The 57,671-nt window shown below is 60.5% G+C and carries 43 protein-coding genes, 1 tRNA gene and 1 pseudogene (1 of these 45 running past the window's edge); 23 read left to right on the top strand and 22 right to left on the bottom strand.

The genetic code is table 11. From position 1 onward, the window contains the following. The 3 genes from K0H47_RS00395 to K0H47_RS00385 form a co-directional block, all read left to right on the top strand. Positions 1 to 1,086 carry the 3' portion of an O-antigen ligase gene (locus tag K0H47_RS00395; protein ID WP_177070224.1) on the top strand. 324 nt of this gene lie to the left of the window's left edge, so only the last 1,086 of its 1,410 coding nucleotides appear in the window; its start codon lies off the left edge, out of view; its stop codon occupies positions 1,084 to 1,086. 39 nt (positions 1,087 to 1,125) lie between these two features. Further along, positions 1,126 to 1,198: transfer RNA gene (locus K0H47_RS00390), tRNA-Thr, on the top strand. Positions 1,199 to 1,334: 136 nt separating this feature from the next. Next, a complete protein-coding gene (locus tag K0H47_RS00385) occupies positions 1,335 to 1,640 on the top strand; it encodes a DUF6388 family protein (RefSeq protein WP_008437299.1) in 306 nt (101 codons plus the stop codon). Between the two features lie 70 nt (positions 1,641 to 1,710). On the opposite strand, the gene nadC is transcribed toward K0H47_RS00385, so the two are convergent. Continuing rightward, positions 1,711 to 2,559: a carboxylating nicotinate-nucleotide diphosphorylase gene (gene nadC / locus K0H47_RS00380; protein WP_063027064.1), complete on the bottom strand. Its 849-nt coding sequence runs from the start codon at positions 2,557 to 2,559 to the stop codon at positions 1,711 to 1,713. Between the two features lie 272 nt (positions 2,560 to 2,831). Here nadC and K0H47_RS00375 point away from each other — a divergent pair, with 272 nt between their 5' ends. The 6 genes and pseudogenes from K0H47_RS00375 (at position 2,832) to K0H47_RS00355 (ending at position 9,186) form a co-directional block, all read left to right on the top strand. Continuing rightward, entirely contained in the window at positions 2,832 to 4,991 is a 2,160-nt protein-coding gene (locus K0H47_RS00375) for a DUF1631 domain-containing protein (protein ID WP_219271717.1), read from the top strand. Positions 4,992 to 5,052: 61 nt separating this feature from the next. Further along, a complete protein-coding gene (gene ampD, locus K0H47_RS00370; protein WP_017477781.1) occupies positions 5,053 to 5,616 on the top strand; it encodes a 1,6-anhydro-N-acetylmuramyl-L-alanine amidase AmpD in 564 nt (187 codons plus the stop codon). Continuing rightward, positions 5,613 to 6,449 carry a regulatory signaling modulator protein AmpE gene (ampE, locus tag K0H47_RS00365; protein ID WP_063027068.1) on the top strand — a complete coding sequence of 279 codons (837 nt, stop codon included), beginning with the start codon at positions 5,613 to 5,615 and terminating at the stop codon, positions 6,447 to 6,449. The genes ampD and ampE overlap by 4 nt, the downstream gene beginning before the upstream one ends. 187 nt (positions 6,450 to 6,636) lie before the next feature. Further along, positions 6,637 to 7,728: pseudogene (locus K0H47_RS31355) on the top strand (methyl-accepting chemotaxis protein); the annotation flags it as partial. Beyond that, positions 7,705 to 8,634, top strand: coding sequence for a methyl-accepting chemotaxis protein (locus K0H47_RS31350; protein WP_371135982.1), 930 nt, complete (start codon positions 7,705 to 7,707; stop codon positions 8,632 to 8,634). The pseudogene K0H47_RS31355 and the gene K0H47_RS31350, both read left to right, overlap by 24 nt. 120 nt (positions 8,635 to 8,754) lie before the next feature. Next, positions 8,755 to 9,186 carry a hypothetical protein gene (locus K0H47_RS00355; RefSeq protein WP_177070226.1) on the top strand — a complete coding sequence of 144 codons (432 nt, stop codon included), beginning with the start codon at positions 8,755 to 8,757 and terminating at the stop codon, positions 9,184 to 9,186. Here K0H47_RS00355 and K0H47_RS00350 read toward each other — a convergent pair. Together K0H47_RS00350 and cra are read right to left on the bottom strand one after the other, a co-directional pair. Further along, positions 9,133 to 9,909: a TatD family hydrolase gene (locus K0H47_RS00350; RefSeq protein WP_093205085.1), complete on the bottom strand. Its 777-nt coding sequence runs from the start codon at positions 9,907 to 9,909 to the stop codon at positions 9,133 to 9,135. The genes K0H47_RS00355 and K0H47_RS00350 overlap by 54 nt on opposite strands. 5 nt (positions 9,910 to 9,914) lie before the next feature. Further along, positions 9,915 to 10,910 (bottom strand): catabolite repressor/activator, encoded by a 996-nt coding sequence (gene cra, locus K0H47_RS00345; protein ID WP_063027076.1) that lies wholly within the window; start codon positions 10,908 to 10,910, stop codon positions 9,915 to 9,917. Between the two features lie 293 nt (positions 10,911 to 11,203). Between cra and ptsP the strand changes: the two genes are divergently transcribed. The 4 genes from ptsP to K0H47_RS00325 all read left to right on the top strand — a co-directional run bounded on the left by ptsP (position 11,204) and on the right by K0H47_RS00325 (position 18,435). Beyond that, a complete protein-coding gene (gene ptsP, locus K0H47_RS00340; RefSeq protein ID WP_093205089.1) occupies positions 11,204 to 14,062 on the top strand; it encodes a phosphoenolpyruvate--protein phosphotransferase in 2,859 nt (952 codons plus the stop codon). Then, on the top strand, positions 14,063 to 14,983 hold the full coding sequence (gene pfkB / locus K0H47_RS00335) for a 1-phosphofructokinase (protein WP_219271715.1): 921 nt from the start codon (positions 14,063 to 14,065) through the stop codon (positions 14,981 to 14,983). It abuts the gene before it with no gap. A gap of 11 nt (positions 14,984 to 14,994) precedes the next feature. After that, positions 14,995 to 16,707 carry a PTS fructose-like transporter subunit IIB gene (locus tag K0H47_RS00330; protein ID WP_219271714.1) on the top strand — a complete coding sequence of 571 codons (1,713 nt, stop codon included), beginning with the start codon at positions 14,995 to 14,997 and terminating at the stop codon, positions 16,705 to 16,707. 186 nt (positions 16,708 to 16,893) lie between these two features. Then, positions 16,894 to 18,435, top strand: coding sequence for an alkaline phosphatase (locus K0H47_RS00325; protein ID WP_063027084.1), 1,542 nt, complete (start codon positions 16,894 to 16,896; stop codon positions 18,433 to 18,435). A gap of 131 nt (positions 18,436 to 18,566) precedes the next feature. Here the strand turns inward: K0H47_RS00325 and K0H47_RS00320 are convergent, their stop codons facing one another. Together K0H47_RS00320 and K0H47_RS00315 are read right to left on the bottom strand one after the other, a co-directional pair. After that, positions 18,567 to 21,092 carry a sulfite reductase flavoprotein subunit alpha gene (locus K0H47_RS00320; RefSeq protein ID WP_219271712.1) on the bottom strand — a complete coding sequence of 842 codons (2,526 nt, stop codon included), beginning with the start codon at positions 21,090 to 21,092 and terminating at the stop codon, positions 18,567 to 18,569. A 134-nt stretch (positions 21,093 to 21,226) separates the two neighbouring features. After that, positions 21,227 to 23,521, bottom strand: a complete 2,295-nt coding sequence (locus K0H47_RS00315; protein WP_219271710.1) for a TonB-dependent siderophore receptor — start codon at positions 23,519 to 23,521, stop codon at positions 21,227 to 21,229. A 219-nt stretch (positions 23,522 to 23,740) separates the two neighbouring features. Between K0H47_RS00315 and K0H47_RS00310 the strand changes: the two genes are divergently transcribed. Both K0H47_RS00310 and K0H47_RS00305 read left to right on the top strand, forming a co-directional pair. Next, the gene (locus tag K0H47_RS00310; RefSeq protein ID WP_063027088.1) at positions 23,741 to 24,421 is read left to right on the top strand and encodes a Fe2+-dependent dioxygenase; all 681 of its coding nucleotides are present in this window, start codon (positions 23,741 to 23,743) and stop codon (positions 24,419 to 24,421) included. 2 nt (positions 24,422 to 24,423) lie between these two features. Continuing rightward, a complete protein-coding gene (locus K0H47_RS00305; protein ID WP_219271708.1) occupies positions 24,424 to 25,224 on the top strand; it encodes a tetratricopeptide repeat protein in 801 nt (266 codons plus the stop codon). Between the two features lie 66 nt (positions 25,225 to 25,290). Here K0H47_RS00305 and K0H47_RS00300 read toward each other — a convergent pair whose 3' ends face one another. The 5 genes from K0H47_RS00300 to K0H47_RS00280 form a co-directional block, all read right to left on the bottom strand. Further along, positions 25,291 to 26,454: a type III PLP-dependent enzyme gene (locus K0H47_RS00300; RefSeq protein WP_003215969.1), complete on the bottom strand. Its 1,164-nt coding sequence runs from the start codon at positions 26,452 to 26,454 to the stop codon at positions 25,291 to 25,293. 448 nt (positions 26,455 to 26,902) lie between these two features. Next, a complete protein-coding gene (locus K0H47_RS00295; RefSeq protein ID WP_008437274.1) occupies positions 26,903 to 28,060 on the bottom strand; it encodes a betaine/proline/choline family ABC transporter ATP-binding protein in 1,158 nt (385 codons plus the stop codon). Then, positions 28,057 to 28,710: an ABC transporter permease gene (locus K0H47_RS00290; RefSeq protein WP_003215973.1), complete on the bottom strand. Its 654-nt coding sequence runs from the start codon at positions 28,708 to 28,710 to the stop codon at positions 28,057 to 28,059. The genes K0H47_RS00295 and K0H47_RS00290 overlap by 4 nt, the downstream gene beginning before the upstream one ends. A gap of 11 nt (positions 28,711 to 28,721) precedes the next feature. Then, positions 28,722 to 29,615, bottom strand: coding sequence for a glycine betaine ABC transporter substrate-binding protein (locus K0H47_RS00285; RefSeq protein WP_177070242.1), 894 nt, complete (start codon positions 29,613 to 29,615; stop codon positions 28,722 to 28,724). A 38-nt stretch (positions 29,616 to 29,653) separates the two neighbouring features. Next, positions 29,654 to 30,406 carry an ABC transporter permease gene (locus tag K0H47_RS00280; protein ID WP_233092015.1) on the bottom strand — a complete coding sequence of 251 codons (753 nt, stop codon included), beginning with the start codon at positions 30,404 to 30,406 and terminating at the stop codon, positions 29,654 to 29,656. Between the two features lie 295 nt (positions 30,407 to 30,701). Here K0H47_RS00280 and K0H47_RS00275 point away from each other — a divergent pair, with 295 nt between their 5' ends. Both K0H47_RS00275 and K0H47_RS00270 read left to right on the top strand, forming a co-directional pair. Continuing rightward, entirely contained in the window at positions 30,702 to 32,285 is a 1,584-nt protein-coding gene (locus K0H47_RS00275) for a peptide chain release factor 3 (protein WP_017477767.1), read from the top strand. Between the two features lie 168 nt (positions 32,286 to 32,453). Then, a complete protein-coding gene (locus K0H47_RS00270) occupies positions 32,454 to 32,729 on the top strand; it encodes a hypothetical protein (RefSeq protein ID WP_063027094.1) in 276 nt (91 codons plus the stop codon). Between the two features lie 112 nt (positions 32,730 to 32,841). Here K0H47_RS00270 and K0H47_RS00265 read toward each other — a convergent pair whose 3' ends face one another. The 11 genes from K0H47_RS00265 to K0H47_RS00215 all read right to left on the bottom strand — a co-directional run bounded on the left by K0H47_RS00265 (position 32,842) and on the right by K0H47_RS00215 (position 49,762). After that, entirely contained in the window at positions 32,842 to 33,813 is a 972-nt protein-coding gene (locus tag K0H47_RS00265) for a peptide ABC transporter ATP-binding protein (RefSeq protein ID WP_003215987.1), read from the bottom strand. Further along, positions 33,813 to 34,781, bottom strand: coding sequence for an ABC transporter ATP-binding protein (locus K0H47_RS00260; RefSeq protein WP_008437263.1), 969 nt, complete (start codon positions 34,779 to 34,781; stop codon positions 33,813 to 33,815). The genes K0H47_RS00265 and K0H47_RS00260 overlap by 1 nt, the downstream gene beginning before the upstream one ends. A 10-nt stretch (positions 34,782 to 34,791) precedes the next feature. Then, entirely contained in the window at positions 34,792 to 35,703 is a 912-nt protein-coding gene (locus K0H47_RS00255) for an ABC transporter permease subunit (RefSeq protein ID WP_010175067.1), read from the bottom strand. Positions 35,704 to 35,713: 10 nt separating this feature from the next. Next, positions 35,714 to 36,724: an ABC transporter permease subunit gene (locus K0H47_RS00250; protein ID WP_003215992.1), complete on the bottom strand. Its 1,011-nt coding sequence runs from the start codon at positions 36,722 to 36,724 to the stop codon at positions 35,714 to 35,716. Positions 36,725 to 36,798: 74 nt separating this feature from the next. Then, a complete protein-coding gene (locus K0H47_RS00245; protein WP_063027096.1) occupies positions 36,799 to 38,397 on the bottom strand; it encodes an ABC transporter substrate-binding protein in 1,599 nt (532 codons plus the stop codon). An 82-nt stretch (positions 38,398 to 38,479) separates the two neighbouring features. Further along, positions 38,480 to 39,877 carry an OprD family outer membrane porin gene (locus tag K0H47_RS00240; protein ID WP_063027098.1) on the bottom strand — a complete coding sequence of 466 codons (1,398 nt, stop codon included), beginning with the start codon at positions 39,875 to 39,877 and terminating at the stop codon, positions 38,480 to 38,482. A 171-nt stretch (positions 39,878 to 40,048) separates the two neighbouring features. After that, the gene (locus K0H47_RS00235; RefSeq protein WP_374106743.1) at positions 40,049 to 41,593 is read right to left on the bottom strand and encodes an ABC transporter substrate-binding protein; all 1,545 of its coding nucleotides are present in this window, start codon (positions 41,591 to 41,593) and stop codon (positions 40,049 to 40,051) included. A gap of 364 nt (positions 41,594 to 41,957) precedes the next feature. Beyond that, positions 41,958 to 43,586 carry an ABC transporter substrate-binding protein gene (locus tag K0H47_RS00230; RefSeq protein WP_003216000.1) on the bottom strand — a complete coding sequence of 543 codons (1,629 nt, stop codon included), beginning with the start codon at positions 43,584 to 43,586 and terminating at the stop codon, positions 41,958 to 41,960. A 258-nt stretch (positions 43,587 to 43,844) separates the two neighbouring features. Beyond that, complete coding sequence (locus K0H47_RS00225) at positions 43,845 to 45,446, bottom strand: ABC transporter substrate-binding protein (protein ID WP_219271706.1); 1,602 nt, start codon at positions 45,444 to 45,446, stop codon at positions 43,845 to 43,847. Positions 45,447 to 45,543: 97 nt separating this feature from the next. Beyond that, positions 45,544 to 48,789, bottom strand: coding sequence for a dermonecrotic toxin domain-containing protein (locus K0H47_RS00220; protein WP_219271705.1), 3,246 nt, complete (start codon positions 48,787 to 48,789; stop codon positions 45,544 to 45,546). 259 nt (positions 48,790 to 49,048) lie between these two features. Next, the gene (locus K0H47_RS00215) at positions 49,049 to 49,762 is read right to left on the bottom strand and encodes an SIMPL domain-containing protein (RefSeq protein WP_003216012.1); all 714 of its coding nucleotides are present in this window, start codon (positions 49,760 to 49,762) and stop codon (positions 49,049 to 49,051) included. A gap of 206 nt (positions 49,763 to 49,968) precedes the next feature. Between K0H47_RS00215 and K0H47_RS00210 the strand changes: the two genes are divergently transcribed. The 3 genes from K0H47_RS00210 to K0H47_RS00200 all read left to right on the top strand — a co-directional run bounded on the left by K0H47_RS00210 (position 49,969) and on the right by K0H47_RS00200 (position 53,609). Then, positions 49,969 to 51,231, top strand: a complete 1,263-nt coding sequence (locus tag K0H47_RS00210) for an ATP-binding protein (RefSeq protein WP_063027110.1) — start codon at positions 49,969 to 49,971, stop codon at positions 51,229 to 51,231. Then, positions 51,224 to 51,784: a response regulator transcription factor gene (locus tag K0H47_RS00205; protein ID WP_003216016.1), complete on the top strand. Its 561-nt coding sequence runs from the start codon at positions 51,224 to 51,226 to the stop codon at positions 51,782 to 51,784. Before K0H47_RS00210 ends, K0H47_RS00205 begins: the two co-directional genes overlap by 8 nt. Positions 51,785 to 51,884: 100 nt before the next feature. Continuing rightward, positions 51,885 to 53,609: an ABC transporter ATP-binding protein/permease gene (locus K0H47_RS00200; protein WP_218264451.1), complete on the top strand. Its 1,725-nt coding sequence runs from the start codon at positions 51,885 to 51,887 to the stop codon at positions 53,607 to 53,609. 198 nt (positions 53,610 to 53,807) lie between these two features. Here K0H47_RS00200 and K0H47_RS00195 read toward each other — a convergent pair whose 3' ends face one another. Beyond that, the gene (locus K0H47_RS00195) at positions 53,808 to 54,245 is read right to left on the bottom strand and encodes a YhcB family protein (protein ID WP_010170781.1); all 438 of its coding nucleotides are present in this window, start codon (positions 54,243 to 54,245) and stop codon (positions 53,808 to 53,810) included. A 147-nt stretch (positions 54,246 to 54,392) separates the two neighbouring features. Here K0H47_RS00195 and K0H47_RS00190 point away from each other — a divergent pair, with 147 nt between their 5' ends. From K0H47_RS00190 to zapE, 3 genes are all read left to right on the top strand, one after another. Continuing rightward, positions 54,393 to 55,022 carry an alpha/beta hydrolase gene (locus K0H47_RS00190; RefSeq protein ID WP_026078004.1) on the top strand — a complete coding sequence of 210 codons (630 nt, stop codon included), beginning with the start codon at positions 54,393 to 54,395 and terminating at the stop codon, positions 55,020 to 55,022. 16 nt (positions 55,023 to 55,038) lie between these two features. After that, a complete protein-coding gene (locus tag K0H47_RS00185) occupies positions 55,039 to 56,394 on the top strand; it encodes a tryptophan--tRNA ligase (protein ID WP_218264452.1) in 1,356 nt (451 codons plus the stop codon). Between the two features lie 78 nt (positions 56,395 to 56,472). Beyond that, complete coding sequence (zapE, locus tag K0H47_RS00180) at positions 56,473 to 57,567, top strand: cell division protein ZapE (protein ID WP_026078003.1); 1,095 nt, start codon at positions 56,473 to 56,475, stop codon at positions 57,565 to 57,567. The last annotated feature ends 104 nt before the right edge of the window (positions 57,568 to 57,671 follow it).

Raw genomic sequence — 57,671 nt, 5'->3', positions numbered from 1 at the left:
CGCAATGGAGATGAGTCCCTGGACCGCGTCTTGATCCTGTTCGTATTGCTGTTGTGCATGATTAAAAGTGTTCAATATCTGCACGCAGGTGTCCTCGCCTTTACCAGCGGCGAATCGGTTGTAGACCCCGATTTGCTGTTGTCCGGATTTTCCAATAAGCGCTTCTACGGTCAGTTGCAGACCTTCACCCTGCCACTGCTGGCACTTCCCTTGCTGGTTTCAAACGTCGCTCGTCCAGCGCGGGCCGCGGTGTTTGCGTTGCTCTGTGTGTGGTGGCTGATCGCGATCAGTGGTGGTACCCGCGGCACGTGGCTCGGCATGGGCGTTGCGGGCTTCGTCTTGATGTTTTTGGGGCTGCATGGTCGCCGCTGGGTGGTCTGGCAGTTGGCCGCACTGGCCTGCGGGTTGTTGCTGTACTGGCTGGTGTTCAGCGTGTTGGCAAGGTACCTGGGGATTGAAATTTCCAACGCTGCCGTAGACCGCCTGACTACCAGTTTGTCCGGGCGTGGACCTATCTGGTGGCAGGCCTGGCACATGATTCTTGAGCGTCCTTGGCTGGGGTTCGGGCCGATGCATTTTGCCGACATCGCCAACGACATTGCCGCTCACCCTCACCAGGCGATTCTGCAGTGGGCCAGCGAATGGGGCGTACCGTCGACGCTGTGCGTGATTGCGCTGGTTGCGTGGGCGGGTTGGGCAACCGTGGGTGTGTTGCGTGAGCGTGCGTTGTCATTGGCGCCCGTGGACCTGCTGCGCCTGTGCCTGTTTGCCTCGTTGATCGGCTCACTGACTCAGGCACAGGTGGATGGAGTGATCGTGATGCCGGTGTCGCAACTCTGGCTGGCGCTGGTGGTCGGGTGGCTGATGGCATTGCATGTGTGGCGCATTCCATCGGTCGCCCCGGTACTGGCGTTGTACCGCGTGTGGATGGCAGCGAGTGTCGTGGCCGTAGGCGTGCTGGTATTCGTCGCGATTCGTGACGTGCCCCACCTCACGGAGCGCAGCGAGCACTACATGGGCCTGAGCAACGGTCACCTGCAGCCACGCTTTTGGGTGCAAGGTGTGATTGCCCTCGAAAAGCAGTGAGTTGCCGGACGTCCAAGGCAGTGCTAGCTTTAGCCCACCGCCCGTGTAGCTCAGCCGGTAGAGCAGCGCACTCGTAACGCGAAGGTCGCAGGTTCGATTCCTGTCTCGGGCACAAAGGCAACACAGTTTTCAGATGATCCCAGAATGGTTCTGAAGGCCAGACGAACCGGTATTCATGCCTGTTCTTTTGTATCTGCGCGACCTTGATGACCCAGATGCATCCCCATTCCTCGATCTAAGAGAACGACATGACCACACAAGAAATGACCCAGGAAGCGCGGCACGAAGCAGCCCTCAAAAAGTACGTCGCGGAGTCGCCGGAACTGCTGGATGAGATCAAGGACCTGAGCGCCGATGATCAAAGGGACCAGATCCAATGGGCATTTGAGGATGAGGCCGAAGCCCAGGGCTTGCAGCCGTGGGAATTGACCCTGAAGTACACCTCCACCCCCGAGGCGTTCGAGGCGGCGCGCCTGGCGTTGCACAAGGAAGCGGCCGAGGTGCTGGGTGTCGACTGGAACGAGTATTGCGGGATGAACAACCTCGCGATCTGATACGAGCTTAATGTGGCGAGGGAGCAAGCTCCCTCGCCACATTAAGCTAGCGCTTACATTTAACGGTGTCTCAGAGACTGAGCCGCATCGACAAATCCACCGCCTTCACATCCTTGGTCATCGCCCCGATGGAGATGTAGTCCACGCCAGTTTCAGCGATGGGCAGCAGGGTGCTTTCGTTGATCCCGCCACTGGCTTCCAGCTTGGCTTTGCCGCCGTTCAGGCGCACCGCTTCGCGCATATCATCGAGGCTCAGCTCATCCAGCATGATGATGTCGGCGCCCGCCGCCAGTGCTTCGCGCAGTTCCTCCAGGCTTTCCACTTCGATTTCCACCGGCTTGCCCGGGGCGATCTTGTGGGCGGCGCTGATGGCCTGGGCAATGCCGCCACAGGCTGCGATATGGTTTTCCTTGATCAGGAACGCGTCGTACAGGCCGATGCGGTGGTTGTGGCAACCGCCGCAGGTCACGGCGTACTTCTGCGCCAGGCGCAGGCCGGGCAGGGTCTTGCGGGTATCCAGCAGCTTGACCTGGGTGGTGGCGACAAAATCCGCCAGGTATTGGGCACGGGTGGCAACGCCTGACAGCAACTGCAGGAAATTCAGCGCGCAACGCTCGCCACTGAGCAGCGAACGGGCCGGGCCTTCGAGGTGAAACAGCACCTGGTTCGGGCTGACGCGCTCACCGTCGCGCACCTGCCAATGCACGGCGACGCGTGGGTCCAGCTGGCGAAACACCGCTTCCACCCAGGCCGTTCCGCTGATGACGGCGGCATCGCGAGTGATGATCGTGGCCTTGGCCAGGCGTTCGGCCGGGATCAGTTGTGCGGTGATATCCCCACTGCCGATGTCTTCCAACAGTGCGCGACGCACGTTGGCTTCGATTTCGGCGGTCAGGTCGGCTAGACGAAGATTGGGCATGACAGGCTCCACAAACAAAGTGCCTGGATTATAGGGGCAGGGCGGGCCTGAACCCAAGGCGACAGGTGCCACTGGCGCTGCTCATTTACCCAGTGATCACAGAGTTTGCTGGCGCAACAACCCTCATTTGCAAGATAATCTCGCGCCTTGCAATTGGCGTCATAGCTTTGACGTCGTCGTGATAGTCTGTTTTTCGCAGTGCTCCGGGGTACTTTGCCCCGTTGCCGCACCGATCTTCACACACTCGAATACCGCCGTTTCAGGAGGCCAGGATGCACAATGACGGGAAGGTGGTGCCGATCAATAAGGCACGGGCGACGCCGTCACCGCTCGCCCGCCTGCCGGTGGTATTGCTCCAGGTCCGTGACAAGGCGGCGCAGCAACTCAGGCAGGGATTGCAGGAGCTGTTTGATAACGCCGACGACACGCTGTTCGAAATGGCCGAAAAGTCCCGCAGCAACGTCGATCACGGCATTTTCTTTGAGGCCATGCGCGACTTGCGCCTCAAGCGCAAGAATTTCGAGCGCGGCTTCATGGAGCAGCTCTACGAGGCGTTTGCCAATCTTGGCAACGTGGAGCGGGGTGAGCTGCAGTTGATTCCGGTGGTGTCCTACGCGGCGGTGCCCGGCGTATCCGGCGATGAGCTGGAAAAAGCCGTTGCCCTCGAGGCCATGCTGGGCAAGGTGCTGCGCCGCGATGGCCTGGCCCTTGGGCAGTTGACGGCGCGTTTGAGTGCGTTGCTCGACAAGCACATGGATGATCGGGACAACCCTCTGGGCCCGGCGATGCTGTGTGCGTTCTTTCTGCAAGCGGGACGCAGCCTTGGCGTAGAAATTCGGGTCAAGCTGATCATCCTCAAGCTGTTTGAAAAATACGTTCTCAGTGACGCTGATCTGTTGTACGGCGAAGCCAATCAATTGCTGATTGCCACCGGCGTATTGCCTGAGCTCAAGGCGGTACCCTCGCGGCGTGCGGTCGCTCCCGCCGATTTGCCTGAAGACACACCGCCGATTACCGGCCGTCCAGCAGACGACAGCGGGCAGGAAGTATTCGCGGCACTGCAAGAGTTGCTGTCCGCCGTGCGCGGCAGTGTGGCGCCCACCCTTGAGGCGAGCGCCGAGACGCAGCCAATTTCCACCCGTGACCTGCTGCGCCTGCTCTCCCATTTGCAGCAATACGTACCTGAGCCCGAAGTGGAGGATGATTTCGATCTGCGCAACCAGCTTGAACAGTTGCTGACCCGGGTCAGCGTCAAGAGCGGTAAGTCGCGGGTCGTGGAGGATGCGGACGAAGATGTGATCAATCTGATCGCCATGCTCTTCGAGTTCATCCTCAATGACTGCACGGTGCCGGAGTCTCTCAAGGCGCTGATTGCGCGCCTGCAGATTCCGATGCTGAAAGTGGCGGTGCTGGACAAGAGCTTTTTCAGTCGCACCAGCCATCCCGCGCGGCGCCTGCTCAATGAAATCGCGGCGGCGGCCATGGGCTGGAGCCAGCGCGACGATTATCAGCGCGACAGCCTTTACCTGCACATCGAGCAGGTAGTGCAGCGGTTGTTGACCGATTTTGTGGATGATCCTGCGATCTTTTCCCAGCTCCTGACGGAGTTCACGGCGTTTACCCATGACGAGCGGCGCCGTAGCGAATTGCTGGAGCAACGTACCCGTGATGCGGAGGAGGGGCGCGCCCGTACCGAAATCGCCCGTCAGCGGGTGGCCGAGGCCCTTAATCTGCGGCTGATGGGTAAAGTGCTCCCCGAGGTGGTGGTGCAGTTCCTGCAGCAGGCCTGGAGCCAGGTGCTGTTGCTGGCCTGCCTGAAGCACGGCGAGCGTTCGCCGCAATGGGCGGGCGGGTTGCGCACCATGGATGAGTTGATCTGGAGTGTCGGCCTCAGCGAAGACACCGAAGCGGGGCGGCGCTTGCTGGAACAGCTGCCTGAATTGCTCAAGGCCCTGCGCGACGGGTTAAGCGGCGCCGCGTTTGATCCTTTCATCACCCGGGAATTTTTCACGCAGTTGCAGACGCTGCATGTCCTGTCTTTCCGGGGCAAACCAGATGGACAGTCTTTGCTGTCGCAAGTTGAGGTGCGCGAGGCATTCGTCCTCAGCCCTGCTGCACCGGCCGTTTCGGTGAGCCTGCCGGAAGATGACCCCGACCTGCTCAAGGTTCGCCAACTGCGAGTCGGTTGCTGGGTCGAATTCCAGGAGGACGCTGAAAATACCCTGCGCTGCAAGCTGACGGCGATTATTGCGCCCGGCAATACCTGTATTTTCGTCAATCGAACCGGCCTCAAGGTCCTGGAAAAAAGTCCGGTTGAACTGGCATTGGAGTTCAAGCGTGGCGCGGTGCGAACCCTGGATGATGCACTGCTGTTTGACCGTGCCCTGGCCTCGGTGATTGGCAATCTGCGCCAACTTCATCGCGCCAAGTGATCGCAACCGGACAGCGGAACGCGGCATACTGAGGCACCCCAGCCTCGTTCAAGGAACCTGTATGCAGTTGGACCCCGCCAGCGGTTGGTGCCAGGGCATCCGTCATTGCCCTTCGCCCAACTTCAACGAGCGCCCCGGTGGCGAGATTTCCCTGTTGGTGGTGCACAACATCAGCCTGCCACCGGCGCAATTCGCCACCGGCAAGGTGCATGAGTTTTTCCAGAATCGTCTGGATGTCACGGAACATCCCTACTTTGAAGGTATTGCCGACCTACGGGTTTCTGCGCATTTTCTGATTGAGCGTGATGGCGCGGTGACGCAATTTGTTTCGTGCCTGGACCGTGCCTGGCACGCCGGCGTATCGAGCTTCGAGGGCCGTGAAACGTGTAACGATTTTTCCCTGGGAATTGAGCTGGAAGGTACTGATGACCTGCCTTTCACCGATGCTCAGTATCAATCCCTGATCGCCCTGACGCGCCAGTTGCTGGCGGTGTACACGGGCATTACCCGCCAGCGCATTTGTGGCCATAGCGATATCGCCCCGGGACGCAAGACCGATCCCGGACCCGCTTTTGATTGGGCGCGCTTTCGCAGCGCCTTGCAGGATGGAGGACACGCACAATGAGTTTTCTGGTGTTGGTGTTGGCGGTATGGATCGAGAAATTCTCGGCCCTGCGCCAGCGTATACAACGTGATGGTGGTTGGCTGCGGGAGCTGGCCAAGCTGGAATCAAGCGCCAGCCTGGGCAAACGGCCATGGCTGATTCTCGCGCTGCTGGTGCTGCTGCCGGTGGCGTTGCTCGCGCTGTTGCTGTTGGTGCTGGAACCGGTGGCTTATGGCTTGTTGGCGCTGCCGGTGCATTTGCTGGTGGTGATCTACAGCCTGGGCCGTGGCGATCTACTGGCCGGATTGGGTCCGTTCCGTGATGCCTGGCGCCGGAGTGACCTGCAAGCGGCCGAACATGTGGCCGAGCGCGACTTGAGCATCAGCGCCGACAGTGGCGAGCAACTGCTGGAGCGGGTCCAGGGCCATCTGTTATGGCAGGCCTACCAAAGCTTCTTCGCGGTGATTTTCTGGTACTTCCTCCTCGGGCCGGTGGCTGCCTTGGCCTACCGGTTGCTGGCGCTGGCGACCGAGCACAGCCAGAACCCGCTGGTGGCCGAGCGTGCCGGGCAATTGCGCCATGCCTTCGACTGGTTGCCGGTACGCCTGTTGGCGGCGAGTTTTGCCCTGGTAGGCAACTTCGTGGCGGTCGGCCGGGTGATGCTGCATGAGTTGCTGAGCTGGGACATCAGCGCGGCGCAACTGGTAGAAAAGGTGGGCCTGGTGGCCGCTGAAATCCCGCCGCCGGTGGTGGGACCTGACGGTATCAACAGCCTCGACCGTATCTGGGAATTGCTGCTGCGCGCCGCCGTGCTGTGGTACGCCGGCTTTGCCATCTGGACTGTGCTGCCCTGATCCACACCGGCAGGGGCGAGCAACTCGCTCCTGCCGTTAACCTTAAGTTACAAACCTCCTTTTCGAATTGAGCTATACAGACAGAGCGCCAAATAGTGGCTATCTGCCGCCGCCCTGCGCCCTCAATAAAAATAAAAGAAAAGGGAGTTCACCTGTGAAGAGCTTGCTCTATCCCGCCGTCGCGTTCATGAACCGCCTGACCTTCGGCATGAAGTTCAGCCTTATCAGCGTGCTGTTCCTGTTGCCGATGCTGGCCACCAACTATTACCTTGTGCGCGACTCCTGGCGTGAATTCCAGGGCACCCGTGTCGAGCTGCAAAGCCTCGACCTGCTGGGCAGCAGCCTGGCCCTGCGCCGCGACCTGGAAACCCTGAACAACCAGGTCCAGATCAACGCAACCCTCGGCCAATCAGGCAAAGCCGGTGATATTGAAAGCAAGATCGTCGCCCTGGAAGAGAACCTGCTGCAGCGCCTGCAAGGCTTCCACGCCCTGTCTGCCGACCCCGAGCAAGCCGCCGCCTTCGAAGCCAAGCGCGATGAAATGATCACCGCCTTCAAGGCCCAGCAACAGGAAACCTCGCTGCTCAGCAAAAGCGCGCTGATCGGCAAGCTCCTCAACCAGGCGCAGATGCTCAGCCAGATCATCGCCAGTCAGTCGGGCTTGAGCCGCGACCCTCAGGGCGACCTGCGCCAACTCAGCGAACTGATCACCAGCGTCACCCCGCACGTCACCCAAACCCTGGGCGAAGGCCGGGCAATGGGCGCTTATTCGTTGGGTCAGGGCTTTCTCAACTCGTCCTCCAGCACTCGCTTTGACGAATTACTGCAGCAACTGGAAAAACTCCAGGCCGAATACGGGCTGAAACTGCAAGATGCCCTCGGCTCCAGCAAGCCCGCCCACGCAGCCTTGGCGAGCCTGGCCGACGCGAGCAAGGCGAGCCTCAAGCAAGGCAGTGAGCTGTTCGAAGAGCAGGTCGTCGTGGCCGAAACCCTCGACGCTCCATGGCAAGGCTTCTACGACGAAGTCAGTAATTTGATGGCCAAGACCTATCAACTTGACGACGCCACCCTGACCTTTCTTGAGCAGCAGCTGGAGCAACGCCTGTCAGAAAACCGCACGCACATGATCGGGTTGGTGGCGGCCCTGGCGTCGGTGTTTTTGCTGATCTTCTATTTGTACGCCGGTTTCTACGCCTCCACCCGCACCACCTTGCGCCGCCTGGGGGCGACGATGGACAAGGTGGCGGCCGGTGACATGACCGTTACCTTCATTGCCCACAGCCGCGACGAACTGGGGGATTTGGGTCAGGTGTTCAACGCCACCGTGGCCAAAATCCATGACCTGATCGAGCGGGTAGGGCACACCGTCAACCAGGTCGAACACCAGGCCGGGCAAGTGGAATCGGTCTCGGCCAGCAGCAATCAGGCCGTGTCCGGCCAGCGCAGCCAGATCGAGCAAGTGGCAACTGCCATGAACCAGATGTCATCCACCGCCCAGGAAGTGGCTCGCAGTGCAGCGGCGGCGGTCAGCAGTGCCCACAGCGTCAACGATGAAACTGTCAGCGGCCGCGGCCTGGTGCAGTCCCAGCAAGGCAGCATCGCGGCGTTGGCCTCGGAGATCGATCAATCGGTGCGGGTGATCAACCAGTTGGCCATCGACAGCCAATCCATCAGTCGCGTGCTGGAAGTGATCAAGAGCATCGCCGAACAGACCAATTTGCTGGCGCTGAATGCCGCCATTGAGGCCGCGCGTGCCGGTGAGCAAGGACGCGGTTTCGCCGTGGTAGCCGATGAGGTGCGCACTTTGGCCCGGCGTACTCAGCACTCCACCGAGGAAATCGAGCAGATGATTGCCAAGCTCCACAGTGGCGTCGGCGCAGCGGTGAAGGCCATGGGCACCAGCCACGAGATGGCCAATGGCACGGTGGGGCAGTCGGAGAAAGTCCAGCAGGCCCTGGAAAATATCCTCGGCGCAGTAGGCATGATCGTCGACCAGAACCAGCAGATTGCCGCCGCCGTCGAGCAGCAGACTGCCGTGGCCCATGATATCGATCAGAACATCGTCGAGATCAACCGTGCGGGAGAGCATGCGGCGCAGGGCGCGCACCAGACCGAAGAGGCCAGCCGGCAGTTGTCCTTGCAAGTGATCGAGCTGAAGCAGTTGATCGGTGCCTTTCGAGTGTGAGGGCTGGCCGTAGGATTACTTCTTGGATGGCGTAGCATTTGTCTTGTTTTTGGCGTTGATCTTTTCCCGCTGTCAAAATGGGTGAGAATTTGTCTGATCCATTTACGCGGAGGTTCGGTGATGACCGCTGCAATTGTCGGTGTCAGAGGGCATTGCGTCCTTTGCGATATGTCCTTTGAACTCAAGCCCTGGCAGCTCAATGCCATTGCTATCCATGAACCCTTTGAGTGCCCGTATTGCCACAAAGGCGTGGAACCGAGTTGCCCCAAGCAGTTGAAGCAGTTCAAGTCTCTGGACAACCTTGGCCTGTTGCGTCCGAGCATGATCGTGCTGACCAGCGTGGCGCTGCTGGTGGCGTTGGTAGCCGAGTGGATAGGGCTGATCAGCGTGACCGGGCAGCTCAATGTCTCGCTGATGGCGGTGCTGATTTACTGCCTGACCTTGCGATACGCCCGTCACCGGCAGCGGATGACGCTGACGCTGCGGGAGGTAAAAGGCCTACCAGTTAAACAGCTCGCAGGCATTGTGGGTACTCGCTTCGGCCAACGTTGATGGGCTGATGCCCATGCGCTCCGCCAGGGCGGCACAGATGTCTGACAGATGTTCAGGGCTGTTGCGCTGGCCGGGGTACATGACGGGCGCCATGTCTGGTGAGTCGGTTTCCAGCACCACGCTTTCCAGCGGCAGTCGCGCGATCACCTTGTGCATGCGCAGGGCTTGCGGCCACGTCGCCGCGCCGCCCAGGCCCAGTTTGAAACCGAGCTTGATGTACTCGCGGGCCTCTTCCTGGCTGCCGGCAAACGCGTGGATGATGCCGCCCCGTGGCAGACGAATGCGCTTGAGGGTGGCGATCACGGCGGCGTGGCTGCGGCGCACATGCAGCAGGGCCGGCAGCTGGAAATCCACTGCCAGCTTCAGTTGGGCTTCAAACAGGCGTTGCTGGCGTTCGCGGTCCAGCTGTTCGAGGAAGTAATCCAGGCCGATTTCGCCCACTGCGCACAGTTGCCGGTGGCCGTTCAGGCGGGTGAGCCAGTCGCCCAGTTCCGTCAGGTCGGCGGGGCGATGGTCGTCGAGATACACCGGGTGCAGGCCGAAGGCGGCGAATAAATCCGCGTCGCTTTGCACCAGGTCCCACAAGCGTTGCCAATTTTGCTGATAGACCCCCAGCACCACCATCCTGCGCACGCCCAACTGGCGACTGCGGTTCAGGACCTCGGCGCGATCAGCGTCGAAGTCCGGAAAGTCCAGATGGGTGTGGCTGTCGGTCAGCTCCACACCGCTTACTCCGAGTGAATCCGCTGCTTGAACGTGCGGCCGATGGCATGCACCCCTGGCGCGTAGTGCTGTTCTTCAACGGCCGCCAGCGCCAGGCGCAGCGCGGTGTCGGCGATCAATTGATGCTGCTGGGCCATGGCGTTCACCGGCAGCGGCAGGAAATCCAGCAACTGCGTGTCGCCAAACGTCCCCAGGCGCAGCGGGCGGGATTTGAGCGGGAAGTCATGCAACGCATCAAACACCCCTTGCAGCAGGACGTAGGACGTCGTCACCAGCGCGTCAGGCAAATGCCCCAGGCTTTGCAGCAATTGCTCCATCAACTGTCGGCCACAATCGCGGCTGAACGACTCGCCTTGTTCGATCAGCACTTCACCGTTGAAGTCTTTCAGCGCTTCCTTGAAACCAGTGGCACGCTCCTGACTGATGCTCAGCTCTGGCCGGGCGCCGATCAACACGATCTGCTTGGGCAGCGGTTGCAGCAGGCTGCTGGTCAATTGCTGGCAGGCCTGGCGATCATCACTGACCACCGAGCAAAACTGCGTAGACTCCATGACCCGGTCGATGGCGATCACCGGCAGGCCCTTGGCTTGCAGCTCGCGGTAGCTGTCATCGCTGGCCGGCAGGCAGCTGGCCACAAACAACGCATCGCAACGGCGGGCGCGGAACAGTTGCAGCAATTGCCGTTCACTGTTGGCGTCGTCATCGGAACTGGCGATCAGCAGTTGATAGCCACGCGCCCGTGCGCCTTGCTCCAGGAGCTTGGCGATACGTGCGTAACTGGGGTTTTCCAGGTCTGGCAGGATAAAACCCAGGGTACGGGTATGCCGGCTGCGCAGCCCGGCGGCCTGGGGGTTGGGCGTAAAGCCATGTTCTTCAACCACGGCACGCACCCGTTCGACGGTTGCGCTGCTGATCCGTTGCTGTTCGGCCTTGCCATTGATGACGTAGCTGGCGGTGGTCACAGACACACCGGCAATGCGCGCGATATCACTGAGTTTCAAACCGGGATTTCCTTGTTTTTTAGAGCTTGCCCCGACACTTTGTCCAATCGTAACCGATTACTGCAGACGACCATTGTCGCAACTCAACAGCCGAGTGGCGCTTCAATCATGGGAAATTAACGCGTAATCTGCCATAAATTCTAGATTAAACGTTTCAGCAAGCGTATTTTTACGATTATCGCGACGAGCGTGGTCCTGCCAACTGACCACTCAGTCAATTTTTTCGAACGCATTTGCACTGATTTATTCAAAATAATACCTAGTGCGCACGCCGCACTAACTAGGAGAACGGCATGCTTGAGCTCACCCACGAGCAGATATCCATGGGCCAGACGGCTGTGGATAAGTCTGCTGCCTTGCAACTGCTCGCTGAAAAACTGGTGGCCGATGGCCTGGTCGCCGAGGGTTACCTCAGTGGCTTGCAAGCGCGTGAAGCCCAAGGCTCGACCTTTCTCGGCCAAGGCATCGCCATCCCCCACGGTACTCCCGAAACCCGCGACCAGGTGTTCGCCACCGGCGTGCGCCTCCTGCAATTCCCCGAGGGCGTGGATTGGGGCGATGGCCAGATCGTTTACCTGGCGATCGGCATTGCCGCCAAATCCGACGAACACCTGCGCCTGCTGCAACTGCTGACCCGAGCCCTCGGCGAGACTGACCTGGGCCAGGCCCTGCGCCGCGCCAGCTCCGCCGAAGCTTTGCTGAAACTGCTGCAAGGCGCACCGCAGGAGCTGGCGCTGGACGCACAGATGATCGGGTTGGGCGTGTCGGCTGATGATTTCGAAGAGCTGGTGTGGCGTGGCGCGCGCCTGCTGCGCCAGGCCGATTGCGTAAGCAATGGGTTTGCCGCCGTGCTGCAACAAGTCGATGCGCTGCCCCTGGGCGATGGCCTGTGGTGGCTGCACAGCGAGCAGACGGTGAAGCGTCCCGGCCTGGCCTTTGTCACTCCGGACAAACCGATGCGTTACCTGGGCCAGCCATTGAGCGGCCTGTTCTGCCTGGCCAGCCTCGGCGAGGCTCACCAGACCTTGCTCGAACGCCTGTGCGCCTTGCTGATCGAAGGCCGCGGCCAGGAACTCGGCCGCGCCACCAGCAGCCGGGCCGTGCTGGAAGTGCTCGGCGGTGAACTGCCGGCCGACTGGCCCAGCGTGCGCATCGCCCTGGCCAACGCCCACGGCCTGCATGCGCGCCCCGCGAAGATCCTCGCGCAATTGGCGAAAAGTTTTGACGGTGAAATCCGTGTGCGCATCGTGGATGGTGATGTCAGCGCGGTGTCGGTAAAAAGCCTGAGCAAGTTGCTGAGCCTTGGCGCACGGCGTGGCCAGGTGCTGGAGTTTGTCGCTGAGCCAACCATTGCCGGTGACGCCTTGCCCGCCTTGCTGGCGGCAGTGGAAGAAGGTCTCGGTGAAGAAGTCGAGCCGCTGCCTGCGGTCAGCGCCCAGCAGGTCGTCGTCGATATCGAACCCGTGATCAGCGCCCCGGTATCCGGCAGCCTGATCCAGGCCATCGCCGCCGCCCCCGGCATTGCGATTGGCCCGGCGCATATCCAGGTGCTGCAACCTTTCGAATACCCGCTGCGCGGTGAGTCGCCAGTGATTGAGCGCCAACGCCTGCACGCGGCATTGACCGACGTGCGCCGGGATATCCAGGGCCTGATCGAGCGCAGCAAATCCAAGGCCATCCGCGAGATCTTCATCACCCACCAGGAGATGCTCGACGACCCGGAACTGACCGACGAAGTCGAGACGCGTCTCAAGCAGGGCGAAAGCGCCGAAGCCGCCTGGATGAGCGTGATCGAAGCCGCGGCCAAACAGCAGGAATCGCTGCAGGACGCCTTGCTCGCCGAGCGCGCTGCTGACCTGCGTGACATTGGCCGCCGCGTGCTGGCGCAACTGTGCGGTGTCGAAACCGCCCAGGAGCCGGACGAACCCTACATTCTGGTGATGGACGAAGTGGGCCCCTCGGACGTGGCGCGCCTGGACCCGGTGCGTGTTGCCGGCATCCTCACCGCCCGTGGCGGCGCCACCGCCCACAGCGCCATCGTCGCCCGTGCCCTGGGCATTCCCGCGCTGGTGGGTGCAGGCCCGGCGGTGTTGCTGCTGGCCTCGGGCACGCCGTTGCTGCTGGATGGCCAACGCGGTCGCCTGCATGTCGACGCCGACGCCGCCACCTTGCAACGCGCCACCGTCGAACGCGACACCCGCGAACAACGCCTGCAAGCCGCCGCCGCGCAACGCCATGAACCGGCGCTGACCCGCGATGGCCATGCCGTAGAAGTGTTCGCCAATATCGGCGAAAGCGCCGGGGTTGCCAGCGCAGTCGAGCAGGGCGCCGAAGGTATCGGCCTGCTGCGCACCGAACTGATTTTCATGGCGCACAAACAAGCGCCCGACGAAGCCACCCAGGAAGCCGAATACCGCCGGGTACTCGACGGCCTCGGCGGTCGGCCACTGGTGGTGCGCACCCTGGATGTGGGCGGTGACAAACCGCTGCCTTACTGGCCGATTGCCAAGGAAGAAAACCCCTTCCTCGGCGTGCGTGGTATCCGCCTGACCCTGCAACGCCCGCAGATCATGGAAGCGCAATTGCGTGCGCTGTTGCGCTCGGCGGACAACCGTCCGCTGCGCATCATGTTCCCCATGGTCGGCAGCGTGGATGAGTGGCGCCAGGCCCGGGACATGACCGAGCGCCTGCGCCTGGAAATCCCGGTGGCCGACCTGCAATTGGGGATCATGATCGAAGTGCCGTCGGCCGCGTTGCTGGCGCCGGTACTGGCCAAGGAAGTGGACTTCTTCAGCGTCGGCACCAACGACCTGACCCAGTACACCCTGGCCATCGACCGTGGCCACCCGACGCTGTCGGCTCAGGCTGACGGCCTGCATCCGGCCGTGTTGCAACTGATCGACATCACCGTGCGCGCCGCCCATGCCCATGGCAAATGGGTGGGGGTGTGCGGCGAGTTGGCGGCCGACCCGTTGGCGGTTCCGGTGCTGGTCGGCCTGGGAGTGGATGAGCTGAGCGTGTCTGCGCGCAGCATCCCCGAGGTCAAGGCACGGGTACGTGAATTCAGTCTGAGCGAGGCCCAAGGCCTGGCCCAAAAAGCTCTGGCGGTGGGTTCCCCCGCCGAAGTGCGTGCGCTTGTGGAGGCCGTGTAAATGGCAAGGATTTTAAGCCTGACGCTGAACCCGGCGTTGGACCTGACGGTGCGCCTGGCGCGCCTGGAACCGGGTGAGGTCAACCGCAGTGAGGCGATGATCACCCATGCTGCCGGCAAGGGCGTGAACGTCGCTCAAGTGCTGGCGGACCTTGGCCATCAGGTGACCGTGGGCGGCTTTCTTGGCGAGGACAATCCCCAAGCGTTCGAGATGCTGATTGCCCGTCGCGGTTTCACCGATGCCTTTATTCGCGTACCGGGCGAAACCCGCAGCAATATCAAGATCGCCGAACAGGACGGGCGGGTCACGGACGTCAACGCCCCGGGCCCGCTGGTCAGCGAGCAGGCGCAACAGGCACTGCTTGAGCAGTTGGCGCGGATTGCTCCGGGACACGACGCTGTTGTCGTGGCCGGCAGCCTGCCACGCGGCATCACCCCTCAGTGGTTCCAAGGCCTGCTGCAGCAACTGAAAAACCTCGGTTTGAAAGTCGCCCTGGACACCAGCGGCGAAGCCTTGCGCGCCGGATTGAACGCCGGCCCATGGCTGATCAAACCCAATACTGAAGAACTGGCCGATGCCCTCGGTCATGCCACGGATGCTGTCAGCCAACTGCATCGGCAAGGTGTTGAGCATGTGGTGGTCTCCGACGGTGCCGCAGGCGTGAGCTGGTACAGCCCGGATGCCGCGCTGCACGCCACGCCACCCAAAGTAACGGTGGCCAGTACCGTAGGCGCCGGCGACTCGCTGTTGGCCGGGATGCTTCACGGTTTGCTCAATGGCGATACGCCGGAGCAGACCCTGCGCCGCGCCACTGCCATTGCCGCGATGGCGGTCACGCAAATCGGCTTTGGCATCACCGATGAGGCACAGCTTGAGATTTTGCAGAGCGGCGTCCACGTGCGCCCGCTGACAGAACAATAAGAGGGTTGGTCATGAAGTTAGCCATTGTTACTGCCTGCCCGAACGGCATGGTCACCAGTGTGCTGTGCGCCCGCTTGCTGGACGCCGCCGCCCAGCGCCAGGGCTGGAGCACCAGCGTCGAAGTGGTCGATGTGCAACACCCGGAACGTCAATTGTCGGCGGTCACCATTGAAGCCGCCGAGTGGGTGTTGCTGGTCAGCAGCACGCCGGTGGACATGCAGCGTTTTGTCGGCAAACGCGTATTCCGCAGCACGCCGGCCCAGGCGCTGCAGGATGTGGACGCGGTGTTGCGTCGCGGGGTCGAAGAGGCTCAGGTGCAGGAGGCTGATGCGGCACCGGCGAAAAGCACGCCGCGTATCGTCGCGATCACCGCGTGCCCGACCGGCGTCGCCCACACCTTCATGGCTGCCGAAGCGTTGCAGCAAACCGCCAAGCGCCTCGGGTATGACCTGCAGGTGGAAACCCAGGGCTCGGTGGGCGCCCGCACGCCACTGAGTCCCGAGGCGATTCGTGACGCCGACGTGGTGCTGTTGGCCGCCGATATCGAAGTCGCCACCGAGCGCTTTGTCGGCAAGAAAATCTATCGCTGTGGCACCGGGATCGCGCTCAAGCAATCCGAGGCGACCCTCAACAAGGCGCTGGCCGAAGGCAAGCAGGAATCCGCTGCCAGTGGTGCGGCCGCCAAACCGGAGAAGACCGGTGTCTACAAACACCTGCTCACCGGCGTGTCGTTCATGTTGCCGATGGTGGTGGCGGGTGGTCTGTTGATCGCGCTGTCGTTCGTATTCGGCATTCATGCCTTTGAAGAAAAAGGCACCCTGGCTGCCGCACTGAAAACCGTCGGCGACCAGGCCTTCATGCTGATGGTGCCGCTGTTGGCGGGTTATATCGCCTACTCGATTGCCGACCGTCCGGGCCTGGCTCCCGGCATGATCGGCGGTCTGCTGGCCAGCACCTTGGGCGCGGGGTTTATCGGCGGGATCTTCGCCGGTTTCCTGGCCGGCTACTGCGTCAAATTCATCAGTCGTGCGATCCGTTTGCCCCAGAGCCTCGAAGCCCTCAAGCCGATCCTGATCATCCCGTTGCTGGCGAGCCTGTTCACGGGCCTGGCGATGATTTACCTGGTGGGGCCGCCGGTGGCGAAGATGCTTACCGGCCTCACGGATTTCCTCAGCACCATGGGCACCACCAACGCCGTGCTGCTGGGCATCTTGTTGGGCGGCATGATGTGCGTCGACCTGGGCGGGCCGATCAACAAGGCGGCCTACGCGTTTTCCGTCGGCCTGCTGGCGGCGCAAAGCGGTGCACCCATGGCCGCGACCATGGCCGCCGGCATGGTGCCGCCCATTGGCATGGGCATCGCCACCTTCCTGGCGCGGCGCAAGTTCGCCCAGACCGAGCGCGAAGCCGGCAAGGCCGCGTTGATTCTCGGCATGTGCTTTATCTCCGAAGGCGCAATTCCGTTTGCCGCCAAGGACCCGCTGCGGGTGATTCCGGCGAGCATCGCTGGCGGCGCGCTGACCGGTGCGCTGTCGATGTATTTCGGCTGCAAACTGATGGCGCCCCATGGCGGGTTGTTTGTGATGCTGATCCCGAATGCGATCAACCATGCGCTGCTGTATCTGCTGGCGATCGTGGCGGGGAGTGTGTTGACGGCTGTGGTGTATGCTTTCCTCAAACGCCCGGAGACCGTAGAGCTTTCTGTCGCACCCGCCCAGGCATAACTCGGTTCATGTGGGAGCTGGCTTGCCTGCGATGCAGGCACCTCGGTGTATCAGCGTAACCGAGGTGATGCGATCGCAGGCAAGCTAGCTCCCACATTTGATCTTCGTTATGAATAAGGTCTGTGTCATATCCCCTTCATCCCTTCATGCTTAAGTTTCCCTTTTGCTGCTCGAGAGGGAACCTGCATGAGCCACTTCAATCTCGGTCGCCGCCGCGTGATGCAAGCCGTTGGCGCCGGCCTGTTGTTGCCGGGCCTCGCGCCTGCGGTGATCGCCTCGGTCAAGGATCGCCCGCAACTTACCGACGGCGTGCAATCCGGCGACCTGCTGGGCGACCGCGCGATGATCTGGAGCCGCAGCGACCGCCCGGCGCGGATGGTGGTGGAGTGGGACACCCGTAGCGTATTCAGCAACCCGCGTAAATTCGTCTCGCCCCTGGCCGACAGCCGCACCGACTTCACCGCCCGTGTCGAACTCACCGGCCTGCCTGTCGACCAGGCGATTTTCTACCGTGTGCACTTCGAAGACGCCCAGACCGGCGTGGCCAGCGAGCCCTGGTTCGGCCACCTGCGCAGCGTGCCGCAACAGCGCCGGGACATCCGCTTTGTGTGGAGCGGCGATACCGTTGGCCAAGGCTTCGGCATCAACCCGGACATCGGCGGCATGCGCATCTACGAAGCCATGCGCCTGCGCCTGCCGGACTTCTTTATCCACAGCGGCGACACCATCTACGCCGACGGCCCGGTGCCCGCGCAACTGACCACCGAAGACGGACGCATCTGGCGCAACATCACCACCGAAGCCAAAAGCAAAGTCGCTGAAACCCTGAATGAATACCGGGGCAACTATCGCTACAACCTGATGGATGAAAACGTGCGTCGCTTCAATGCCGAAGTGCCGCAGATCTGGCAGTGGGACGACCACGAAGTGATCAACAACTGGTCGCCGAGCAAGCAGCTGGATGAGCGCTACAAGACCCGCGACATCAACACCCTGGTAGGCCGTGCGCGCCAGGCCTGGCTGGAATATTCGCCCATGCGCCGGCAAAGCGCCGACCAGGGCGGGCGGATTTATCGCAAGCTCAGCTACGGCCCTTTGCTGGATGTTTTCGTGTTGGACATGCGCAGCTATCGCGGGCCGAACGACGACAACCTTGGCGGCGAAAAACCGTTTCTTGGACGTGAGCAACTGGATTGGCTCAAGCGCGAATTGAAAGCCTCCCAGGCGCAGTGGAAAGTCATCGCTGCCGACATGCCCATTGGCCTCGGCGTACCCGACGGTGAGGTCAGCCCTGGCGTGCCACGTTGGGAGGCCATCGCCAACGGTGACCCGGGACCGGCTCAGGGACGGGAATTGGAGATCGCCGAATTGCTCGCGTTTTTGCGGGCGCAGCAGGTGCGTAATCACGTCTGGCTCACGGCGGATGTGCATTACTGCGCGGCCCATCATTACCATCCGGATCGGGCGGCGTTCCAGGATTTTGAGCCGTTCTGGGAGTTTGTCGCCGGGCCACTGAATGCCGGGAGTTTCGGGCCTAATCCGCTGGATAAAACCTTTGGCCCGGAAGTGGTGTTCGAGAAGGCACCGACGGTGCAGAACAGCTCGCCGTTTGCCGGGTTCCAGTTTTTTGGCGAGGTGCAGATTGATGGGCAGACGGCGGAACTGACGGTGATTTTGCGGGACCTGGATGGGGTTTCAGTGTTTGAACAGAAACTGCAGCCCGCCTGATTTGGAATGCAATTAACATGTGGGAGCTGGCTTGCCTGCGATAGCGGAGTGTCAGTCAATAATTTTTAACTGATACACCGCCATCGCAGGCAAGCCAGCTCCCACAGTTGACCTTCATTGTCTGGAGGAAATCAGTACACATCCCTGCGATAGCGGCCCTGCTCGATCAACCGCTCAACCGCCTCACTGCCCAACACCTCGTGCAGCACCTGATCCACACCCGCCGCCATCCCCTGCAAACTGCCGCAGACGTAAATCGCCGCGCCATCCGCGATCCATTTGCGTAGCACGTCAGCCGACTCACGCAGGCGGTCCTGAACATAGATTTTCTCTGCCTGATCCCGGGAAAACGCCAGGTCCAGCAATGCCAGGTCACCGCTGGCCAGCCAGCCTTGCAGCTCGTCCTGGCAGTGGTAGTCGTGGGCGATATTGCGTTCGCCAAACAGCAGCCAGTTGCGCTGCTGACCGTCGGCAATTCGCGCCTTGAGCAAACTGCGCAACCCGGCGAGGCCGGTGCCGTTACCCAGCAGAATCATCGGCACGGGCTCGGTCGGCAGATGGAAACCACTGTTGCGCCGCAGTCGCAGGCTGATGGTCGAACCCAACGGTGCGTGTTCGGTCAACCAGCCGGAACCCACGCCCACGCTGCCATCGGGGTGACGTTCCTGGCGCACGATCAGATCCAGCACGCCGTCGCTGGCAATCGAGGCGATGGAGTATTCGCGCATGTTCAACGGCACCAGTGCATTGACCAGCGCCTGGGCATGCAGGCCTACCAGGTGTGCGCGGTTGTCCGGTAGCTGACGACTGGCCAACGCCTGGTCGAGGGTGTGTGCGAGGCCGTCGATCACCACACCTTCGCTGCCCGCCAGTCCCAGGCCGTCGAGGAAATGTTCGATGGCCCATGGGCAATTACGCGGCAGCACTTCTACCAGGTCACCGGCCAGCCAATCCCGTGGGGCTGGCGGGGTGAGCCCGAGCAAATAGACACCGGAGCCGCTGCTGTCTGGATTGAGCAAGGTACGATGCTTCAGGGTCCAGTTTTCATAGGTCGTGCTGGCCCATGCTGCCGTGGGTGCATGGCCGGTCAGTTGGCCCAGTTGTTGTTGCCAGTGCAGCAACGCATCGGTGTCGCCGCTGTCGACTTCCACCGGGGCAAACAACGGGTTGCCGCCCTGGTTGGTCAGCCAGAAATGCAGGCGCCGGGCGAAGCCGCAGAAGTGTTGATACTGGCGATCACCCAAGGCCAGCACCGAGTAGTTCAAACCCTTGAGAGAGAGGTCCTGGCCGAGCACGCTGCGTTCGAAACCACGGGCGCTGTCCGGTGCTTCGCCGTCGCCGAAGGTGCTGACCACAAACAATGCATTGTTCGCCTGGCGCAAATCTTTCTCCCTGACGCTGCCCAGCGATTGCACCTTCACCGGCAAGCCGGCGGCCTGCAATTGGCCGGCGGTTTGCCAGGCCAGTTGCTCGGCAAAACCGCTCTGGCTGGCAAAGCCGATCAGCCAGGCAGGTGCTTCGCTGTGGTTGTCCGTCAGGCCTTTACGCGCATCGCGCACCTGGCGCTTTTTGCGGCGGCGATCCAGGTACAGCAGCCAGCCGGTGATAAAGAACAGCGGCATGAGCAGCGCGGTGAGGGTCAGGATGATGCGGCCGGCCAGGCCGAAATAGCTGCCGGTGTGCAGCGCATAGATGCTGGTGAGGATCTGTGCCTTGAAGCTTTTGCCGATGTAGGTGTCATGGGATTTGACCTCGCCGTTGGCCGGGTCGAGGTTGATCTGGTTCAGTGCGCGGTCGTGAGGTGAGGTCTTCAGCAAGTAGTAGACGGTGGCGGGTTGCCCGGCGACCGCCGGCATACGGATGTTATAGCTGCTCAAACCGGGCCCGGCGTTGCTGTAGATGCTGCTCCAGATCGCATCGTAATTGGCCACCGGCGCAGGACCTTCCGGCGCCGGACCGCGCTTGCGCACGCGTTCGTTTTGCGGAGCGTCGGACATCAGTTTGGTCAGGCCATTGCTGTACCACTCGTAGGACCAGAACAGCCCGGTCAACGCTGCCAGAAGATAGAACAACAGGCACCAGGTGCCGAACACCGAGTGCAGGTCCCAGTTGAAACTGCGGCCTTTTTTGCGCCAGTCCAGGGTCAGCCACGCACGCCAGCTTGCCACTTGGCGCGGCCAGCGCAGATAAAGGCCCGAGAGGCAGAAGAACACCAGGATCAGCGTGCAGGCACCGGTGATTTGCCGGCCGGTGTCGCCGATGGCGAGGAAGCGGTGCAATTGCAGCACGAAGCCGAAGAAGTCCTGGCCGACGGCGTCGCCCAGGTAGTCGCCGGTGTACGGGTCGAAGTAGCGCATCTGCCCACGACGTTCACCGGGCGGCGGGGTGAACCAGACCTTGGCGGCGTCGGTGCTGTCGGGTTGCACCGTGAGCATCGACACCGCTTTGCCTTCACGGGCTTCCAGGAGGCGCACCAGTTCAGCCGGCGGCAGTACACCGGCTGAACGCTTTTCCACCGTCAACACCGTCGGGTTCAACGCCTCGATGATTTCATCCTGGAACGACACCGTCGCGCCGGTGATCCCCATCAAGGCCAACACCAGCCCGGCGGTAATGCCGAAGAACCAATGCAACTGGAACAGGGTTTTCTTCAACACGTCGTGCGGCCTCGTCATCAGGTTAGGTGTTTCACGGCGCGCATTATGCCGCGAGTTGTCGAGAAACATTCTTTTTTACACGCAAAAACCCCACGCATCCGATGCGTGGGGTTTTTTCGGTGATTTGTATCGATTCAGAAATGGAAACTGGTGGTCAGCATCGCCGTACGACCCGCTGCCTGGTTGGCGAAGTGCGCCGCATAGGCTTTGTCGTAGTAGGTCTTGTCGGTGAGGTTCTGCACGTTCAACTGCAGGTCGACGTTCTTGGTCAGCTTGTAACTGGCCATGGCGTCGTAGCGGGTGTAGGACGGCACGTAAACGGTGTTGCCCGCATCGCCGTAGACTTCGTCGACATAGAACGCGCCGCCGCCGAGGGTGAGCTTCGGTGTCACGTCATAGGTTGTCCACAGGCTGAAGGTGTTCTTCGGCGTGTTGGGCATCTGGTTGCCTTTGTTTGAGCCGGCACTGACGACGCCGTTACGGCCGTTCAAGCCTGGGTCCACCAGTTCGCTTTTCAGGTAGCTGTAGCCGGCGAACACTTGCCATTGATCGGTGAGCTTGCCGCTGGCGGACAACTCCAGACCGTCGACGCGGGATTCGCCGCCGTTTTCATAGGTCAGCGCGTCCACCAGGATGCGTGTGTTTTTCTTCTCGGTGCGGAACACCGCGGCGGTCAGGGACAGGCGATCGTGGAACATGTCCCACTTGGTGCCCAGCTCGTAGTTGACGGTTTCTTCGGGTTTCAGGTCGCTGGTCGCGGCACCGGCAGACAGCGGGTTGCCGTCGGCGCCTTCACCCACCAGGCCGCCGGCAGGCGAGGCCGAAGTGGCGTAGGAGGCATAAATGCTGCCGTTTTCAACCGGCTTCCAGACCAGGCCCGCCTGCCAGTTGAAGAACTGGCTGTCGTTCTTGATCTTGCTGCGGGCCTTGACGGTGGCGGTCGGCACCGCATTGGTGTTGGCCACGGTGTCGAAGGTGTCGTAGCGCAGGCCGACGTTCAGCAGCCATTTCGGGTCCAGCTCGATGGTGTCGAACACATAGGCGGCACGGCTGGTGGCCTTGGTGTTGGTGCCGTTGTAGTTGCGCGCAATGCTGCCGGTCCAGGCATCGTCCGGGTTCGGGTTGCCCAGCGAGGTGCACTGGCCGCCTTTGCCGGGCACCGTGCAACCGGGGTTGCTGTTCGGGCTGACGGTGTAGCCGCTGTAGCGGGTTTCTTCGCCGGTGAACTCAAGCCCGGTGGAGTAGGTGTTCTTGAAGCCCAGTGCCTGGAAACTGCCAAACAGATCGGTCTGGTTGGTGGTGGTCTCGGTGGTGGACACGCGGGTGTTCGCGCGGCGCCAAACGGTGCCGAACTGGTTGACGTTGTGCTGGCTGTCGTCGGGTTGGGTGACGATATAGTCCTGGCCGGTGTTGCCGTGGCGCAGGGTGTTTTTCAGCGTCATGTTGTCGTTCAGGTCGTGCTCGATGGAGAACGTGCTGATGTCGGCGCGGGTCTTGCGGAAGTCGCGATCCTTGAGGCCGTAGAAGTTTTTGCTGTCGCCACCGTCGGTAGGCTTGTCATGCACGTGGGCAGCTTTTGCGCCGTTGTTGCTATACCCATACGGAATCCCCGAATCCGGCAGGTCGTCGCTTTCCATGTGGTAGTAGCTGAGGTTGACCCGGGTCGGAGTGCCCAGGCCGAAGGTCAGCGACGGCGCCACGCCCCAGCGGTCGTAGTTGACGGCATCACGCCCGGCGACGTTCTGTTCGTGGCTCATCAGGTTCAGGCGAAACGCCGCGCTGTCCAGGAACTGACGGTTGACGTCGAGCACATAGCGGCGGGTCTGGTCGGAGCCGTAGGTGAAGCCACCGTTGGTGAAGTCCCGCGCCTGTGGCGTCTTGCTCACCAGGTTGAGGCTGCCGCCAGCCGAGCCGCGGCCGCCGAATGACGAGTTGGGGCCTTTGCTGACTTCGATGGACTCGATGTCGAAGATCTCGCGGCTCTGGCCGCCCGTGTCACGCACGCCGTCGAGGTAGGTATCGCCCTGGGCGTCGAAGCCGCGAATGAACGGACGGTCGCCCTGCGGGTTGCCGCCTTCACCGGCGCCGAAGGTAATCCCCGGCACGGTGCGCAATGCGTCCTGCAACGAGGTGGCGGCGGTGTCCTTGAGAACTTGCTGCGGCACGACGGTGACCGAGCGCGGGGTGTCTACCAGCGGCGCGGTGTACTTCTGAGAAGAGGCTTTTTCGACCTGGTAGGACGTGCTGTCCTGTTCCTGGCCGGTGATGCTGGTGGCTCCCAGGGAAATGCTGTTGCGCTCGCCTTTCTGCTCGGTGTCTTCAGCGGCTTGCGCCAGTTGGGCGGCAGAGCTGGCGCTGATGGCAACGCCGATGGCCGAGGCCAGCAGACGCGGTGAACTGGCAGGTATTTTTATCGAAGTGCGCGGCATGAAAGTGTCCTTTCCCCAAGGAGGTGAGGCCGCGGAATATAGGGAGAACAAGACTTTATATCAATTGCGATACATTACTATTCGCACTGAATTTACGTTCTTTACACTTTTTGCTTACGGTTTTTACATTCTCGTTCGTCTATTGCGCGGCAGTGGGGTTGTACACAGTCAATAAGAATCACTACCATTGGCGCCTCACTGTTTTCAGGTAATGCCTACATGTTGCTGCACATTCCCGGCCTGTTCTCTCGCGAGGAAGTGCTGCGCATCCGCGAAGCCCTGACGCACACCGAGTGGGCCGACGGCAAAATCACTGCCGGGCATCAATCGGCCAAGGCCAAACACAACCTGCAACTGCCGGAAGGCCACCCACTGGCACAGGAAATCGGCGCGGCGATCCTTGATCGGCTGTGGAAAAATCCGCTGTTCATGTCGGCGGCGTTACCGCACAAGGTCTTCCCTCCGTTGCTCAACTGTTACACCGCCGGTGGCAGTTTCGACTTTCATATCGACAATGCCGTGCGCCAGTCCAAGGGCAGCCACGAGCGGGTGCGCACCGACCTTTCCTCCACGGTATTTTTCAGCGACCCCGATGACTACGACGGCGGCGAGCTGGAAATCCAGGACACCTTCGGCCTGCAGCGGGTGAAGTTGCCGGCGGGCGACATGGTGCTATACCCCGGCTCCAGCCTGCACAAAGTCAACGCCGTGACCCGTGGCGCGCGCTACGCCTCGTTTTTCTGGACCCAAAGCCTGGTGCGCGAAGACAGCCAGCGCACGCTGCTGTTCGAGATGGACGGTGCGATCCAGCAACTGAGTCGGGACGTGCCCGACCACCCGGCGCTGATCCAGCTCACCGGCACCTATCACAATCTGCTGCGCCGCTGGGTTGAGGTCTGACCATGGGCTTTTTATTGCGCCGTGAAGAAGTCCTCAACGTTGAGCAATTGCAGGCTATGCTCGACGATTCCCCGGTGCGCGCCGCCCAGGCGATTTTGATCGCGGCGAAAGAGGGTGTTGTGGATGCCCAGGCGCTGCTCGGGCAAATCCTGCTGGAAGGCCGCGGCATCGAACGCGATGAAGCACTGGCGGTGCGCTGGTTCCGGATCGCGGCCCACGGTGGGCATTTGATGGCGCGCAACATGCTAGGGCGTTGCCTGGAGCATGGTTGGGGTGGTGGGGCAGATGCCGTGGCGGCGGCCCGGGAATATCGGCTGGCGGCCGAGGCCGGTCTGGATTGGAGCTTGTACAACTACGCCAACCTGCTGGCGACCGGGCGCGGGGTTGCCGAGGACCATAACCAAGCGCTGGAGTGTTATCGACAGGCGGCGGAACTGGGCCATGCCAAGTCGATGAACCTGCTGGGGCGTTATCTGGAAGAAGGGCAGTTCTGCCCGAGGGATCTGGAGGCTGCGGTGGCGTGGTATCGCCGGTCAGCAGAAGGCGGGGATTTTCGCGGGCAGTTCAGTTATGCGGCGGTGTTGGCGGACCGGGGCGAGATAGAAACGGCACTGGAATGGTTGCGCAAGGCCATGGCGGGCGGGAATTTGAAGTTCTTGCGGGTGGCGCACAAGGCGTTGTCTGCCGCCAATGATCCGCAGATACGGGCGATGGCCGAGATTTATCAAGAGCATGCCATTGAACTTGATCGTTCCCATGCTCTGCGTGGAAATGCCGCCCTGGGCGCTCTGCGTCCGCTCTAAGGGCGTGACGCAGAGCGTCACCGGATACGTTCCCACGCAGAGCGTGGGAACGATCAGGGCGTGCGTTTACAGGTAGAACGATTTCAACGGCGGGAAGCCGTTGAACTCAACAGCGCTGTAGCTGGTGGTGTACGCACCGGTGGACAACCAGTACATCCGGTCGCCAATCGCCAGGTTCAGCGGCAGGCCGTACTTGTAGTTCTCGTACATGATGTCGGCGCTGTCGCAGGTCGGGCCGGCGATGACCACTTCTTCCATCTCGCCTTTCTTCTCGGTCCAGATCGGGAACTTGATGGCTTCGTCCATGGTTTCGATCAGGCCGGAGAATTTGCCCACGTCGGTGTATACCCAACGCTCGACGGCGGTGCGGGATTTACGCGCAACCAGTACCACTTCGCTGACCAGGATGCCGGCGTTGGCGATCAACGAACGGCCCGGCTCCAGGATGATTTCCGGCAAGTCGTCACCGAAGTCTTCCTTGAGGAAGCGGATGATTTCCTCGGCGTAGGTTTCCAGGCTGTTGGTGCGGGTGATGTAGTTGGCCGGGAAGCCGCCGCCCATGTTGATCAGCTTGAGGTGGATGCCGTCTTCTTCCTTCAGGCGCTCGAAGATCACTTTGACCTTGGCAATCGCCGCGTCCCACACGCTGATGTCACGCTGTTGCGAGCCGACGTGGAAGGAGATGCCGTAAGGCACCAGGCCCAGGTCGCGGGCGAGGATCAGCAGGTCCATGGCCATGTCGGTCTGGCAGCCGAATTTGCGCGACAGAGGCCAGTCAGCCGTGGTCGAGCCTTCGGTGAGAATACGTACATACACTTTCGAACCCGGGGCGGCCTTGGCGATGTTGCGCAGGTCGGCTTCGGAGTCGGTGGAGAACAGGCGCACGCCTTTCTCGTAGAAGTAGCGGATGTCCTTGGATTTCTTGATGGTGTTGCCGTAGCTGATACGGTCAGGGCTGACGCCGCGGTCCATGACCTTGTCCAGCTCGTAGATCGACGCGATGTCGAAGCTCGAACCCTTGTCTTTGAGCAGGTCGATGATCTCGACGGCCGGGTTGGCCTTGACGGCGTAATACACCTTGGCGAATTCGAAACCGGCGCGCAGGTCATCGTAGGCCTGGCTGATCATCGCGGTGTCGATCACCACGAACGGGGTTTCCTGGGTGTCAGCGAACGCCTTCATTTTGTCAAAAGTGGCGCGCGCGAAATAGTCTTCGACCTGGATCGACATGCTGGGAACTCCTACTGGCAAACTAAATTGATCAATGGGTGCAAATGAACGTCCTCCGTATCCCCACTTTGGTTCGCCTACTTCCCAAGGCATGTCGCCGAAAGCAAAAAGGCCATGGGATCAACCGCTTCCCTTGGCCTTGCTGTCTCGTCGTCAGTACTTGAGCCGGATGGATCGTTTCCAGCATGGACGTTCGGCGCGAACTTTAGGACGTGAGGGGCTATAGATCAACTAAAAATGTCGCGTTTTTGCACGCGTTCGTCGTGAGGCCGTGTGCAGCTACTTATGTAACCGACCGGTATGACGGATTGATGTTCCCCGGGAGGGGTAATTCAGAAGGATTTGTGCTGCCTTCATCGCGGGCAAGCCCGGCTCCCACAGGGGAATGCATTCCAACAGATGAATGCAATTCAATGTGGGAGCCGGGCTTGCCCGCGATAGCGGTCTATCAGGCCAGCGCTGTCTCGGCAGGCGACACAATACTGGTCTTGCCCCCACGGGACTTACCGGAACTCAGGTACTCGGCAATCGACTCCTGGGTCACTTCCCCCAGGAACACCCGCTCCGCATCCATCACCGGCAACCACGAGCGGTTGAACTCGTACATGCGCGACAACAGGATGCGCAAATGCTCGTCGTACGCCGCCGTGGCGTTGAACTCGCGCAGGTATTGGCCGCAGGTACCGGTCTGACGATGCAGGTCGCGACGTCGCACATAACCCAGGGCTTTGTTCTCGGCGTCGGTCACCACCACGTAGCGACGGTCCAGTTCGTCCATCTGCTCCAGGGCGTCCGCCACTGGCGTCTCCGGGCTGACCGACGGCGCGTTATCCGCCGCATCTTCAGCTTTCACCAGCAACAGGCGCTTGAGGGTGCTGTCCTGGCCTACAAAGTTGCTGACGAATTCGTCTGCAGGGTGGGCCAGCAGGGTGTCCGGGTGGTCGATCTGCAGCAGCTTGCCGGCGCGGAAGATCGCGATCTTGTCACCCAGCTTGATGGCTTCGTCGATGTCGTGGCTGACCATGATCACGGTCTTGTTCAGCGCACGCTGCATCTCGAAGAATTCGTTCTGGATCATCTCGCGGTTGATCGGGTCGACCGCGCCGAACGGCTCATCCATCAGCAGCAACGGTGCATCCGCCGCCAGGGCGCGGATCACGCCGATCCGCTGTTGCTGGCCACCGGACAGTTCACGCGGGTAGCGATGCAGGTACTGCTTGGGCTCCAGCTTGATCATGCTCATCAATTCGCGGGCGCGGTCGTGGCATTTCTGCTTGTCCCAGCCCAGCAGCTTGGGCACCACCACGATGTTTTCTTCGATGGTCATGTTCGGGAACAGGCCGATCTGCTGGATCACGTAGCCGATGTTGCGACGCAGGGTCACTTCATCCAGGTCGGTGGTGTCTTCGCCGTTGATCAGGATCTTGCCGGAGGTCGGCTTGATCAGGCGGTTGATCATTTTCAGCGTGGTGCTTTTGCCGCAGCCCGATGGGCCGAGGAACACGCAAATTTCGCCTTCGTTGACGGTCAGGCTTACGGAATCAACGGCGGTGATGGTCTTGCCGTTGCTTTGGAAGGTCTTGGTCAGGTTTTGAAGTTCGATCATTTGAGCAGTCCTTTTGGAGTCAGCGTGCGTTGCAGCCATTGCAGAAGCAGGTCGGCGAAGATGGCCAGGAGACTGACCAGTACGGCGCCAACGATCAGCATCGACATGTCGCTGCGGCTGATGGAAGCCAGAATAAGTACACCCAGGCCACCGGCGCCGATGGTGGCGGCGATGGTCATCACACCAATGTTCATCACCACGGCCGTGCGCACACCGGCGAGGATCACCGGTACGGCAATCGGCAGCTCGACCATGCGCAGGCGCTGGCCGAAGGTCATGCCGATGCCTTTGGCGGCTTCGCGGATGCCCGGCTCGACGCCAGTGAGGGCGAGGTAGGTGTTACGCATGATGGGCAGCAGGGAATAGAGAAACACGGCGGTGATCGCCGGCATCGGCCCCAGGCCCTGGCCGAACTTGGAGTAGAACGGCAGCAGCAGGCCGAACAAGGCAATCGACGGCACGGTCAGCAGCACCGTGGCGCTGGCTTGCAGTGGGCCGGCGAGGGTCGGGAAGCGGGTCATCAGCACGCCCAAGGGCACGCCTACGACGATTGCCAGGATCACTGCAATGCCGACCAGGGTGATGTGCTGCCAGGTCAGGTGCAGGACTTGGGCCCAATCAAGATGGGAAAAGGCGTTCAGGAATTCCATGTCTTCTCCTCTTAGTTGATCGGATGCTGGCGCAGAAAATCTGCGGCCACGGCGGACGGGCTTTCATGGTCGACGTCGACCCGCGCGTTCAGCTGGCGCATGGTTTCGTCGTCGAACAGCGCAGCCAACGGCTTGAGATCAGCGGCCAGTTGCGGGTGGGCATTGAGGTAAACCTGACGCACCACCGGCGCGGCGGTGTAGTCCGGGAAGTAATGCTTGTCGTCTTCCAGCAGCTTCAATTTGAAGGCGTTCAGGCGACCGTCGGTGGTATAGACCAAACCGGCAAACACCTGGCCATTACGCAGCGCGGTGTAGACCAGGCCGGCGTCCATCTGCCGGGTGTTTTTGCGGGTCAGGTTCATGTCGTACAGCTTGACCATGCCGGCCATGCCGTCGGAACGGTTGGCGAACTCGGTGTCCAGGGCCACCAGGCGGTTTTCCTTGGTTTTCTCGGCCAGTGCCGCGGTCAGGTCGCTGATGCTGTTGATCTGCGGGAATTCCTTGGCCACGTTCTCTGGCAGGGCCAGGGCGTAGGTGTTGCTGAATTTCGAAGGGGACAGCCATACCAGGCCTTTTTTCGCATCGAGTTCTTTCACTCGGGCGTAGGACTGTTCGCTGTCGAGCTTCTCGTCGACATGGTTGTAGGCCACCAGCGACACACCGGTGTATTCCCAGATCAGGTCCAGTTGCCCGCTTTCCTGGGCACTGCGCGCCAGGTTGCTGCCCAGGCCGCCGGTCACACGGGTGTCGTAACCCTTGGTGCGCAGGTACTGGGAAGTGATTTCGGCGAGCAGGGTCTGTTCAGTGAACACCCGGGCGCCGATGCGGATGACCGGTTTTTCAGCGGCTTGCGCAAACCCTGCGAACAGCAGGACGCAGCTCAATATCAACGTCAGTTTTTTCATGTGAATTCCTGTTTCAGGCCTAAGACGGGGCCAAAGCCTTAAGACGGACGCAACCCGCGTTCCAGCCAAAGGCGGCTGGCCATGGTCACCAGACCGTCGAGCAGCAAGGCCAGCAGCGCGGTGCACGCGGCGCCGAGCAGCAGTTGCGGCTGATTGTTCAAGGCGATGCCGGGGAAGATCAGGCTGCCCAGGCTGTTGGCGCCAATCAGGAACGCCAGGGGCGCGGTACCGACGTTGATCGCCAGCGCGACGCGCACACCGCCGATGATGATCGGCACGGCGTTGGGCAGTTCTACGCGAAACAGCACCTGGCGCGGCGTCATGCCGATGCCGACGGCAGCTTCTTTCAGGGAACCTTGAACGTTTTTCAGGCCTTCATAGGTGTTGCGCACGATGGGCAGCAACGAGGCGAGGAACAGCGCGAAGATCGCGGGGCCGCTGCCGATGCCAAGGACACCGAGGGCGATGGCCAGTACGGCCAGGGGAGGGACGGTATTGCCGATGTTGAAGATCTGCATGAAGCGTTCTGCGCGCCCGACCATGTTGGGTCGGCTGAGCAGGATACCGGCGGGAATCCCTACGATCAGGGCGGCCAGCATTGAAACAAGGACGAGGATCAAGTGAGCTTGCAGGTAAAACAACAAATCGTCGCGGTACAGTTCGATCGTGTTGATGCCAATCCAGTGGACCAGCAGGGCCAGGAGAGCGACGACAACCGCTCCTCCTATCAGCCCTTTGCCATAGCGAATAGCCACAGGCGGACTCCTTTTTTCTTTTGTCGGCGAACACATTTCCGAGCGGCAATGCCATTCCTGGCTGTCGGCGAATGTGGTCGCGAATAGCAGCTCGCCCCTACCGGCAACGCGGTATGCGGTCGAGCCATGAGCGCAGCCTCGTCAGGCTAACTTGCTGATTTTTCAGCCCCTGTTACGAGTGCGATAGCAGGGGAGTGGACGTCTCTACCTTTTAAAAGGTTCCATACTTGGCAGCAATTAGCCACCCCCAATGGGGTGAACGGTGGTCTGTAACCCCGGGGTTGCGCTATACTCGCCGCCCTTTTTTGACTCACCTGCCAGGCGATTTCCCATGACCCACCAGGCCGCCGAAGTCGCGAAACGCCGCACTTTCGCCATTATTTCCCACCCCGATGCCGGTAAAACCACCATCACCGAAAAGCTGTTGCTGATGGGCAAGGCGATCGCGGTGGCCGGCACGGTGAAATCCCGTAAATCCGACCGCCATGCCACCTCCGACTGGATGGAAATGGAAAAGCAGCGTGGTATTTCCATTACCACGTCGGTCATGCAGTTCCCGTATCGCGACCACATGATCAACCTGCTCGACACTCCGGGCCACGAAGACTTCTCCGAAGACACCTACCGCACCTTGACGGCGGTTGACTCGGCGCTGATGGTCCTCGACGGCGGTAAAGGCGTTGAGCCACGTACCATCGCGCTGATGGACGTCTGCCGCCTGCGGGACACGCCGATTGTCAGCTTTATCAACAAACTCGACCGTGACATCCGCGACCCGATCGAACTGCTGGACGAAATCGAAGCCGTCCTGAAGATCAAGGCCGCGCCAATCACCTGGCCGATTGGTTGCTACCGCGACTTTAAGGGCGTGTACCACCTGGCCGACGACTACATCATTGTGTACACCGCCGGCCATGGCCACGAACGGACCGATGTGAAAATCATCGAGAAGCTCGACTCCGACGAAGCCCGCGCCCACCTGGGTGACGAGTACGACCGGTTTGTCGATCAACTGGAACTGGTGCAGGGCGCCTGCCACGAGTTCAACCAGCAGGAATTCCTCGACGGCCAGCTGACGCCGGTGTTCTTCGGTACCGCCCTGGGCAACTTCGGTGTCGATCACGTGCTCGACGCCGTGGTCAATTGGGCTCCCAAGCCGCTGGCCCGTGTTGCCAACGAGCGTACCGTTGAACCGGTGGAAGAGAAGTTTGCCGGCTTCGTGTTCAAGATCCAGGCGAACATGGATCCCAAGCACCGCGACCGTATCGCCTTTATGCGCATCTGCTCCGGCAAATACGAAAAAGGCATGAAGATGCGCCACGTGCGCACCGGCAAGGACGTGCGCATCGGCGACGCCCTGACCTTCTTCTCCTCCGAGCGTGAGCAACTGGAAGAAGCGTTTGCCGGCGACATCATCGGCTTGCACAACCACGGCACCATCCAGATCGGCGACACCTTCACCGAAGGCGAAGCGCTGGGCTTCACCGGTATCCCGCACTTCGCCCCGGAACTGTTCCGCCGCGTACGCCTGCGTGACCCGCTGAAATCCAAGCAACTGCGCCAGGGTTTGCAGCAGTTGGCGGAAGAGGGCGCCACTCAGGTGTTCTTCCCGGAGCGCAGCAACGACATCATCCTCGGCGCCGTCGGTGTGCTGCAGTTCGATGTGGTGGCCAGCCGTCTGAAAGAGGAATACAAGGTGGAATGCTCCTACGAGCCGATCACCGTGTACTCCGCGCGCTGGATCGATTGCAGCGATAAGAAGAAGCTGGAAGAGTTCAAGATCAAGGCCGTGGAAAACCTCGCGATCGACGGCGGTGGTCACCTGACCTATCTGGCCCCGACCCGGGTCAACCTGGCGCTGATGGAAGAGCGCTGGCCGGATGTGAAATTCCGCGCGACCCGTGAGCATCACTAAGGGTTAGGGATATAAGAGAGGGCGAAGCTGTGATGGCTTCGCCTTTTTCTTTGGCTGCTATCCGGGTTGTTTCATTGGCGAAAACTTCAGTTCGGGACTAGCTTGAAGCAAGGCGACGGCGGACAGCTGTCGTACGCAATTCAACTCCTGACTGGGCGGAATTCGACCATGAGTATCTTTCAACGTGTGGTGCTGTTGCTCAAAGTGCTGGTGATGTTGTCATTGGGTATGTCTTCCGCGTGGGCCACGACGGCGGTGCAGAGCCATGGCACGGGTTTTGTGGCGGTGAAGACGGTGCAGGCGGGTGGCTTGCAGTTGGCCAAGAGTGAATCCGAGCCCGGTGACGAAAACCAGGGCGGCTCCAAGGACGATGACGATGCCGAGAACCCGGACAATGACGGCGAAGACAGCGACACCTACAACGATGGGGACAGCGATACGTAAGTAACGCGGGCAAAAGAAAGCCCCTCTTGCCGGACAGATGCGCTATCCGACAAGAAGGGCTGTAGAACACTGGAATGCTCTGGACTCACCCTCCAGAGCATTTTTTTGCACGTCAGACCACAAATTGCTCCGCGTAGTGGCAAGCCACCTGGCGGTTGTCCAGTGGTCGCAGCACCGGTTCATCGGTGCTGCACAGCTGGGTCGCGTACGGGCAGCGCTTGTGGAAGGCGCAGCCAGACGGCGGGTTCAACGGGTTGGGCAACTCGCCGACGATTTTGATCTTTGGTTTGTTGGGATCCGGATGAATGGTCGGGGTCGCCGACAGCAACGCCTGGGTGTACGGGTGCAGCGGGCGCGCATAGATGTCTTCCTTCGGGCCCACTTCCACCGGGCGGCCGAGGTACATCACCATCACGTCGTCGGCGACGTGTTGCACCACCGCGAGGTTGTGGGAGATGAACACGTAGGCGGTGTTGAATTCCTGCTGCAGGTCCATGAACAGGTTCAGTACCTGGGCCTGGATCGACACGTCCAACGCCGAGGTCGGTTCATCCGCCACCAGCACTTTCGGTTGCAGCATCATTGCCCGGGCCAGTGCGATCCGCTGGCGCTGGCCACCGGAGAACATGTGCGGGTAGCGCTGATAATGCTCCGGGCGCAGGCCCACTTGCTTCATCATCGCCTGGACCTTTTCGCGGCGTTCGGCGGCGGACAGGTTGGTGTTGATCAGCAGCGGCTCGCCCAGTTGGTCACCGACTTTCTGGCGCGGGTTCAGCGAGGCGTACGGGCTCTGGAACACCATCTGCACGTCTTTGCGCAATTGCTTGCGCTGGGCCTTGTCGGCACCGGCCACTTCCTGGCCGGCGATTTTCAGCGAGCCGGAAGACGGCTCTTCAATCAAGGTCAGGGCGCGGGCCAGGGTGGATTTGCCGCAACCGGATTCGCCCACGACCGCGAGGGTCTTGCCGGCTTCCAGCTCGAACGACACACCGTTGAGCGCACGCACCAGGGCGTGGCCCTTGAACAGGCCACGGGACACTTCGTAGTGACGGGTCAGGTCGCGGGCGGTAAGTACGACGGCCATTACGCCACCTCCTGATTCAGCGGGTAGAAGCAGCGGGCAAGGCTGTTGCTTTTCGGGTCAAGGCCCGGGCGTTGGGCGCGGCAGGATTCCTGCACATACGGGCAGCGGGGCGACAGCAGGCAACCCTGCGGGCGGTCATAACGGCCGGGAACGATACCCGGCAGCGTGGCCAGGCGCGTGGCGCCCAGGCTGTGCTCGGGAATCGCCTTGAGCAGCGCTTCGCTGTACGGGTGCGCCGGGATGTCGAACAGCTGCGGCACCTGGCCGACTTCTACGGCTTGGCCGGCGTACATCACGCACACGCGCTGGGCGGTTTCGGCCACCACCGCGAGGTCGTGGGTGATCAGCACCAGGCCCATGTTCTGCTCTTTCTGCAAGGCCAGCAGCAGGTCCATGATCTGGGCCTGGATGGTCACGTCGAGTGCAGTGGTCGGTTCATCGGCGATCAGCAGTTTCGGCTCGCCGGCGATGGCCATGGCGATAGCCACACGCTGGCTCATACCACCGGACAACTGGTGCGGGTAGGCATCCATACGGCTGGCAGCGCCCGGGATTTCCACCTTTTCCAGCAGTTCGATGGCACGCTTGCGTGCTTGCTTGCCGGACATTTTCAAGTGCAGACGCAGCACTTCTTCGATCTGGAAACCCACGGTGTAGCTGGGGTTCAGGGCGGTCATCGGGTCCTGGAAGACCATCGCCAGGTCTTTGCCGACGATCTGCCGACGCTGACGGTTGCTCAGCTTGAGCATGTCCTTGCCGTCGAAGTTCAGGGCGTCGGCAGTGACGATGCCGGGGTGCTCGATCAGGCCCATCAGCGCCATCATGGTCACGGATTTACCCGAACCGGACTCGCCAACGATCGCCAGTACTTCGCCTTTGTCGACGGAGATGTCGAGGCCATCGACCACCGGCACGGCGGTCTTGTCGCCGAAGCGGACATTGAGATTCTTGATTTCTAGCAGTGACATGGGAATCTCCTCAGGCGGCATTCTTGAGTTTCGGGTCCAGCGCATCGCGCAGCCCGTCGCCCATCAGGTTGATTGCCAGCACGCTGAGCAAAATGGTCAAGCCAGGCAGGCTCACGACCCACCAGGCGCGTTCGATGTAGTCGCGGGCCGAGGCCAGCATGGTGCCCCACTCAGGGGTTGGCGGTTGTACGCCAAGGCCCAGGAAGCCCAGGGCGGCAGCATCGAGAATCGCCGAGGAGAAACTCAGGGTGGCCTGAACGATCAGCGGCGCCATACAGTTCGGCAGCACGGTGACGAACATCAGGCGCGGCAGGCCGGCGCCAGCAAGGCGGGCGGCGGTCACGTAGTCACGGTTCAGTTCGCCCATCACCGCAGCGCGGGTCAGGCGGACATAGGACGGCAGCGACACGATCGCGATGGCGATCACGGTGTTGATCAGGCCAGGGCCGAGGATCGCCACAATGGCTACAGCCAGCAGCAGCGACGGCAGGGCCAGCATGATGTCCATCAGACGCATGATGGTCGGGCCAAGCAGGCGCGGGAAGAACCCGGCGAACAGACCCAGCAGGATCCCCGGGATCAGCGACATGACTACCGACGACAAGCCGATCAGCAACGACAGGCGCGAACCCTGGATCAGCCGCGACAGCAGGTCACGGCCCAGTTCGTCGGTGCCCAGCAGGAACTGGATCTGCCCACCTTCCAGCCAGGCCGGAGGGGTCAGCAGGAAGTCACGGTATTGCTCGCTCGGGTTATGCGGGGCCACCCAAGGGGCGAAGATCGCGCAAAACACCACCAGCAACATGAACAGCAGGCCGGCAACGGCGCCCTTGTTCTTGGAAAAGGCTTGCCAGAATTCTTTGTACGGGGACGGGTACAGCAGGCTTTGATCGACTGCTACCGCGGGAGTAGGTGTGGTCATGGTCATGATCTCAGCGCTGGTGACGGATGCGTGGGTTGGCGAAGCCGTAGAGGATATCCACCACGAAGTTCACCAGAATCACCAGGCAGGCGATTAACAGGATGCCGTTTTGCACCACGGGATAGTCCCGTGCGCCAATGGCTTCGATCAGCCATTTGCCGATGCCGGGCCACGAGAAGATGGTTTCGGTCAGGACGGCGCCGGCCAGCAACGTGCCGACTTGCAGGCCGACCACGGTAAGTACCGGGATCAAGGCGTTACGCAGGCCGTGGACGAACACCACGCGCGCCGGCGACAGGCCTTTGGCCTTGGCGGTGCGGATGTAGTCTTCGCGCAATACTTCAAGCATCGACGAACGGGTCATCCGGGCGATAACGGCCAGCGGGATGGTACCGAGCACGATGGCTGGCAGGATCAGGTGGTGCAGGGCATCCCAGAATGCGTCCGGCTCGTCAGCCAGCAGGGTGTCGATCAGCATGAAGCCGGTGCGCGGCTCGATGTCGTAGAGCAGGTCGATCCGTCCCGACACTGGCGTCCAGCCCAGGCTCACGGAGAAGAACATGATCAGGATCAGGCCCCACCAGAAGATCGGCATCGAATATCCCGCCAGGGAGATGCCCATCACCCCATGGTCGAACAGGGATCCTCGCTTCAAGGCCGCGATCACCCCGGCTAACAGCCCCAGGATGCCGGCGAACAACAGGGCGGCCATGGACAGTTCCAGGGTCGCGGGGAAAAGTGCGGTGAATTCAGTCCACACGCTGGTACGGGTACGCAGGGATTCGCCGAGGTCGCCGTGGGCGAGCTTGCCGACATAATCCAGGTATTGCGCGTAAAGCGGTTTGTTCAGACCAAGGCGTTCCATTGCCTGAGCGTGCATCTCGGGGTCGACTCGTCGTTCGCCCATCATGACTTCGACGGGGTCGCCAGGGATCATGCGAATCAACGCGAACGTCAGCAAGGTGATGCCGAAAAACGTGGGGATCAATAACCCCAATCGGCGGGCAATAAAACTAAACATCTTGTTGTGTACCTCAATCAGCCGGTTAGGCAGGTTCGGCACCGTCAATGTCGACGGTGCCGAGCGTCTCTTATCTACTTCACCTGGGTGGTGGCGAAGTTATTTGTAGTCAGAGGGCTTTGGGTAAAACCTTCGACGTTTTTACGCATGGCGGTGAACATTTTCGGGTAAGCCATGGGAATCCATGGTTGGTCCTTTTCGAAAACGTCCAGTGCTTGTTCATAGAGTGCAGCGCGTTGGGTGGGTTCAGCGATGGCGCGCGCCTTGTCGATCAAGTCTTGAAACTCTTTGTTACACCAGCGGGCGTAGTTTTCGCCGTTTTTCGCTGCATCGCAACTCAAGTTCGGGGTGAGGAAGTTATCCGGGTCCCCGTTATCCCCCGCCCAACCGGCGGAGACCATGTCATGTTCGCCATTCTTGGCGCGTTTGAGCATTTCGCCCCATTCCATGACCTTGATGTTCACTTTCAGGCCGATTTGCGCCAGGTCCGCCTGCATGCGCTGGGCGCCGAGCATCGGGTTGGGGTTGGTAGGGCCGCCGCCGTTACGGGTGAACAGGGTGAACTCGGTGCCTTCCGGTACGCCGGCTTCCTTGAGCAGGGCGCGGGCCTTGTCCAAGTCACGCGGCGGGTTTTTCAGCTTGTCGCTGAAGCCCAGCAGGGTTGGCGGGTATGGGCCGGTGGCATCGATGGAGTTGCCTTTGCCGTACAGGGATTCGTTGTAGCCTTTTTTGTCGAACGCGATGTTGATCGCGTGACGCACCCGCGCGTCGCTCATGTACTTGTGGGTGGTGTTCAGGGCGGTGTAGCTGGTGGTCATGGCCGCCAGTTCCGCGACTTTCAGGTTTGGATCAGCCTTGGCATTCGGCACGTCATCGGGCTTGGGATACAGCGCGATCTGGCATTCGTTGGCCTTGAGCTTTTGCAGGCGCACGTTGCTGTCGGTGGTGATGGCCAGGATCAACGGGTCAGCCGGCGGCTTGCCACGGAAGTAGTCCGGGTTGGCCTTGAAGCGCACTTGGGCGTCTTTGGCGTAGCGCGAGAAGATGAACGGGCCGGTGCCGATGGGCTTGGCGTTCAGGTCATCGGTCTTGCCGGACTTGAGCAACTGGTCGGCGTATTCGGCGGAGTGAATCGAGGAAAACGCCATGGCCAGGTCGGCCAGGAATGGTGCTTCAGGGCGGGTCAGGGTGAAGACCACGGTGTGGTCATCGGTCTTCTCTACGCTCTTGAGCAGTTCCTTGAAGCCCATGCTTTCAAAGTACGGGTAGCCCACGTTGGACTTGTTGTGCCACGGGTGATTCGGGTCCAGCTGGCGCTGGAAGCTCCAGAGCACGTCGTCGGCGTTCATGTTGCGCGTGGGTTTGAAGTAGTCGGTGGTGTGGAACTTGATGTCGTCACGCAGGTGAAAGGTGTAGGTCAGGCCATCGGCACTGATTTCCGGCAGGTCCTTGGCCAGCGCCGGGATCACTTCGGTGGTGCCGGGCTTGAAGTCCACCAGACGGTTGAACATGGTTTCGGCCGCGGCGTCGGCGGTGACAGCCGTGGTGTACAGGACCGGATCGAAGCCTTCCGGGCTGGCTTCGGTGCAGACGACCAACGGTTTGGCCGAGATGCCGACAGCGACGCTCAACAGCGCAGCGGCAATGGCAGCTTGTAACGGGAGCATTTTCATCTAAGAGCCCTCTGCAATCGATTGGACCAGACAAGCGTAGGCGGCGGGCCCGTCCTGAGCCCGCCGCCTACTCTGGCGCTGATTAAAGAATGTTGAACGGGATGGTGGTGACCAGGCGGAACTCACGGATGTTGCCGTCAGCCTGATTTTCGCTGGCGCGGTGAGTGACGTAGGTACCACGGATGGTGGTGGCCTTGAGCGAGCCGCTCTGGATCGCGTAAGCCGCGCCCACGCCGTATTCCTGGTGCTTCTCGCCGTCCATCAGGCGCAGGTCGCTACGTGCCACGCCAGATTCGCCGTAGGCAGTACCGGTGTAGTGAGTACCGTCGATGCCCCAGCCGCGAGCCGAGTAGATGTTGAACTTCAGGCCTGGCACGCCGTATTCGGCCATGTTGATGCCGTAGGCGATCTGGAAGGATTTCTCGTTCGGTCCGTTAAAGTCGGAGGTCAAGGAGTTGGCCAGGTAGATACCGTTGGTTTCGTGCAGGTAGTCGAAGTACTCGTCACCGTTGATGGCCTGGTAGGAGAAGGTCAGGCTGTGGGCCTGGTGAGTCAGGCCGAAAGACAACGAGTAAGTGTCGTTGTCGATGCTGCCCATCTTCTTGCTGCCGGTATCGGTCGTTTTGTAGTAGTTCAGGCCGGTGGTCAGTGCCAGGGTCTGGGCATCACCCAGTTCGTGGGTGGCGCCGACGTAGTACTGGTTCCAGAAGTCTTCGACGTTAGCGGCGAACACGCTGGTTTTCAGGCTCTTGAATGGCTGGTAGTTGAAACCCAGGGTTTTGACTTTGTCGGTGGTCTGGCCGTTACCGTACTCGGAACGGAATTTCGACAGGCTTTGCTCGGTCCGTGGCGAAACGCGATCGAAGATGCCGCCCTGGAACGACAGGTTGCTGAACTCTTCGCTGTTGAAGCTCACCCCTTCAAAGCTCGAAGGCAGTGCACGGTTGCCGATGGTGTCGACGATGCCGCTGCTGAAGTTCTGGCGACCGGCGGTCAAGGTGGTGTTCGAGACACGGAACTTGACGTTGGCCAGGCCCAGTTTGCTCCACTGGTCTACGGCGTCGCCGTTGGAGTCCGCCAGGGTACGGTTGGAGCCGCCCTTGATGTCGCGCTTGCTGCGGTCCAGGACCAGAGCGTTGTAGACCGCCACTTCAGTGCTCACGCCAACAGTGCCTTGGGTAAAGCCCGAGGTACCGTTGAGGATGGTGCCTTGTACCCAGTTGGTACGGTACGCGTCGGTACGGGCCTGGTTGTGCTTCTGGTAACCGAATTTCTGGCCACGGAACTTCTGTTCGTTGGAAAACCAGTTACGGGTTGTACCGCCCAGGCTAAATCCATCGATGTAGCCTTTGGCCTCGCTTTGGGCGCTGGTGCCGGCCAATGTGGTTGGAACGAAGTCCTGGCTTGCAGGTTCAGCGTATGCGGTAGCCGTGATGCTGCTGATGGCCAGGGCCAGTAGCGCGGTGCTGCTCAGTTTCATGGGTGAAGCTCCTTTGGTTCTCTTTTTAATGCCGGTCTTTTTAGGTGAACCGGCTATTGGGTGTGTAACTCATTCAAGCCTTTGCAAACGTTTGCCCAAGGGTAAAACCCGAAATAAGGCTGCACGTTTGCAGCAAGGCGAGTGCTCGCCCTGCGCAATCCGGTTATCTTTTTATGGGTTGATGCTGACGCCCGAGAACACGTTGCGGCCGAAGGGGCTGACTTTGAATCCTTCGACTTTGGCGCTTAACGGCTGGTTGACCGTCGAGTGGGCGACTGGCGTGATCGGCACCTGCTGCTTGAGCAGTTGCTGCGCCTGTTTGTACAGAACAGTCCTTTGTTCGCGGTCGGTCACGACCTTGGCTTGCTTGATCAGCTTGTCGTACGCCGGGTCACACCACATGGAGTAGTTGTTCCCGCCGATGGCGTCGCAGCTGTAGAGGGTGCCCAGCCAGTTGTCCGGGTCACCGTTGTCGCCGGTCCAGCCGATCAGGCTGATATCGTGCTCGCCATTCTTGGTGCGCTTGATGTACTCGCCCCATTCATAGCTGACGATCTTGACCTTGAGGCCAATCTTCGCCCAATCGCTTTGCAGCATTTCGGCCATCAGCTTGGCGTTGGGGTTGTACGGCCGTTGCACTGGCATCGCCCACAGGGTGATCTCGGTGCCTTCCTTCACGCCGGCAGCCTTGAGCAGTTCCTTGGCTTTTTCCGGGTTGTAGGCGGCGTCCTTGATGGTGTCGTCGTAAGACCACTGGGTCGGCGGCATGGCGTTGACGGCCAGTTGCCCCGCGCCCTGGTACACGGCGTTGAGAATGCTCTGCTTGTTCACCGCCATGTCCAGGGCCTGGCGCACTTCGAGCTGGTCGAAGGGTTTGTGCCGCACGTTATAGGCGATGTAGCCGAGGTTGAAGCCTGGCTTGGTCAGCAGTTGCAGCTTCGGGTCGGCCTTCAGGGCTTCGACGTCGGCCGGGCGCGGGTGCAGGGTGATCTGGCATTCACCGGCCTTGAGCTTTTGCACCCGCACCGACGCGTCGGTGTTGATCGCAAAAATCAGCTGGTCGAGCTTCACGCGGCTCGGGTCCCAGTACTGTTTGTTGCCGGTATAGCGAATCTGCGAGTCTTTCTGGTAACGCTGGAACACGAACGGCCCGGTGCCGATCGGCTTCTGGTTGATGTCGCTGGGCTTGCCGACCTTGAGCAAGTGGTCGGCGTATTCAGCCGACAGGATCGAGGCGAAGCTCATGGCGATGTTCTGGATAAACGCGGCGTCGACCGTGTTCAGGGTCATCACCACGGTGTGCGGGTCGGTTTTCTCGACCTTGGCGATGTTCTTGTTCAGGCTCATCCCGTTGAAGTACGGGAACTCGGTGGGGTAGGCCTTGCGGAACGGGTGTTCGGGGTCAAGCATGCGATTGAAGGTGAACAGCACATCGTCGGCGTTGAAATCACGCGTCGGCTTGAAGTCCTTGTTGCTGTGGAATTTCACCCCTTCGCGCAGGTGGAAGGTGTAGGTCAGGCCGTCTTCGGAAATATCCCAACGAGTTGCCAGGCCCGGTACGACATTGGTCGCGCCTTTTTCGAACTCGGCCAAGCGGTTGTAGATAGGCTCGGCGGCGTCGTTATCGGTGGCCGTCGTGTATTGCGCGGTGTCGAAGCCAGCCGGGCTGCCTTCGGAGCAAAACACCAGGCTCTTTTTCTCGGCAGCCTGGCCCATCGAGGCCACAGCCAACAGGCTGGTGCCGAATATCGCGGATAGAACGGTGGTATGGCGCATGACAATCCCGATCCTTGTTTGTTGTTTTCGTCAGTGAGCAATCGCAAGGCCATTCAGGGCCCTGCGACAACACTGATCCCACAACGGCAGTTGCCCCACAGAGACGATGCTTCTGCCGTGCCACGACGTTATGGGTCGGGAGCCGGGCAGTAAATGCAACGAATCTGACAGACCTTGTAGGTAACGGAGCCGCGATTCGCAGTTAGCTGCCGTAGGACGGCGGCGTGTGCGGAGGTGGTCTGTTTCCTACGGCCTTGGCGGATGCAATAACGGCGACGTTATGAAACGTCGCCGCCAGCGATCCTTACTTGCCGCTTACGCTCACGCCGTAGAAGGAGTTCAAGCCAAATGGGCTGATCTTGAAGTCCTGCACGTTGTTGCGCATGGGTTGATACACCGTCGAGTGCGCGATAGGTGTCATCGGGACTGCATCTTTGAGGATATGTTGCGCCTGCTTGTACAGCTCGGTGCGTTTGGCTACGTCGGAAGTCGCCTTGGCTTCTTTCACGATGCCGTCGAATTTCTTGTCGCACCACTTGGAGAAGTTGTTACCGGCCAGGGAATCGCAGCCGAACAGCACGTTCAGCCAGTTGTCCGGGTCACCATTGTCGCCGCTCCAGCCAATGATCATGGCCTGGTTCTCGCCGCCTTTGGAACGCTTGATGTACTCGCCCCACTCGTAGCTGACGATGTTCACTTTCAGGCCGATCTGTTTCCAGTCGTTCTGCAGCATCTCAGCCATCAGCTTGGCGTTCGGGTTGTACGGACGCTGGACCGGCATCGCCCACAGGGTGATCTCGGTGCCTTCCTTGACGCCGGCTTCCTTGAGCAAAGCCTTGGCTTTGGTCACATCAAACGGCGCATCCTTGATGGTGGTGTCGTAGGACCATTGGGTAGGCGGCATGGCGTTGACAGCCAGTTGGCCTGCACCCTGGTAAACCGAGTCGATGATCTGCTGCTTGTTCACCGACATGTCCAGGGCCTCACGCACGCGCAGGTCGGACAGCGGGTTAGGCGCGGTCTGGCCCTTGAGGACCGGCATTACGTTGTAGGCGATGTAGCCCAGGTTGAAACCGGCCTGGTGCGGCAGTTTCAGGTCCTTGTCTTCACCCAGCGCCTTGAGGTCGGCTGGACGTGGGAACAGGGTCACCTGGCATTCGTTTTTCTTCAGCTTCTGGATACGCACCGACGGGTCGGTGGTGATGGCGAAGATCAGGTTGTCGATCTTCACGTCTTCAGGCTTCCAGTAATCCTTGTTGCCGGTGTAACGGATGTTGGAGTCTTTCTGGTAGCTCTTGAACACGAACGGACCAGTGCCGATTGGCTTCTGGTTGATGTCCTGTGCCTTGCCTTCCTTCAACAGTTGGGCGGCGTATTCAGCCGACTGGATGGAGGCGAAGCTCATTGCCAGGTTCTGGATGAAGGCGGCGTCCACGGTGCCAAGGGTGAACTTGACGGTGTGGTCATCGACTTTCTCGATGTTCTTGATGTTGGTGTCCATACCCATGTCCGTGAAGTACGGGAACTCGGTTGGGTAGGCTTTACGGAACGGATCGTCTTTATTGATCATCCGGTTGAAGGTGAACAGTACGTCGTCAGCCGTGAATTCACGAGTTGGCTTGAAGTACGGGGTGGTGTGGAACTTGACGCCTTCACGCAGGTGAAAGGTGTACGTCAGGCCATCCGGGGAAACATCCCAGGTCGTGGCCAGCCCAGGAACAACAGCGGTGCCGCCGCGCTCGAACTGGGTCAGACGGTTGAACATGGTTTCGGCCGAAGCATCGAAGTCTGTTCCGGTGGTGTACTGGCCTGGGTCAAAACCGGCCGGGCTCCCTTCGGAGCAGAACACCAGGTTGCTCGCCGCTTGGGCGAAAGGTGCAGCAGCCATTAAACCGGCGCTGACTAATAACGGAATGACTGCGTGTTTAAGCATGTTGGCCTCATGATTTGTTGTCATTTTTGGTAGTGAGGGCGACCTCGTGAGTCGACCTGCGGATACTTATGCAGGGCCCATACCCAATGCAAGATGTTGAGAGCCTACAACGGCTAAACAGTGGTACGAACGTACACGAATGTCGCATATGTGTAAGTTCAGACACATTTACGCACTTTTGAGGGGTTTTTTCGGTGCGAGGGCTGCACCAGTAATGCCCAACCGAGGCGTCTGGCGCACTCGGTTGGGGCGTCGCTGTTACTTATTCAGACTGACGCCGTAGAACGGTGTGAGTCCAAATGGACTGATCTTGAAGTCCTGTACTTCCTTTCGAAGGGGCTGGAAAACCGTCGAGTTTGCGATAGGCGTTATAGGTACTTGTTCCTTAAGGATTTTTTGTGCCTGTTGATACCACTTGATGCGCTGTTCACGGTCGCTGCTGACCTTGGCCTGCTGCACGAGTTTGTCGTAGGCCGGGTTACACCACTTCGCATAGTTGCTGCCCTTCACCGCGGCACAACTGTAGAGCACGCCGAGCCAGTTATCCGGGTCACCGTTGTCGCCGGTCCAGCCGTAGATCATCACGTCATGCTCGCCGGCTTTGGCGCGTTTGATGTATTCGCCCCACTCATAGCTGACGATATTGGCCTTGATGCCGATCTTTTCCCAATCCTGCTGGATCATCTGCGCCGACATCCGGGCGTTGGGATTCGATGCACGTTGAACCGTCATCGCCCACAGGTTGAGGGTGGTACCTGGTGCAACCCCTGCTTCTTTTAGTAGCGCCCGCGCCTTGGCCGGATCGTAGGGCGCGTCCTTGATCGTCGGGTCATAAGACCACTGGGCCGGAGGCAGGGCGTTCTGCGCCAATTGTCCGGCACTCTTGTACACCGCCTTGATGATTGCCGGCTTGTCGATGGCCATGTCCAGGGCCTGGCGCACCTTGAGCTGGTCCAGGGGCGGATGGGTCACGTTGTAGGCGAGAAAGCCCAGGTTGAAGCCGGCTTGCTGAAGGACCCGCAGGTTGGGGTCTTGCTTCATCACTTCGATGTCGGAAGGGCGCGGGTAACCGCTGACCTGGCACTCGCCCGCCTTGAGCTTTTGCAGGCGCACGGCGGCGTCCGGAGTGATCGAGAACACCAGATTGTCGAGCTTCACATCGTCGGGCTTCCAATACTGTTTATTGGCGCTGTAGCGAATCTGCGAATCCTTCTGGTAACGCTTGAACACAAATGGCCCGGTGCCCACCGGCTTCTGGTTGATGTCGGCGGCCTTGCCTTCCTTGAGCAACTGCGCGGCATATTCGGCGGACTGCACCGAGGCGAAGCTCATGGCCAGGTTCTGCACGAAGGAGGCATCAACGTTATTCAGGTTGAAGCGCACCGTGTGTTCGTCGAGTTTTTCGACGTTCTTGATGGTGGTGTTCAAGCCCATGTCGGTGAAGTAGGGCGATTCCGACGGATAGGCTTTACGGAACGGACTCTCGGGATCCAGCAGGCGCTGGAAGGTGAAGAGCACATCGTCGGCGTTGAAGTCACGGGTCGGGGTGAAGTAGTCGGTGGTGTGGAACTTGACGCCATCCCGCAGGTGGAAGGTGTAGGTCAGGCCGTCTTTGGACACATCCCAGCTGGTTGCAAGGCCAGGTTCGACTTCAGTGCCGCCGCGCTTGAACTGGGTCAGGCGGTTGAACACGGTTTCGGCGGAGGCATCGAAATCGGTGCCGCTGGTGTACTGGCTGGGGTCGAAGCCGGCGGGGCTGGCTTCGGAGCAGTAAACCAGGGTGCTGGCCGCCTGGGCCAGAGGCATGAACGCCAGCAGGCCGGCAGCGAGGAGCAGCGGTTTTAAGGTGATTCTTTCCATGGAGACCCCAGAGATAGCACAAAACGGCGGTTACCGAGGTTACCGCCGTTTAGCGCTGCCAGGTAGGGGCTCATCACCTGACGGGCAAGGAACACGATCAGATGTTCGTTGGCATGGAGATTTCTATTTTGGTCGGCGCCGACTTGTCGATAGTGTAATCGTCCACATCAACCTCATTACTTTCACGTATCGTGAATGTCCGGATACTTTTTATATCCAGGTCCCGATTGATAACCATGCCATCTTCCGTTGCATATTTAAGTATCCAGTTCGTTTCCGCGATGACGGTGTGTTCATTGCTTGCCGGGTTGTAATTGATAGTAAAGTTCTTCGGGCCTGCGGCGACGCTGTAATCATCCTTCAACAACGGTTGCGACAGTTCAAGCAATGCTGGTAACGATGAACCTTGGTGGGCCACCTCGGAAATTCGAGCGCGTAGCGCCGGGTCAGGCACCTGCGCCTCAAATGTGGCAAACCGGTGCCTGAGGGTGTCGTGTTCATCGTTATCTTTTGCTCTGAAATTCAACTCCGTACGTGATTCCACACCGGCTTCGGTTTTCACAATCGTATAGTTTTCGCGATTCAGATCAGGCGCAAAGCTGGAGGAATATTGGGTGTTTGAATAGGGGGATTCCCTTGCCCTTTCATTGGCGGTAACGGCGAACTCATTGTCGTCGACTGTCCAGGAAACGCTGAGCTTCCTTTTCATCGTGGAGCCATCTTCATAAACACTGTCGGTCGGCAAGAGATTCTTGTCGAGCGCCAGGTTCAGGTAGCTATCAAACTTTTCGGCGCCACTGATTTTAATCCCCTTTTCGTCCACAAACAGCTGGGAAACCTTCGGTTCAAGTGCTGTGGGGGTGCTGGGGGAATTCGACGTCGACCGGGACCAGGGCCAGCCTCCTTTTAGCGTATCGCGCACCCATCCGCCGTCACCGTTGGACTGCACCGTCATCACCGGTTTGCGGGTAGAAGGGTCAATAATCTGCACATAGTTGTCGCTGAGTTTGAAATCCCCTCTGATCTCGTAAACCTTGCTCATACCACTGCTGTCGGTGTGGCGGATCAGCCACTGGTCAACACCGTCGCTGTCCTTGACCTGATAGACGCCCTTGGCGTTGGGCGTGCGGTTTGCAATCAGGCGCTCGCCATCCGCGACCGCATGGCCACTGATATTGCCCGCCTGCGAAGGTTGTAACCGGTCAGCCAAACCACGGCCTGCACGGCTTTGATCAAGCGTATTGAGTGTGTTGCCCTGGCCGGGCAGCGTAGTCACGTTTTCACGTGGCGCTGCAAACGGGTCTTCGACCTTCCCGCTCGCACCGGCGGAAAACAAGGTGTTGAGCGCACCATCGAAGGTTTTCCAGGCGCCATCGCTGCGTTCAGCCTGGGTGTCGCCCGATGCGGTTTTTTCCGCGCCTAACGCGAACTCCGTGACGCCCAGGACCCCGACGGTGGTGGCAGCGGCGAGTCCGCCAGGCGCCATGGGTGCGAATATCTTGAGGGCAGTGGAGACGTCATTGAGCCAGGTATCTCGGGTCACTTCGCTGTTGGATTTGATCGAGGTGTCCGCATCACTGGTCATCCGCGCCTTGGCCTGGACGCGCATCTGACTGAAGACGTCGCCTTCGATGCGCACGGGTTTGCGATCAATCGTCTTGCCCTCCATCTTCGACCAATCACCGTTGGCCAAATGCACCAATGAGGCGTCGACCCCTGATTTGCCCAGCGGGCCGCCGTCCTGGCGGTCAAGCTTGGAGAAGTGGCCAGCGAGGGCCTCGCGCTTTTTCGGATCCTTGGCCTGCTCGACCACCCACTCATCCATTTTGTCCAGGGAGGCGAACCTCAGGAATGCTGGTGTGGCACCGGGAATGTAGAGGATCTGCACGCCGTCACGCCGATTGTTCTGGTAGTTGTACTGGCCGTCATCAAGGACGGCGAACCGGATGATGTCGCTGGAACCCCAGCCGTTGATATCGAAAGGGTACGCTCGCAACTGATCTTTGGCCGGCGCTTCAGCCTTCAGTTGGTCGACGGTCAGCGGCGCGTTTTCGGCCTGAGGAAGGTTGGACGCCGCCTTCATGACCAGGCGATAGTCATCCCGGGTGAACTGGTGCTCGGCCGGCATCAGCTTTTTTTCGGTGGGGGACTTGGCGTCATAGGCGCTCAGTTGCTGGCGTGCCTGTTGGACGAATTGTCCCTTGAGGGTGGTGCGATAGGCATCCCCATGGGTGTTCCAGAAGTCATTTATTTTGCTGGTCATGCGCCCCTGGAAGTCGGTTTTCCAGGTTTCGTGCATCAGCGTCGAAGGGGCGAGGGGGAACTGGTTGTGGGCACCATAGCCGCCCTTGGTACTTTCCCCGGGCCCCGTCGTATAGATACCTGCTTCAGCGTCAATTTGGCCGGGGATCCAGTCATGTTCGGAAAAGTTATCCAGCAGTGCATCCGGCAGACGTTTGGAATAGAACGGTTCTTCATTGATGTGCATCGCGCCGGTCGCGGTACCGGGCGACGCGCTCTGGCCATGGCGAAAGCGGTTGAGATACAGGCTGTCGGGGTCGACGTTGGTTTGTCCGGTCGCTTTTTCGATCAGCTCCTTAGTCCACTGTTTGGCCTCGTTGTGCACTTTGGGAAAGGCATTAGCCACACCGTTTGCCAGGTTTGAATAGGCCAGCTTCTGCGGTGCAACGCTATTAAAGGCTTCGGTATTGGCCTTCTGGGTTTCCAGCGCCTGGGCCGAGCGCAGGTTGGCGGGCCGCAGGCGGTCATCGGTGGCAATGGCGCCGAAAGATTGATTGTGCTCAAGCTGCCTTAGCTGCGTTCTGCCCTGCGCAAGGTTGGCGGGGAGCGGTATACCGTAGAAGTTTGCGACCACTTTCGCGCTGACATTCACCGTATTTTCGTCTGAGCGTATGCGTAACGCCTGACCGGCGCCGGGCGCGATAACCTGGGCGGACGCTAGAAGGGGCCCAGAAACCTGTGCCCAGCCTGAACCGTCGATCAGCGAAAAGTCCTTCTTCACACCGTTGACGTTGGCGGACATGGCACCGGTGGAAGGCACGACCGACAGGGTGGACGGGGCGATGTTCTGCTCGCGCATCCAGCCCTGGATAACCGGGTGTTCCAGTTGCGAGCGATGCAGCTCAAGCCATTGGCCCAACACCGTCTGGGAGGGGACCTTGACCAGGCCGGGTGTGTGACCTTCAACCTTACGTTGTACCGCCCCGATGTAGGCCTGAACCAGGGCTGGGTCCCCGGGAGCTGCGGCTTCACCTTGCGGTAGCGCTGGGGTAGAGGTGAGCGTGTTGTGAACGCTGGGGTGTGGATTGGGGGGCGCCGTCATTGAAGCGGCTGGCTGCAGAAATCGGGTATTTATGCTCTGTAGGGACGGGGACAAACGATGGGACATGGTTGCGATACTCGATAGTGGTTTGGACACATACCCGCAGAGCAATCCCTGTCAACGTGGGGGGTATATATGGGTGTCGAAAACCGGAATATCGATTCCGTGGTGAATTGAGGCGTGAGTTGCAGGATATGTTCTCACCTGAACGCAAAACGCTGCCCGTAGGCAGCGTCATTGCAACTCCGGTACCGCTCAATCAGGGCATCTGGACTTCGATCACGCCATCCGCGGTCATGTTGACCTGGCTGGTACCCGCTTCAACTTCCGGCGTCGGCGCCGAATCCATCGCTGCGGCTTTCATCATCATCCCGCCGCGGGCGTAGGGCTGCGGATAACCGTTGGTGTTGAAGTTCAGGTTGACGATCTTGTAGCCCTTGCCGCCCAGCGCATCGGTGGCCAGTTGTGCACGGGCCTTGAACGCGGTTACCGCCTCTTTAAGCAGGGCATCTTCGCTGGCTTTGCGGGTCGGGTTGGCAATGGCGAAATCCATGCTGTCCATTTTCAGGTTGGTCAGCATGTCGCCGGTGAGCTTGGACAGGGCGGCGAAATCGGCACTTTCCATGCGCAGTTCAGCGCGTTCACGCCAGCCGGTGATTTTCTGGTTCTTGTTGTCGTAGATCGGGTAGCTGTTGCGGCTGCCCTGGCGCAAGGTTACGCCTTTGACTTCGCGGGCCTGGGCCAGCGCCTTGTTCATGGTGGTGGTGATTTCGGCGGCCAGCTTGGCCGGGTCGGTGTTCTGCGACTCGGTGTACAGGGTGACGATCATCTGGTCGCGCGCCACTTCCTGGCTGACTTCGGCACGCAGGGAAATCTGGTTGTAATGCAGTTCGTCAGCGGCCATGGCCGGCAGGCTGGCGAGGGTAGCGGCGCCGAGGGTGAGGGTGGCTGCACTGCGAATGAAACGAGACATGTAAGCTCCTTGAGATGTTCGTGTTCGGTAAGACTGTAGACGCAAGGTTTCAGTTCTTCGGGTTTACACATTCGCTACAAGTTGGCGGATGCCGACGAACGGTCATGATCCGGACCCCTGCGTCAAAGAGCCACACACGCCGTGCCAGCGCTGTCGCTTCGTTTATACTCCGTGCGATCCGCCTGCAGCGCTCATCGGGAGAGCTCATGCTCGCCGCCGTAAAACTGACTTCCGCCACCCGCCAGAACCTTTGGCGCCTGACGTTCATCCGCACCCTGGTGCTGGCCGCACAGGCCGGTTCGGTGGGGCTCGCCTATTGGTTCAAGCTGCTGCCGCTGCCTTGGTTGCAGTTGGCCGTGACCCTGGGCTTCTCCACGGTGCTGTGTGTATTTACCGTCATCCGGCTGCGCACCACGTGGCCTGTGACCGAGCTGGAATACGCCCTGCAATTGGCCTGCGACCTGTTTATCCACAGTGTGTTGCTGTACTTCTCCGGCGGTTCCACCAACCCCTTTGTTTCTTATTACCTGGTGCCACTGACCATCGCGGCGGTGACCTTGCCGTGGCGTTATTCGGTGGTGCTGTCGGGCATCGCCCTGACCCTCTACACCCTGCTGCTGGCGCAGTTCTACCCGTTGCAGACCTTCCCCATCGCCCGGGAAAACCTGCAGATCTACGGCATGTGGCTGAGCTTTGCCCTGTCGGCGGCGGTCATCACCTTTTTTGCCGCACGAATGGCGGAAGAGCTGCGGCGCCAGGAAGAGTTGCGCGCCATTCGCCGTGAAGAAGGCCTGCGGGACCAGCAGTTGCTGGCCGTCGCCACCCAGGCCGCCGGCGCGGCTCACGAACTGGGCACGCCGCTGGCGACCATGAGCGTACTGCTCAAGGAAATGACCCAGGACCACCACGACCCGGCCCTGCAAGACGACCTGAGTGTGCTGCAGGAACAGGTCAAGCAGTGCAAGCTGACGTTGCAACAACTGGTGCGCGCCGCCGAAGCCAATCGCCGCCTGGCAGTGGAGATGCAGGACGTCACCCAGTGGCTCGACGAAGCCCTGAACCGCTGGCACCTGATGCGTCCCGAAGCCAGCTACCGTTTCCACCTGCTGGGCCAGGGCACGGTGCCGCGCATGGCGCCGCCGCCGGACCTGACCCAGGCGCTGCTGAATCTGCTGAACAACGCCGCCGATGCCTGCCCGGAAGGGTTGGAAGTGACCCTGGACTGGGACGTGGAAGACTTCACCATCAGCATTCGCGACCACGGTGCCGGCGTGCCGCTGGCGATTGCCGAGCAGATCGGCAAGCCCTTCTTTACCACCAAGGGCAAAGGCTTCGGCCTGGGCCTGTTTTTGAGCAAGGCCAGCGTGACTCGCGCGGGCGGCTCAGTGAAACTCTATAGTCATGAGGAAGGCGGCACGCTCACCGAGCTGCGCCTGCCCCGTGTCGCACGAGGAGACATCGATGAGTGACGAGATCCAAGTCGAAGGCGAAGAACTGCCGCACCTGCTGCTGGTAGATGACGACGCCACCTTTACCCGCGTGATGGCCCGCGCCATGAGCCGTCGTGGCTTTCGCGTGAGTACCGCCGGATCCGCCGAAGAAGGCCTGGCCATCGCCACGGCCGACCTGCCGGAATACGCGGCCCTGGACCTGAAAATGGACGGCGACTCCGGCCTGGTGCTGCTGCCCAAGCTGCTGGAGCTGGACCCGGAAATGCGCGTGGTGATCCTCACCGGCTATTCCAGCATTGCCACCGCCGTCGAGGCGATCAAGCGGGGTGCCTGCAACTACCTGTGCAAGCCGGCAGACGCCGACGACGTGCTGGCCGCCTTGCTCTCCGAGCACGCCGACCTCGACACCCTGGTGCCGGAAAACCCGATGTCGGTGGACCGCCTGCAGTGGGAACACATCCAGCGGGTGTTGACCGAGCACGAAGGCAATATCTCCGCCACGGCCCGCGCCCTGGGCATGCACCGTCGAACGTTGCAGCGCAAGTTGCAGAAACGCCCGGTTCGACGTTGAACGGCGACTGAACAATCTGCGTCAGGCCGCACGGAGCCCTGAACCGATCGTCTATGATCGGTTCAAACGCCTGTTATTTTTTTCCTACCGAGCCTGAACAATGAATCAGAACGCTGAGTATTCCGCGGTCAATGACGCGGTGCGTGGGCAATTTTTAAGGAAAGTGTGGGCGCTGATCACCCCTTACTGGCGCAGTGAGGAGAAGGGCAAGGCCTGGCTGTTGCTGCTGGTGGTGCTGGGGCTGTCACTGTTCAGTGTGGCGGTGTCGGTGTGGTTCAACAGCTGGAACCGCGACTTCTACAACGCCCTGGAAAAGAAGGACTACGACGCCTTCACCCACTTGCTGATGTATTTCAGCGTGATCGCCGTGGTGGCGATCGTCACCGGGGTGTTCACCTCCTATTTGCAGCAAATGCTCACCATCCGCTGGCGGCGCTGGCTGACCGAAACCTATTTTGCCAAGTGGCTGAGCCAGAAGAACTACTACCACCTGGAATACGGCGGCTACACCGATAACCCCGACCAACGTATCTCCGAAGACCTCAACGCCTTCACCAGCAGCACCCTGAGCCTGGGCCTGGGTTTTATCAGTAACCTGGTGAGCCTGGTGTCGTTCTCGGTGATCCTGTGGGGCGTGTCCGGCAGCATCGAAGTGTGGGGCATCACCATTCCCGGCTACATGTTCTGGGCGGCGCTGGTCTATGCGGTGCTGGGCAGTTGGTTGACCCATTTGATTGGTCGAAAACTGATCGGCTTGAGCAACCGTCAACAACGCTTCGAGGCTGACTTGCGTTTCAGCCTGGTGCGGGTACGCGAGAACGCGGAAAGCATCGCGCTGTTCAATGGCGAGCCCAATGAACACCAGCAGCTGAGTGCGCGTTTCGGGCGGGTGTGGAGCAACTTCTGGAGCATCATGCAGCTCAAGAAGCGCCTGAATTTCTTCACCAGCGGTTACTCGCAGATCGCGATCATCTTCCCGTTTGTGGTGGCAGCGCCGCGTTACTTTTCCGGCAAGATCGAATTGGGCGTACTGATGCAAGTCGCCCAGGCGTTTGGCAGTGTGCAGGGCAGCCTCAGTTGGTTTGTCGACGCGTACACCGTGTTGGCCAGCTGGCGTGCGACCTGTGATCGTCTGCTGAGCTTCGGCGAGGCGATGGAAGAAAACGAAGGCCGCAACATGGGCATCGAGTTGCAGCGCCAGGGCGGCGGTTTGCAGGTGAACAACCTCAGCCTGGATCTGGCGGATGGTCGTCATCTGCTCGAAGGCGCCAACCTGACGGTTGCCGAAGGTGAGCGCCTGATGCTCAGCGGTCGTTCCGGCAGCGGCAAATCAACCTTGCTGAGGGCCATGGGCAATTTGTGGCCAAACGGCCATGGCAACATTCGTTTGCCGGCCGAGCGTTATTTGTTCCTGCCGCAGAAGCCGTATCTGCCGATCGGTACGCTGCGTGGTGTGTTGAGTTATCCACAGGAGGAGGGCGCGTATCCGGCGGAACGTTATGCACAGGTCCTGGAAACCTGCCGCCTGACACACCTGATCCCACGCCTGGACGAAGCCAATCACTGGCAGCGCATGCTGTCACCGGGTGAGCAGCAGCGCCTGGCGTTTGCCCGGGCGTTGTTGTTTGAACCGCAATGGCTGTACATGGACGAGGCCACGTCGGCGATGGATGAGGAAGATGAAGCAGCGCTGTATCAGACGTTGATCGATGAGTTGCCGGGCTTGAGCATCGTCAGCGTCGGGCATCGCAGCAGCCTCAAGCGTTTCCATGGGCGGCATGTGCGGATACAGGACGGGCAGCTACAAGAACAACCCGTGTCCTGAGGCAGGGCGCGGTCAATGTGGGAGCGGGCTTGCTCGCGAATGCAGTGTGTCAGTCACCCGATGTATTAACTGACCCACCGCCTTCGCGAGCAAGCCCGCTCCCACATTGGATCAGTGTTGTCTGGTCGACCTGCGTCCAACAAAAAAGCCCGGCTGATCATCGATCAGCCGGGCTTTTTCATGTCGCTTGAAAAGGTATTACTTCTTCAAGCCGTAATGCTCATCCAGCATCCCCGGGGCGTTTGGCGTTTTTGGCGCGTAGTCCCGTGGCGGTTCCTGGTTTTCCCGGGGTGGGGTCAGGCGTTCCCGTGGCGCTTGCGGTGCATCGGAATGCAGCGCGGCCAGCAGGCGCTGGCGGGTGATGTCGTCCAGGGCCAGGCGGTTGGCACCCTCGGCGAGATGATCCTGTACTTCCTGATAGCTCTGAGTGAGCTTTTTCACCAGGGTCGCGGTGCTGTTGAAGTGGGTAACAACCTCGTTCTGATAACTGTCAAAACGTTCCTGAATGTCATCCAGCTGACGCTGCGTGCGGTTAGGCGCGGCATTCGGCAGCAGGCGGGCAACCAGGAATCCAATGGCGACACCGGCAACCAAGGCGAGAGTCGGCAACAACCAAACTAAGAGCGAGTGTTCCACGAGTCCTTCCTCTATAAACGGCTTTGCTTTACGTTAACGGCTCGGACCTGCGCTGTATACCGCGATTAAGCTCGCAATGATGCCATGCACAGACTTTTAGCTAGACGAGTCGACCCCTTGAGAGGTCACGGAGTTCCTTCCTTGCTGATGCGTGAAACCCCCGTTTTGATCGATGGCCCGGTAGGCCAACTGGAAGCCCTGTATCTGGATCACCCCGAGCCACGTGGCCTGGCGCTGATCTGCCACCCTAACCCGGTGCAGGGCGGTACCATGCTCAACAAAGTCGTATCGACCCTGCAACGCACCGCGCGGGATGCCGGCTTGATCACGTTACGTTTCAATTATCGCGGTGTCGGCGCCAGCGCCGGTACGCACGATATGGGCACCGGTGAAGTCGACGACGCCGAAGCCGCGGCCACCTGGCTGCGTGAAAAACATCCCGACCTGCCGATCACTCTGCTGGGTTTTTCCTTCGGCGGGTTTGTGGCGGCCACCCTCGGCGGCCGCCTGGAAGCCAAGGGCGAAAAACTCGCGCACCTGTTTATGGTGGCCGCGGCGGTGATGCGCCTGCGGGATAACGACGTGCTGCCACAAGGCTGCCCATTGACCGTGATCCAGCCGGAAACCGACGAAGTGGTCGACCCACAACTCGTCTACGACTGGTCCGCCGCCCTGAATCGCCCCCATGAGCTGCTGAAAGTGGCAGAATGCGGACACTTTTTTCATGGCAAGCTGACCGATCTCAAGGATCTTGTGCTGCCACGTCTTTCGAATTGATGACAAGCGATCACCCATGACGACCCGTACCCGCATCCTCACCGGCATCACCACCACCGGCACGCCGCACCTGGGCAACTACGCCGGCGCGATTCGCCCGGCGATCCTTGCCAGCCAGGACGCCAATGCCGACTCCTTCTACTTCCTGGCCGACTACCACGCCCTGATCAAGTGCGATGACCCGCAGCGCATCCAGCGCTCGCGCATGGAAATCGCCGCGACCTGGCTGGCCGGTGGCCTGGATGTGAACCGGGTAACCTTCTACCGCCAGTCCGACATCCCGGAAATCCCCGAGCTGACCTGGCTGCTGACCTGCGTGGCGGCCAAGGGCCTGCTCAACCGTGCGCACGCCTACAAGGCCTCGGTGGACAAGAACCTGGAGAACGGCGAAGACCCGGATGCGGGCATCACCATGGGCCTGTACAGCTACCCGGTGCTGATGGCCGCGGACATCCTGATGTTCAACGCCCACAAGGTGCCGGTCGGTCGTGACCAGATCCAGCACGTGGAAATGGCCCGCGACATCGGCCAGCGTTTCAACCACCTGTTCGGCAACGGTAAAGAATTCTTCACCATGCCCGAGGCGCTGATCGAAGAAAGCGTCGCCACCTTGCCAGGCCTGGATGGCCGCAAGATGTCGAAGAGCTACGACAACACCATCCCGTTGTTCACCAGCGCCAAGGACATGAAGGACGCGATCTCGCGGATCGTCACCGACTCCCGCGCGCCGGGCGAAGCCAAGGATCCGGACAACTCGCACCTGTTCACCCTGTACCAGGCGTTTGCCACCAAGGCTCAGGAAGAAGAGTTCCGCGGCGAACTGCTGCAAGGCCTGGGCTGGGGTGAGGCGAAGAACCGTCTGTTCCAACTGCTGGACGGCCAACTGGGCGAAGCGCGCGAGCGTTATCACCAACTGATGTCGCGCCCGTCGGACATGGAAGACCTGCTGCTGATCGGTGCCAAGAAGGCCCGCGCCGTGGCTGCACCGTTCCTGGCCGAACTGCGTGAAGCGGTGGGCCTGCGCTCGTTCGTCAATCCGGTCGCCGTTGCCGCCACCACCAAGAAGAAAGCTGCGAAAGCCGCGCGCTTTGTCAGCTTCCGCGAAGACGACGGCAGCTTCCGCTTCCGTTTGCTGGCGGCCGAAGGCGAACAACTGCTGCTGTCGCGCAACTTCGCCGACGGCAAAACCGCAGGCGCGGTAACCAAGCAGCTGCAATCGGGCCAGGCACTGGATGTACGCAGCGAGGCCCTGAGCTTCAGCGTATGGCTGGAAGGTGCTGCTGTCGCCGATAGCCCGGCGTTCGCCGACAGTGCCTCGCGGGATGCCGCGATCGAAGCCTTGCGCGTTGCGTTGACCCCAATCGAGGATTGACCCGACCAAGGGTTGATTGCCATTCTTCAGGGCCGTCGTTACAGTGGCGGCCCGTTTTTGTTGCCTTGCTAACGAATTATGACGCCCCTAGAACGATATCAAGCTGATCTGAAACGCCCTGAATTCTTCCATGACGCTGCCCAGGAAACTGCGGTGCGCCATTTGCAGCGCCTGTACGACGATCTGGTCCAGGCCTCGCAGAACAAGCCGGGTATGTTCAGCAAGTTGTTTGGCAAGAAAGACCACACGCCGGTCAAGGGCTTGTACTTCTGGGGTGGCGTTGGCCGGGGCAAGACTTACCTGGTCGATACCTTCTTTGAAGCGCTGCCGTTCAAGGAAAAGGTCCGTACTCACTTCCACCGCTTCATGAAGCGCGTGCACGAAGAGATGAAGACCCTGCCGGGCGAGAAGAACCCGCTCACCATCATCGCCAAGCGTTTCTCGGAAGAAGCCCGGGTGATCTGTTTCGATGAGTTCTTCGTCTCCGACATTACCGACGCGATGATCCTCGGCACCTTGATGGAAGAGCTGTTCAAGAACGGCGTGACCCTGGTCGCCACCTCGAACATCGTGCCTGACGGCCTGTACAAGGACGGCCTGCAACGCGCGCGCTTCCTGCCGGCCATCGCCCTGATCAAGCAGAACACCGACATCGTCAACGTCGACAGCGGCGTCGACTACCGCCTGCGTCACCTTGAGCAAGCCGAACTGTTCCACTTCCCGCTCAATGAAGTGGCCCAGGAAAGCCTGCGCAAGAGCTTCCGTGCCCTGACGCCGGAATGCACCCAGGCGGTGGAAAACGACAAGTTGATCATCGAAAACCGCGAAATCATCGCGCTGCGCACCTGCGACGACGTGGCCTGGTTCGACTTCCGCGAACTGTGCGACGGCCCCCGCAGCCAGAACGACTACATCGAACTGGGCAAGATCTTCCACGCGGTGATCCTGAGCGGCGTTGAGCAGATGAGCGTCACCACCGACGACATCGCGCGGCGCTTTATCAACATGGTCGACGAATTCTACGACCGTAACGTCAAGCTGATCATCTCGGCGGAAGTCGAGCTCAAGGACCTCTATACCGGCGGTCGCTTGAACTTCGAGTTCCAACGGACCTTGAGCCGCTTGCTGGAAATGCAGTCCCACGAGTTCCTGTCGCGGGCGCACAAGCCTTAAGCGATGGGTTCGAAATAAAAAGGCCCGCAGCGATGCGTAATGCTGTTCACTTAAGCATTTGAGCCCACGCCGGGCTTCCTAGAAAATCCGATACCAGACCTCTG

Source organism: Pseudomonas sp. Xaverov 83 (genome assembly GCF_019352905.1).
GTDB lineage: Bacteria > Pseudomonadota > Gammaproteobacteria > Pseudomonadales > Pseudomonadaceae > Aquipseudomonas > Aquipseudomonas yamanorum.
Note: the sequence above shows the minus strand (reverse complement) of the source record. Positions and strands in the feature narration are given on the sequence as shown.

Excerpts from the sequence above, each read along its gene's own strand:
- K0H47_RS00385 (WP_008437299.1), top strand. The coding sequence starts at position 1,335 with ATGACCACACAAGAAATGACCCAGGAAGCGCGGCACGAAGCAGCCCTC.
- nadC (WP_063027064.1), bottom strand. The coding sequence starts at position 2,559 with ATGCCCAATCTTCGTCTAGCCGACCTGACCGCCGAAATCGAAGCCAAC.
- K0H47_RS00375 (WP_219271717.1), top strand. The coding sequence starts at position 2,832 with ATGCACAATGACGGGAAGGTGGTGCCGATCAATAAGGCACGGGCGACG.
- ampD (WP_017477781.1), top strand. The coding sequence starts at position 5,053 with ATGCAGTTGGACCCCGCCAGCGGTTGGTGCCAGGGCATCCGTCATTGC.
- ampE (WP_063027068.1), top strand. The coding sequence starts at position 5,613 with ATGAGTTTTCTGGTGTTGGTGTTGGCGGTATGGATCGAGAAATTCTCG.
- K0H47_RS31350 (WP_371135982.1), top strand. The coding sequence starts at position 7,705 with ATGACCGTTACCTTCATTGCCCACAGCCGCGACGAACTGGGGGATTTG.
- K0H47_RS00355 (WP_177070226.1), top strand. The coding sequence starts at position 8,755 with ATGACCGCTGCAATTGTCGGTGTCAGAGGGCATTGCGTCCTTTGCGAT.
- ptsP (WP_093205089.1), top strand. The coding sequence starts at position 11,204 with ATGCTTGAGCTCACCCACGAGCAGATATCCATGGGCCAGACGGCTGTG.
- pfkB (WP_219271715.1), top strand. The coding sequence starts at position 14,063 with ATGGCAAGGATTTTAAGCCTGACGCTGAACCCGGCGTTGGACCTGACG.
- K0H47_RS00330 (WP_219271714.1), top strand. The coding sequence starts at position 14,995 with ATGAAGTTAGCCATTGTTACTGCCTGCCCGAACGGCATGGTCACCAGT.
- K0H47_RS00325 (WP_063027084.1), top strand. The coding sequence starts at position 16,894 with ATGAGCCACTTCAATCTCGGTCGCCGCCGCGTGATGCAAGCCGTTGGC.
- K0H47_RS00315 (WP_219271710.1), bottom strand. The coding sequence starts at position 23,521 with ATGCCGCGCACTTCGATAAAAATACCTGCCAGTTCACCGCGTCTGCTG.
- K0H47_RS00310 (WP_063027088.1), top strand. The coding sequence starts at position 23,741 with ATGTTGCTGCACATTCCCGGCCTGTTCTCTCGCGAGGAAGTGCTGCGC.
- K0H47_RS00305 (WP_219271708.1), top strand. The coding sequence starts at position 24,424 with ATGGGCTTTTTATTGCGCCGTGAAGAAGTCCTCAACGTTGAGCAATTG.
- K0H47_RS00300 (WP_003215969.1), bottom strand. The coding sequence starts at position 26,454 with ATGTCGATCCAGGTCGAAGACTATTTCGCGCGCGCCACTTTTGACAAA.
- K0H47_RS00295 (WP_008437274.1), bottom strand. The coding sequence starts at position 28,060 with ATGATCGAACTTCAAAACCTGACCAAGACCTTCCAAAGCAACGGCAAG.
- K0H47_RS00290 (WP_003215973.1), bottom strand. The coding sequence starts at position 28,710 with ATGGAATTCCTGAACGCCTTTTCCCATCTTGATTGGGCCCAAGTCCTG.
- K0H47_RS00285 (WP_177070242.1), bottom strand. The coding sequence starts at position 29,615 with ATGAAAAAACTGACGTTGATATTGAGCTGCGTCCTGCTGTTCGCAGGG.
- K0H47_RS00280 (WP_233092015.1), bottom strand. The coding sequence starts at position 30,406 with ATGTGTTCGCCGACAAAAGAAAAAAGGAGTCCGCCTGTGGCTATTCGC.
- K0H47_RS00275 (WP_017477767.1), top strand. The coding sequence starts at position 30,702 with ATGACCCACCAGGCCGCCGAAGTCGCGAAACGCCGCACTTTCGCCATT.
- K0H47_RS00270 (WP_063027094.1), top strand. The coding sequence starts at position 32,454 with ATGAGTATCTTTCAACGTGTGGTGCTGTTGCTCAAAGTGCTGGTGATG.
- K0H47_RS00265 (WP_003215987.1), bottom strand. The coding sequence starts at position 33,813 with ATGGCCGTCGTACTTACCGCCCGCGACCTGACCCGTCACTACGAAGTG.
- K0H47_RS00260 (WP_008437263.1), bottom strand. The coding sequence starts at position 34,781 with ATGTCACTGCTAGAAATCAAGAATCTCAATGTCCGCTTCGGCGACAAG.
- K0H47_RS00255 (WP_010175067.1), bottom strand. The coding sequence starts at position 35,703 with ATGACCACACCTACTCCCGCGGTAGCAGTCGATCAAAGCCTGCTGTAC.
- K0H47_RS00250 (WP_003215992.1), bottom strand. The coding sequence starts at position 36,724 with ATGTTTAGTTTTATTGCCCGCCGATTGGGGTTATTGATCCCCACGTTT.
- K0H47_RS00245 (WP_063027096.1), bottom strand. The coding sequence starts at position 38,397 with ATGAAAATGCTCCCGTTACAAGCTGCCATTGCCGCTGCGCTGTTGAGC.
- K0H47_RS00240 (WP_063027098.1), bottom strand. The coding sequence starts at position 39,877 with ATGAAACTGAGCAGCACCGCGCTACTGGCCCTGGCCATCAGCAGCATC.
- K0H47_RS00235 (WP_374106743.1), bottom strand. The coding sequence starts at position 41,593 with ATGGGCCAGGCTGCCGAGAAAAAGAGCCTGGTGTTTTGCTCCGAAGGC.
- K0H47_RS00230 (WP_003216000.1), bottom strand. The coding sequence starts at position 43,586 with ATGCTTAAACACGCAGTCATTCCGTTATTAGTCAGCGCCGGTTTAATG.
- K0H47_RS00225 (WP_219271706.1), bottom strand. The coding sequence starts at position 45,446 with ATGGAAAGAATCACCTTAAAACCGCTGCTCCTCGCTGCCGGCCTGCTG.
- K0H47_RS00220 (WP_219271705.1), bottom strand. The coding sequence starts at position 48,789 with ATGACGGCGCCCCCCAATCCACACCCCAGCGTTCACAACACGCTCACC.
- K0H47_RS00215 (WP_003216012.1), bottom strand. The coding sequence starts at position 49,762 with ATGTCTCGTTTCATTCGCAGTGCAGCCACCCTCACCCTCGGCGCCGCT.
- K0H47_RS00210 (WP_063027110.1), top strand. The coding sequence starts at position 49,969 with ATGCTCGCCGCCGTAAAACTGACTTCCGCCACCCGCCAGAACCTTTGG.
- K0H47_RS00205 (WP_003216016.1), top strand. The coding sequence starts at position 51,224 with ATGAGTGACGAGATCCAAGTCGAAGGCGAAGAACTGCCGCACCTGCTG.
- K0H47_RS00200 (WP_218264451.1), top strand. The coding sequence starts at position 51,885 with ATGAATCAGAACGCTGAGTATTCCGCGGTCAATGACGCGGTGCGTGGG.
- K0H47_RS00190 (WP_026078004.1), top strand. The coding sequence starts at position 54,393 with ATGCGTGAAACCCCCGTTTTGATCGATGGCCCGGTAGGCCAACTGGAA.
- K0H47_RS00185 (WP_218264452.1), top strand. The coding sequence starts at position 55,039 with ATGACGACCCGTACCCGCATCCTCACCGGCATCACCACCACCGGCACG.
- zapE (WP_026078003.1), top strand. The coding sequence starts at position 56,473 with ATGACGCCCCTAGAACGATATCAAGCTGATCTGAAACGCCCTGAATTC.